The sequence below is a fragment of the Rugamonas apoptosis genome, assembly GCF_014042355.1.
Classification (GTDB): domain Bacteria; phylum Pseudomonadota; class Gammaproteobacteria; order Burkholderiales; family Burkholderiaceae_D; genus Rugamonas; species Rugamonas apoptosis.
Window position 1 is genome coordinate 57,210 of sequence record NZ_JACEZU010000013.1, and the last position, 57,671, is coordinate 114,880.

At 66.1% G+C, this 57,671-nt stretch carries 45 protein-coding genes and 1 pseudogene (2 of these 46 cut by a window edge); 22 read left to right on the plus strand and 24 right to left on the minus strand.

Features of this window, described 5'->3' with window-relative positions; translation table 11 throughout:
• Positions 1 to 794, minus strand: the 5' portion of a protein-coding gene (gene mdcA / locus H3H39_RS22720; protein WP_182156671.1) for a malonate decarboxylase subunit alpha. It extends 868 nt beyond the left edge of the window; 794 of the gene's 1,662 nt are visible here — the first part of the coding sequence; its start codon is at positions 792 to 794; its stop codon lies off the left edge, out of view.
• A 116-nt stretch (positions 795 to 910) separates the two neighbouring features.
• Here mdcA and H3H39_RS22725 point away from each other — a divergent pair, with 116 nt between their 5' ends.
• Positions 911 to 1,819 (plus strand): LysR family transcriptional regulator, encoded by a 909-nt coding sequence (locus H3H39_RS22725; protein ID WP_182156672.1) that lies wholly within the window; start codon positions 911 to 913, stop codon positions 1,817 to 1,819.
• Between the two features lie 321 nt (positions 1,820 to 2,140).
• Positions 2,141 to 3,175: a diguanylate cyclase domain-containing protein gene (locus H3H39_RS22730; protein ID WP_182156673.1), complete on the plus strand. Its 1,035-nt coding sequence runs from the start codon at positions 2,141 to 2,143 to the stop codon at positions 3,173 to 3,175.
• A 35-nt stretch (positions 3,176 to 3,210) separates the two neighbouring features.
• On the opposite strand, the gene H3H39_RS22735 is transcribed toward H3H39_RS22730, so the two are convergent.
• The 5 genes from H3H39_RS22735 to H3H39_RS22755 form a co-directional block, all read right to left on the minus strand.
• Positions 3,211 to 3,798 (minus strand): AraC family transcriptional regulator, encoded by a 588-nt coding sequence (locus tag H3H39_RS22735; RefSeq protein ID WP_182156674.1) that lies wholly within the window; start codon positions 3,796 to 3,798, stop codon positions 3,211 to 3,213.
• Between the two features lie 84 nt (positions 3,799 to 3,882).
• On the minus strand, positions 3,883 to 5,499 hold the full coding sequence (locus H3H39_RS22740; protein WP_182156675.1) for a GMC family oxidoreductase: 1,617 nt from the start codon (positions 5,497 to 5,499) through the stop codon (positions 3,883 to 3,885).
• 43 nt (positions 5,500 to 5,542) lie between these two features.
• Positions 5,543 to 6,733, minus strand: a complete 1,191-nt coding sequence (locus H3H39_RS22745; protein WP_182156676.1) for an NAD(P)/FAD-dependent oxidoreductase — start codon at positions 6,731 to 6,733, stop codon at positions 5,543 to 5,545.
• 17 nt (positions 6,734 to 6,750) lie between these two features.
• On the minus strand, positions 6,751 to 6,915 hold the full coding sequence (locus tag H3H39_RS22750) for a rubredoxin (protein WP_229218194.1): 165 nt from the start codon (positions 6,913 to 6,915) through the stop codon (positions 6,751 to 6,753).
• A gap of 35 nt (positions 6,916 to 6,950) precedes the next feature.
• A complete protein-coding gene (locus H3H39_RS22755) occupies positions 6,951 to 7,829 on the minus strand; it encodes a fatty acid desaturase family protein (protein WP_182156678.1) in 879 nt (292 codons plus the stop codon).
• 139 nt (positions 7,830 to 7,968) lie between these two features.
• Between H3H39_RS22755 and H3H39_RS22760 the strand changes: the two genes are divergently transcribed.
• Together H3H39_RS22760 and H3H39_RS22765 are read left to right on the plus strand one after the other, a co-directional pair.
• Entirely contained in the window at positions 7,969 to 8,991 is a 1,023-nt protein-coding gene (locus tag H3H39_RS22760; protein WP_182156679.1) for an AraC family transcriptional regulator, read from the plus strand.
• Positions 8,992 to 9,157: 166 nt separating this feature from the next.
• Positions 9,158 to 10,675, plus strand: coding sequence for an OmpP1/FadL family transporter (locus H3H39_RS22765; protein WP_182156680.1), 1,518 nt, complete (start codon positions 9,158 to 9,160; stop codon positions 10,673 to 10,675).
• Between the two features lie 139 nt (positions 10,676 to 10,814).
• Here H3H39_RS22765 and H3H39_RS22770 read toward each other — a convergent pair whose 3' ends face one another.
• The 5 genes from H3H39_RS22770 to H3H39_RS22790 all read right to left on the minus strand — a co-directional run bounded on the left by H3H39_RS22770 (position 10,815) and on the right by H3H39_RS22790 (position 17,130).
• Positions 10,815 to 11,360 carry a PaaI family thioesterase gene (locus H3H39_RS22770; RefSeq protein ID WP_182156681.1) on the minus strand — a complete coding sequence of 182 codons (546 nt, stop codon included), beginning with the start codon at positions 11,358 to 11,360 and terminating at the stop codon, positions 10,815 to 10,817.
• Between the two features lie 31 nt (positions 11,361 to 11,391).
• Positions 11,392 to 12,198 (minus strand): oxidoreductase, encoded by an 807-nt coding sequence (locus tag H3H39_RS22775; protein WP_182156682.1) that lies wholly within the window; start codon positions 12,196 to 12,198, stop codon positions 11,392 to 11,394.
• A complete protein-coding gene (locus tag H3H39_RS22780) occupies positions 12,185 to 15,307 on the minus strand; it encodes an efflux RND transporter permease subunit (RefSeq protein WP_182156683.1) in 3,123 nt (1,040 codons plus the stop codon). The genes H3H39_RS22775 and H3H39_RS22780 overlap by 14 nt, the downstream gene beginning before the upstream one ends.
• Positions 15,304 to 16,431, minus strand: a complete 1,128-nt coding sequence (locus H3H39_RS22785) for an efflux RND transporter periplasmic adaptor subunit (RefSeq protein ID WP_182156684.1) — start codon at positions 16,429 to 16,431, stop codon at positions 15,304 to 15,306. Before H3H39_RS22785 ends, H3H39_RS22780 begins: the two co-directional genes overlap by 4 nt.
• A gap of 81 nt (positions 16,432 to 16,512) precedes the next feature.
• Positions 16,513 to 17,130, minus strand: a complete 618-nt coding sequence (locus tag H3H39_RS22790; protein WP_182156685.1) for a TetR/AcrR family transcriptional regulator — start codon at positions 17,128 to 17,130, stop codon at positions 16,513 to 16,515.
• Positions 17,131 to 17,221: 91 nt separating this feature from the next.
• On the opposite strand from H3H39_RS22790, the gene H3H39_RS22795 reads away from it, so the two are divergent.
• Both H3H39_RS22795 and H3H39_RS22800 read left to right on the plus strand, forming a co-directional pair.
• Positions 17,222 to 18,679, plus strand: coding sequence for an efflux transporter outer membrane subunit (locus H3H39_RS22795; RefSeq protein WP_182156686.1), 1,458 nt, complete (start codon positions 17,222 to 17,224; stop codon positions 18,677 to 18,679).
• 214 nt (positions 18,680 to 18,893) lie between these two features.
• Complete coding sequence (locus H3H39_RS22800) at positions 18,894 to 20,594, plus strand: methyl-accepting chemotaxis protein (protein ID WP_182156687.1); 1,701 nt, start codon at positions 18,894 to 18,896, stop codon at positions 20,592 to 20,594.
• A 41-nt stretch (positions 20,595 to 20,635) separates the two neighbouring features.
• Here the strand turns inward: H3H39_RS22800 and H3H39_RS28545 are convergent.
• Both H3H39_RS28545 and H3H39_RS22805 read right to left on the minus strand, forming a co-directional pair.
• A pseudogene (locus tag H3H39_RS28545) lies at positions 20,636 to 20,845 on the minus strand (transposase); the annotation flags it as partial.
• A gap of 27 nt (positions 20,846 to 20,872) precedes the next feature.
• Entirely contained in the window at positions 20,873 to 21,931 is a 1,059-nt protein-coding gene (locus H3H39_RS22805) for an AraC family transcriptional regulator (RefSeq protein ID WP_311196963.1), read from the minus strand.
• 175 nt (positions 21,932 to 22,106) lie between these two features.
• On the opposite strand from H3H39_RS22805, the gene H3H39_RS22810 reads away from it, so the two are divergent.
• The 4 genes from H3H39_RS22810 to H3H39_RS22825 all read left to right on the plus strand — a co-directional run bounded on the left by H3H39_RS22810 (position 22,107) and on the right by H3H39_RS22825 (position 28,404).
• Positions 22,107 to 24,365, plus strand: coding sequence for a fatty acid desaturase (locus H3H39_RS22810; RefSeq protein ID WP_182156688.1), 2,259 nt, complete (start codon positions 22,107 to 22,109; stop codon positions 24,363 to 24,365).
• Positions 24,366 to 24,428: 63 nt separating this feature from the next.
• Entirely contained in the window at positions 24,429 to 26,069 is a 1,641-nt protein-coding gene (locus H3H39_RS22815; RefSeq protein ID WP_182156689.1) for a GMC family oxidoreductase, read from the plus strand.
• A gap of 14 nt (positions 26,070 to 26,083) precedes the next feature.
• A complete protein-coding gene (locus H3H39_RS22820) occupies positions 26,084 to 27,097 on the plus strand; it encodes an AraC family transcriptional regulator (RefSeq protein ID WP_182156690.1) in 1,014 nt (337 codons plus the stop codon).
• Positions 27,098 to 27,279: 182 nt separating this feature from the next.
• Positions 27,280 to 28,404 carry a GGDEF domain-containing protein gene (locus H3H39_RS22825; protein WP_182156691.1) on the plus strand — a complete coding sequence of 375 codons (1,125 nt, stop codon included), beginning with the start codon at positions 27,280 to 27,282 and terminating at the stop codon, positions 28,402 to 28,404.
• Between the two features lie 53 nt (positions 28,405 to 28,457).
• Here H3H39_RS22825 and H3H39_RS22830 read toward each other — a convergent pair whose 3' ends face one another.
• The gene (locus H3H39_RS22830; protein WP_182156692.1) at positions 28,458 to 29,156 is read right to left on the minus strand and encodes a TetR/AcrR family transcriptional regulator; all 699 of its coding nucleotides are present in this window, start codon (positions 29,154 to 29,156) and stop codon (positions 28,458 to 28,460) included.
• Positions 29,157 to 29,639: 483 nt separating this feature from the next.
• Here H3H39_RS22830 and H3H39_RS22835 point away from each other — a divergent pair, with 483 nt between their 5' ends.
• Genes H3H39_RS22835 through H3H39_RS22865 form a run of 7 tightly spaced genes read left to right on the plus strand, consistent with a single transcriptional unit; the run spans position 29,640 to position 36,544 of the window.
• A complete protein-coding gene (locus H3H39_RS22835; RefSeq protein ID WP_229218195.1) occupies positions 29,640 to 30,506 on the plus strand; it encodes an alpha/beta fold hydrolase in 867 nt (288 codons plus the stop codon).
• Positions 30,503 to 31,495 (plus strand): VOC family protein, encoded by a 993-nt coding sequence (locus tag H3H39_RS22840; protein ID WP_182156694.1) that lies wholly within the window; start codon positions 30,503 to 30,505, stop codon positions 31,493 to 31,495. Before H3H39_RS22835 ends, H3H39_RS22840 begins: the two co-directional genes overlap by 4 nt.
• Positions 31,496 to 31,522: 27 nt before the next feature.
• On the plus strand, positions 31,523 to 33,250 hold the full coding sequence (mhpA, locus tag H3H39_RS22845; protein WP_182156695.1) for a bifunctional 3-(3-hydroxy-phenyl)propionate/3-hydroxycinnamic acid hydroxylase MhpA: 1,728 nt from the start codon (positions 31,523 to 31,525) through the stop codon (positions 33,248 to 33,250).
• Positions 33,247 to 34,044: a 2-keto-4-pentenoate hydratase gene (locus H3H39_RS22850; RefSeq protein WP_182156696.1), complete on the plus strand. Its 798-nt coding sequence runs from the start codon at positions 33,247 to 33,249 to the stop codon at positions 34,042 to 34,044. Before mhpA ends, H3H39_RS22850 begins: the two co-directional genes overlap by 4 nt.
• A 7-nt stretch (positions 34,045 to 34,051) precedes the next feature.
• Complete coding sequence (locus H3H39_RS22855; RefSeq protein ID WP_182156697.1) at positions 34,052 to 35,026, plus strand: acetaldehyde dehydrogenase (acetylating); 975 nt, start codon at positions 34,052 to 34,054, stop codon at positions 35,024 to 35,026.
• Positions 35,023 to 36,087 carry a 4-hydroxy-2-oxovalerate aldolase gene (gene dmpG, locus H3H39_RS22860; RefSeq protein WP_182156698.1) on the plus strand — a complete coding sequence of 355 codons (1,065 nt, stop codon included), beginning with the start codon at positions 35,023 to 35,025 and terminating at the stop codon, positions 36,085 to 36,087. The genes H3H39_RS22855 and dmpG overlap by 4 nt, the downstream gene beginning before the upstream one ends.
• A complete protein-coding gene (locus H3H39_RS22865; RefSeq protein ID WP_220461641.1) occupies positions 36,080 to 36,544 on the plus strand; it encodes a DoxX family protein in 465 nt (154 codons plus the stop codon). Before dmpG ends, H3H39_RS22865 begins: the two co-directional genes overlap by 8 nt.
• A 57-nt stretch (positions 36,545 to 36,601) precedes the next feature.
• On the opposite strand, the gene H3H39_RS22870 is transcribed toward H3H39_RS22865, so the two are convergent.
• The 7 genes from H3H39_RS22870 to H3H39_RS22900 form a co-directional block, all read right to left on the minus strand.
• Positions 36,602 to 38,182 (minus strand): methyl-accepting chemotaxis protein, encoded by a 1,581-nt coding sequence (locus H3H39_RS22870; protein ID WP_182156699.1) that lies wholly within the window; start codon positions 38,180 to 38,182, stop codon positions 36,602 to 36,604.
• Between the two features lie 96 nt (positions 38,183 to 38,278).
• Positions 38,279 to 38,494, minus strand: a complete 216-nt coding sequence (locus tag H3H39_RS22875) for a hypothetical protein (RefSeq protein ID WP_182156700.1) — start codon at positions 38,492 to 38,494, stop codon at positions 38,279 to 38,281.
• A gap of 69 nt (positions 38,495 to 38,563) precedes the next feature.
• Positions 38,564 to 39,925, minus strand: coding sequence for a TolC family outer membrane protein (locus tag H3H39_RS22880; protein WP_182156701.1), 1,362 nt, complete (start codon positions 39,923 to 39,925; stop codon positions 38,564 to 38,566).
• Positions 39,926 to 39,929: 4 nt separating this feature from the next.
• On the minus strand, positions 39,930 to 42,992 hold the full coding sequence (locus tag H3H39_RS22885) for an efflux RND transporter permease subunit (protein ID WP_182156702.1): 3,063 nt from the start codon (positions 42,990 to 42,992) through the stop codon (positions 39,930 to 39,932).
• On the minus strand, positions 42,989 to 44,071 hold the full coding sequence (locus tag H3H39_RS22890) for an efflux RND transporter periplasmic adaptor subunit (RefSeq protein WP_311196964.1): 1,083 nt from the start codon (positions 44,069 to 44,071) through the stop codon (positions 42,989 to 42,991). Before H3H39_RS22890 ends, H3H39_RS22885 begins: the two co-directional genes overlap by 4 nt.
• A 354-nt stretch (positions 44,072 to 44,425) precedes the next feature.
• On the minus strand, positions 44,426 to 45,133 hold the full coding sequence (locus tag H3H39_RS22895) for a TetR/AcrR family transcriptional regulator (RefSeq protein ID WP_229218196.1): 708 nt from the start codon (positions 45,131 to 45,133) through the stop codon (positions 44,426 to 44,428).
• Positions 45,134 to 45,190: 57 nt separating this feature from the next.
• Positions 45,191 to 45,871 carry a TetR/AcrR family transcriptional regulator gene (locus H3H39_RS22900; RefSeq protein ID WP_182156704.1) on the minus strand — a complete coding sequence of 227 codons (681 nt, stop codon included), beginning with the start codon at positions 45,869 to 45,871 and terminating at the stop codon, positions 45,191 to 45,193.
• 126 nt (positions 45,872 to 45,997) lie between these two features.
• Here H3H39_RS22900 and H3H39_RS22905 point away from each other — a divergent pair, with 126 nt between their 5' ends.
• From H3H39_RS22905 to H3H39_RS22925, 5 genes are all read left to right on the plus strand, one after another.
• The gene (locus H3H39_RS22905; RefSeq protein WP_182156705.1) at positions 45,998 to 47,140 is read left to right on the plus strand and encodes a VOC family protein; all 1,143 of its coding nucleotides are present in this window, start codon (positions 45,998 to 46,000) and stop codon (positions 47,138 to 47,140) included.
• Positions 47,141 to 47,171: 31 nt separating this feature from the next.
• Positions 47,172 to 48,128 carry a fumarylacetoacetate hydrolase family protein gene (locus H3H39_RS22910; protein ID WP_182156706.1) on the plus strand — a complete coding sequence of 319 codons (957 nt, stop codon included), beginning with the start codon at positions 47,172 to 47,174 and terminating at the stop codon, positions 48,126 to 48,128.
• The gene (locus H3H39_RS22915) at positions 48,125 to 49,153 is read left to right on the plus strand and encodes an alcohol dehydrogenase catalytic domain-containing protein (RefSeq protein WP_182156707.1); all 1,029 of its coding nucleotides are present in this window, start codon (positions 48,125 to 48,127) and stop codon (positions 49,151 to 49,153) included. The genes H3H39_RS22910 and H3H39_RS22915 overlap by 4 nt, the downstream gene beginning before the upstream one ends.
• A gap of 22 nt (positions 49,154 to 49,175) precedes the next feature.
• Positions 49,176 to 51,107 carry an acyl-CoA synthetase gene (locus tag H3H39_RS22920; RefSeq protein ID WP_182156708.1) on the plus strand — a complete coding sequence of 644 codons (1,932 nt, stop codon included), beginning with the start codon at positions 49,176 to 49,178 and terminating at the stop codon, positions 51,105 to 51,107.
• A gap of 196 nt (positions 51,108 to 51,303) precedes the next feature.
• Positions 51,304 to 52,389: a transporter gene (locus H3H39_RS22925; protein ID WP_229218197.1), complete on the plus strand. Its 1,086-nt coding sequence runs from the start codon at positions 51,304 to 51,306 to the stop codon at positions 52,387 to 52,389.
• A 27-nt stretch (positions 52,390 to 52,416) separates the two neighbouring features.
• Here the strand turns inward: H3H39_RS22925 and H3H39_RS22930 are convergent, their stop codons facing one another.
• The 3 genes in view from H3H39_RS22930 to H3H39_RS28420 are tightly spaced (at most 2 nt apart) and all read right to left on the minus strand, a layout consistent with a single transcriptional unit that may run on beyond the window.
• On the minus strand, positions 52,417 to 53,523 hold the full coding sequence (locus H3H39_RS22930; RefSeq protein WP_182156710.1) for a response regulator: 1,107 nt from the start codon (positions 53,521 to 53,523) through the stop codon (positions 52,417 to 52,419).
• A gap of 2 nt (positions 53,524 to 53,525) precedes the next feature.
• Positions 53,526 to 56,708 carry a response regulator gene (locus H3H39_RS22935; protein ID WP_182156711.1) on the minus strand — a complete coding sequence of 1,061 codons (3,183 nt, stop codon included), beginning with the start codon at positions 56,706 to 56,708 and terminating at the stop codon, positions 53,526 to 53,528.
• Positions 56,705 to 57,671: the 3' portion of a methyl-accepting chemotaxis protein gene (locus H3H39_RS28420; protein WP_182156712.1), read on the minus strand. Its footprint extends 608 nt past the window's final position; 967 of the gene's 1,575 nt are visible here — the last part of the coding sequence; its start codon lies beyond the right edge, outside the window; it ends in the stop codon at positions 56,705 to 56,707. The genes H3H39_RS22935 and H3H39_RS28420 overlap by 4 nt, the downstream gene beginning before the upstream one ends.

A 57,671-nucleotide genomic window follows, 5' to 3' on the forward strand; every position in this document is an offset into this window, starting at 1 on the left:
GTATTGAAGCCGATGCCGTGGTTCAGCGACTGCACCTGGTGGCGCTCGTACACGCCGCGAATGGCCATCATCGCCATCAGGATGTGCACCGGCTTGATCAGGCGCGGGTCGCGCGTGAACAGCGGTTCGATGTAGAACGGTTTGTCCGATTGGACCACGAAGTCGATCCAGGAACCGGGGATATCGACGCGCGGCAAATCCTTGGGATCATCCACGATCTCGTTGACCTGGGCGATCACGATACCGTCGCGGAAGGCCGCTGCCTCCACCAGGGCCGGCGTGTCCTCGGTGCTGGGGCCGGTGTACAGGTTGCCGGCGCGGTCGGCCTTGTAGCCGGCCACCAGCACCACGTTGGGCGCCAGGTCCACGTACAGGCGGGCGTACAGCTCGATATAGGTATGCAGCGCGCCCACCTTGAGCGTGCCCTCCTGCAGCAACTGCGAGATGCGCAGGCTTTGGGGGCCGGCGAACGCGAAGTCGAGCTTGCTGGCGATGCCGCGCTCGAACAGGTCGAGGTGCTCGGGCAGGCTGACGCTGGGCATGATCATATGCAGTTGCCGGACGCGGTCCGGGTCCACCTGGGTCAGTGCGCGGGCCAGGAAATCAGCCTGTTTTTGATTGTTACCTTCCAAAACCACCCGGTCGCCGCTGACGAGCAGGCTTTCCAGTGCCTCCGGCAGGCGCTCGGCGCGCAGCACCGGGCCATCGGCCAGGTGGCGCACGGCCGCCAGGCGGCGCTGCTTTTCCTGCCGCCGCGTATCCCACTGGCGCGGCGCGGACGTTGTGCTTTCCATGTTGTCTCCTTGGTTGCAGAGTAATGCCAGCATAGAAAGTTCGGCCCTGCGATACAATCAATCCGAAGCGCGAATGTTTACTCTCAAGTTAATTATTCCGAACCGCCGTGGCCGCCATGATCGATGAAGAAATTACCCTTAAGAAACTAGAAGTGTTCCTGGCCTACATGCGCCTGCATAGCCTGGTGCGCGCCGCCGAGGAGCTGGGGCAAAGCACGGTCAGCGTGCACCGCGCCCTGCACTCGCTGGAGCAAGGCTTGCGGGTGCCATTGTTCCGGCGCGAGGGCCGCAGCCTGGCGCCGCTGCCGGCCGCGTTCGCCTTCGCCAAGCATGCCCAGCGGGCGGTGGCCGAGACCGAAGAAGGTATCCGCAAGGTGCGCGAGCTGTCCGGTTTTGCCGGCGGCCGCATGAAGATCGGTTCGCTGTATTCGCTGACCCTGCGCTGCATCCCGCAACTGCTGATGGGCCTTAAATTGCGGCGGCCGGAATTGCAGATCGACCTGACCCTGGGCTCGAACCAGGAACTGCTGCGCAGTCTCGATGAGGGACGGCTGGACGCCATCGTGATCGGTTTGCAGGCGCCGCTGGACGATCCGCAATTGCTGGCCGTGCCCCTGTTCGAAGACGAGGTGCGGCTGGCCGCCCCACTCGGCTCGCCCTACGCGGGCCAGACGGCGGTGGATCTGCGCGAGCTGCGCGACGAAAAATTCATCACCCTGGGCGGCGGCTTCGTGACCTCGGACAGCTTCGAGCACGCCTTCCAGCAGGCCGGCTACGTGCCCGAGACCATCATGCGCGTGAGCGACATCTTCTCGCTCATCAACCTGGTCGGCGGCGGCATGGGCTACAGCCTGCTGCCCGGCCGCGTGGCCGACTTCAGCACCCGCATCGAACTGATCCCGCTGGCGGCCCGTTATGGTTCGCACCAGGCCATCACGCTGCTGCTGTCACGCTCGCGCGAGCGCGACCCCAACCTGCTGGCCCTGGCGGCCGAGTGCCGCATGTATGGCACGCGCCAGCACTAGCGTCGCCGGCGGGCCAGTAGACAGGCGGCGCGATAGCAACTTGGCACCCTCCCCCCCCATCTGAATCACCGCCCGGACCTGTGTCGGCGATCTGACAAGGCGGCTGCCAGTTCAGCACAACGATGCAACGCTGAGGGGCAGGACGAACCTGGCGACCAAGACGGATTTGCGCTCAGCGCGATTGCCCGGATCGCTTACAATAACGACAGACCTTCAGCATAGAAGGCGACCAATGAGTTTGGCATGCAGGACTTTCACGGGCGGACAAATAGTCGCGCCCGGCGCCGCAAGCGCACGCCAAAACCATAGAGGATAGAGACCATGTCTGACAAGATCAAATGCCTTCCGGAGCCGCTGGCCCTGTTGGAACAACTGCGGGCGCGGACCACCCTTATCGAGGAACTGCAACGGAGAATCGCGACGCTCGAACAAGCGCTACAGGCGTGTCGACGGGCCGAAGACAGCATGGCCCGGGATCGCGCCTTGAATCGCGAGCTCAAATCGGAAGGCGAGTGGTTCTTTGACCACTCCCTCGATATGCTGGGCATCGCGGAAACGGATGGGCGCCTCAAGCGTGTGAACCCCGCCTTCGAGCGCGTACTCGGCTATACGTCCGAAGAACTGGTTGGCCGGCAACTGATGGAGTTTATCCATCCAGATGACCACCAGCGGGCCTACAGCGAACTGGAATCACTGGGTTCCGGCAACGATAGCGTTAATTTTGAAGTCCGCTGCCGTAGCAAGGATGGTCGGTGGCGCTGGATTTCCCTGACTTGCCCGGCCGCGGTGTCAACTGAGCGAGGGCTGTACGCGATTGGTCGCGATGTCACCGAGAGAAAAGCCACCGAGGCCGAATTACTATATCGTTCGCAACATGACGCCTTAACGGCATTGCCTAACCGTGCCACATTCGATCAAACGCTGGCGCAAGCCATCGCGCGCGCCATCCGTCATCCCCAATATCAGGTTGGTTTGCTGCTGATCGACCTGGACGGCTTCAAAGCGATCAACGATAGTCATGGACATGCCGCCGGGGACGCGGTATTGCAGACGGTGGGTGCCCGGCTACTCGCTTGCCAGCGCAAGAACGAATTCGCGTGCCGGCTTGGCGGGGACGAGTTCGCGTTGATCGTCGAAGGCGTCGCGCCCTTGTCGCTGGACCCGCTGGCCCGGCGCATCATCGACTTATTGGGTCAGCCGATCCCGTTTGACGCGGCTTCGCTGACCATAGGCTGCAGCATCGGTATCGCACTCTATTCTTTATCCGACGAGGACGTCGATTCCTTGTACCAGCGCGCCGACGGCGCCATGTACGCAGTCAAAAAGGCTGGCAAGAACGGCTACGGTTACGACTGAAGCACGGCGGGCATTTCGGGGCCGGCCGGCGCGGGTCACTCCCCGTCCGCCGGCCGCGCCTGACAACGGCCCCTGACCAACTCGCACGGGGTGGCCCCGAACCAGCGCCTGCATGCCCGGTGCAACACGCTTGGGTCGGAGAAGCCGAGCCGGCCGGAAAGGCGCTTGATGGGAGGCCCGCCGGCCACCAACGCTTGCCTGGCCAGCTCGCGGCGGGTCGCATCCAGCAGCGTTTTGAAACTGGTCCCTTCTTGCGCCAGATGGCGCTGCAACGTGCGCTCGCTGACCAACAGCCTGGCGGCGACCACTTGCCGCAGCGGCGCTCCGTCGCCCAGCGACTGCGTCAACGCCTGGCGTACCCGCGCCGACATGCTGGCGGGCCGCACTCTCCCCCCACCCTGCGGATCGGCCAGCCTCAAGCCGATCAGCGGATCGCCCGTGCGCTCCACCACCAGATGCCACAGCGCGCTGAGGCGCTCCGACAAGGCGAGTTCATCGCAGGCCCGAAGTTCGCTCTCGTCGAGTCCCGCCTCCAGAAATAAAGCATCCGGGTCAAGATTCAAGCGCGCCATGCTCAGCTTCAGCGCGCGCACCATGTACAAAACCGACGGTGGTGCAGGCATGGCGACACTCAGGCGGCAGGTGCCAGGTGGACCAGCGGCTGCCGCTTCATTTTTCCGCGCATGTTCAGTACCATCGACAGGGTGTTATCGATGGGCGCCACGAATGAGTTCGGCCGCTTTCTCGGCGATCATGATGGTGGGCGCATTGGTGTTGCCGCTGACCAGCGTCGGCATGATGGACGCGTCCACCACGCGCAACCCTTGCAGGCCATGGACCTTGAGCTCGGGATCGACGACCGCCATCGCGTCGACGCCCATCTTGCAGGTGCCGACCGGGTGGTAAATGGTGTCCGCGCGCGCACGGATGTGCTGTGCCCATTGCGCGTCGGTCATGCCGTCGGTCACATCGAACAGTTCGCGGTGGCGATACTTTTTCAGTGGTGGCGCCAGCAGAATGTCGCGCGTTATCTTGGCGCCCCGGATCAATCCCTTCAGATCGCGCTCGTCCGACAGGAAACGCGGATCGATTCCCGGATCGGCCAACGGGTCGGCCGACTGCAGAAACACCTCGCCGCGCGAGTACGGGCGCAGGTTGCAGACATGGCAAGAAAAACCATAGCCCAGATGTAGCTTGCGCGCGTGATCGTCCGCCACCGAGATCACGAAATGCAATTGCAGGTCGGGCCGGTCCAAGCCTGGATGGCTCTTGATGAACGCGCCGCTCTCGGCGAACGGCGTGGCCAGCATGCCGCCGCCATTCTTGCGCCACTGGGCGATGTGGCCCAACATATTCACGGCGCCGGTCAGGCCGATCCCAAAATTGTCCTTGTCCTTGCTCTTGAACACATGGATGAAGTCCAGATGGTCCTGCAGGTTCTGTCCCACGCCAGGCAGCTCGTGCACCATATGAATGCCATGGCGGCTGATGTCTTCCGAACGCCCGACGCCCGACAGCTGCAACAACTGAGGCGAGCCAAAGGCGCCGGCCGCGAGGATCACTTCGCGCCGCGCATGGACGCGGATGATCTCGCCACCTTGCCGATACGCCACGCCGACCGCCCGTTTGCCATCAAACAGGATCCTGGTGGCCCGGGTTTTGGTCTTGACCGTGAGATTGGCCCGCTGGCGTTCGGGCGGATGCAGATAGGCCGCGGCCGTGGAGCAACGCTCGCCGCGGCGGGCGGCGTCGTGGAACTGCGTCACCTGGTACAGGCCGACGCCCTCATTGCCGCCATCATTGAAGTCCGCGCGGGGCGGCACCCCGCAGTGCTTGGCCGCCTCGATGAACGCGTAGGAGATGGGACGGGGATCGCGCTGCTCGGCGACATGCAACGGTCCGCTGGTGCCGTGCAGCGCACTGTGCCCGCGCTCGTTGTTTTCGGATTTCTTGAAATAGGGAAGCACGGCATCCCAGTGCCACCCGCTGCAGCCAAGGTCGGCCCAATGGTCATAGTCCTGGCGCTGGCCGCGCACATACAACATCGCGTTGATGGCCGAGGAACCGCCCAGGGCACGCCCGCGCGGTTGATAGCCTCGCCGGCCATTGAGCCCGGGCTGGGGCACGGTATTGAACGCCCAGTTATTGATCTTCACCTTGCCAGGCAACATCACGACCACGCCGGACGGCATGCGCACCAGCAGGTCATCGCCCTGCCCTCCCGCTTCGAGCAAACAGACGGTGATGCGCGGATCCTCGCTGAGACGGGCGGCCAGGGTCGCGCCGGCGGAACCTCCGCCAACGATAACGTAATCGAAATTCATGTGATCTCCATCCGGGGCCGAGCGCCCCGAATCAAAAAAATGGTTAAACGATGACGGGCAAAGCGGCCGGCACTTGCGCCGCCAATGCCTGGCGCCGCGCGGTCGCCTTGCCGTGCAGCGCGAACCCCAGCAAGGGTTGGTCGGCGGCGCTGCCGATGAAATGCGCTTCCAGACCGTCCTCATCCTCCGTGACCCGCCATTGCCCTTGCGCGCCCATTGCGGGTGGGCACACCACGGTCGGGCAGGCGGGCGTTTTGACAACCACCGGCATGGCCGGGTAGTTGACTGGTGTAGGCTTGCCAGCCAGGGTCGCCGCCAACGCACGCGCCTGCTGCATGATCGGCATCACAAAAGGCAGATTCAAGCCTTCCACTTCGGCCAGGTCGCCAACGGCGTAAACATGGGCGGCGCTGGCCTGCAAGGTCCGATCCACCACCACGCCGCGGTTGACCGCCAAGCCGGCTTGCGCGGCCAGGGCCGTACGTGGCCTGAGGCCTGTCGCCGACAACACCAGATCGGCATCGATGGTGCCGCCGTCGCTCAGCGTCAGCGTCAGGCCATGACCTGACGCATGGTGATCGACCGACGTGGCCGCGACGCCAAAGCGGAACGACGCGCCCGCGGCTTCCAGTTTGCTTTGCAGCCAGGCGCTGGAGCGCGGCGGCAGCAAGCGCCCCAAGGCGCGCTCGGCCAAGTCCAGCACCGTCGGGCTGATGCCCAGCGCCAGCAAGTCGTTGGCAAACTCGCAGCCGAGCAAGCCCGCGCCCAAAATCGCCACGCGCTTGACCGCCAGGCCGCCTGTGGCGCCGTTCAACGCTCGTGCGAACGCGTGGAAATCATCCAGATCATTGACGGCCAGCACCATGTGCGCGGCATTGCCCGCCAATGGCAAGCGTATCGGGTCGGCTCCCAAGGCCAGCACCAGATCGCGGTAGACCACCGCCTCGCCATTGTGCAGCATCAAGGTCCGGGCGGCCGTGTCGATCCGCGCCACACTGGTGTTTGCCAGCACGCGCGCGTTCAAATCGACAGCCATCTGCTCCGCCGGCTTCATCACCAGGTCGGCCGCCGTTTTCCTGCCGGCGAGCGCGTTGGACAGCATGGGCTTGGAATACAAGCCCGCGTGGTCGCGGCTGATGACCAGCAACGGCGCTGGCGCATCCAACTTGCGCAACTCGCGCGCCACGTTGTAGCCGGCCAAGCCTGAGCCTACGATGACGACTGGATAGGACATGATGGACTCCGGCGTAATCAAATCTCGACCATTTCAAAATCGGCCCTGCACACGCCGCAGTCGGGGCACACCCAGGTATCTGGCACGTCTTCCCATCTGGTGCCCGCGGGAATGCCTTCATTGGGCATACCTTTGGTTTCGTGGTAGACAAAACCGCAAACGGCACATTGGTAGGTCTTCATGATCGTGTTCATCGTCATACTCGCATCGGCAGGGTTTATTGATCTTGTCGGCTGAAGATGCCGATCATCGGCGTACCGTGGGCCCGCATGGCCGGCTCGATCCGGCGATGCAGCGCGTGGTAGCGGTAGAACGGCACCCGTGGGAACAAGTGGTGCACCGAGTGCAGGTTCTGGCCGAACCAGAACCACTCCAGCGGTTTCATCCAGCCGGGCATGATCAGGCTGTTCGTGTTGCGGTAACGCGTGGCATCGCCGTACGGGTGGTGAGGGCGAAACGCGAACCAGTATGCGGTGAAGAACGCCCCCCCCAGGTAGCCAAAAACCAGCAACGCCCAGGCATGCTCCCGTGCCACCAGCATGACGAACGCGACCCGCCAGCCGGCCGAAAACACGATTTCCATCATGTAGGCAGCCTTCACACGCCATGGCGCGGTTGCCCAGTAACTGCGGAACAGAAAGGTGTTTTGCATCCAGAGGAAGTGCAAGCCGCAGGTGACGAAGGCGAGAGCACCATTGCCCATGGTGCTGACGACATAGTCCGGGTCCTTGTCCGGTTGGTTGGTGTAGCGATGATGTGTGAAGTGTTCGACCCTGTGCGTGGAGAACGGCACCAGGATCAACGGTGCCACAAGGTATCCACAAAGATCATTGAGCCAGCGCAGGCGATCGTGAGGGCCGTGAATGTTGCCATGCGCGGCCTCATGCAGCGGGGTATAAGACATGTACGTGACGACGGCGTAGATCAGCATTGCGGGCGCCAGCGGCAAGCGGCCGGTCGCGAACAAGCCAAGGTCGGTTATGAAAAGTACCCACACCACCATCACCAGCAGCACTGTCGGCCACGCCACCTCGGTGGTGTATTCGCCCGCTGTGGCAATGGCCCACTTGTTCAGCGCATTCAGATCCTCATGCATTGTCGTCCTCCGAGTTTTTTTATAGTTGTGCAATACTAGCGAGCGATCCCGCACGCTTGACAGAACATTAGTGGCCTTTTGCCATGCATTTCCGGCCAGGCCGTCCCTCACATTGGCACTGGCGCTATAAAATGGCCGTATGAGCATTTCTAAGGACGCGCGCTTTCAGCACCCTGTGGCCATCAGTCAGGTGATGGTGAATTTCGCGGCGCGCCATGGCGTCGATGCGGCGACCTGCCTGCTCGGTACTGGCATGGCCGAAGCACAGCTGCGGGACGCGGACGCCCTCGTCACGCGCGAGCAGGAAATGCGGCTGATTGAAAACCTGATCCAGGCCTTGCCGCACACCCCCGCACTCGGTTTCGAGCTTGGGCTGCGCTACAACGTGGCGACTTTCGGCATCTGGGGGTTTGCACTGCGGACCAGCCGCAATGTGCGTGAAGCGATCCAGCACGCGCTGCGCTATTTGCCGTTGAGCACAGCGTACTGCCGGCTGGCGGTATTCTGCGATCAGCACGAGTACGGCATGAGCGCCGATCCTTCGGACATCCCGCCTCACTTGCGGCAGTTCCTGCTGGAGCGCGATATGGCGACCGCCATCAAGCTGTTTGATGAACTCGCGCTTTCGGGACTGCGCGTGCTGCGGCTCGAATTCCAGGACCGGGCGCCGGCCCATGCGGACCGGATCGAAGCACTCAGCGGCATCGCGCCTCGCTACGGCTGTGCGCGCAACGCCATCGTATTGCGTCGAGAGGACGCGGAGCTGGCGCTGCCCATGTACGACGGACATCTGGTCCGGCTGCTGGAGGCGCAATGCCGCGCGCAGCTGGAACGGCGGCAGATCGGCGGGATCGCCAATCAGGTGCGGCAGCTGCTGCTCGGTTCGGCGGGGCTGGTGGCGCCGCTGGAAGAAGTGGCGAGCCAACTGGGGCTGGCGGCGCGCAGCCTGCGGCGCAGACTGGCCGAGGAAGGCAGCAGCTTCCGCGATCTGGTCGAACAGGAGCGGGAACAACTGGCGCGGCAACTGCTGGAAAATACGGACATGAAGCTGGACGAAATCGCGATTCAGCTTGGCTACGCCGATACCGCCAGTTTCACGCGCGCATTCCGGCGCTGGCTCGGACAATCGCCGAGCGAGTATCGCAAAGCCGCCGAGCGGTAAGGCGAACGCGGCCTTTCTTGCCAAACCCGACGCATCCACGCCCTGCCCCCGCAGGGCCGCCTGCCATCGCACTTGACCAGATCCGACAGCGCGTTTTCCACGTCCCACATCGGCGCTTGCAGCCATTGTGACCATTGACATAATTGGTCACCAGTCTCAAAATAGGATGGTCACAGCGGCCCTGGATGCCTGGCGCACGCGCCGCACGCCGGCCGGACAGACCTTCACCTTCCCCCTGAACTTCACTATTCATCATTCCGGAGACTGCACTTTGAATCAAAAAACCCTCACCCTCGCCGTCACTGCCGCCTTGCTGACCGCATCGCTGTCCGCGCAGGCATCCGGCTACCGCTTCGGCTCCCAAAGCGTGTCGGCCCAAGGCACCGCCGAATCCAACGGCGCCGAGGCGGCAGACGCCTCCACCATCTTCGCCAACCCAGCCGGCCTCACCCGCCTGGACGGCACCCAACTTGTGGGCGGCGTGACCGCCGTCGTCCCACACTCGCGCTTCACGGACACCGGCTCCCAGCGCTTCACCGGCACCAGCTCCGGCGGCCCGACGCACCTGGACAGTTACACACCGGACGTGGTGGCGGCACCGTCCCTGTACGTCAGCAAGAAGCTGGACCACCAATGGACCGCCGGCTTTGGCCTGTTCGTGCCTTACGGTAGCCAACTGGACTATGGCAACGACTGGTCCGGCCGCTACGCGCTGACCAACGTGAAGCTGGAATCGATCGACCTGAACCCGTCCGCCGGCTTCAAACTCAACGAGCAACATTCCTTCGGTTTCGGTATTAACGCCCAGTTCATGAAAGCCAAGCTGGGCCAGGGTGTGGACGTGCCGGGCTCGATAGCGGCCCTGGCCGGCACACCGGGTGCCCTCACCTTGTTACGTGGCGTCATCGCGGCCGGTGGCAACCCGGCCGCACTGACCACTGTCCGCGACGGTCATGGATCAATGGATGGCCAGGATTGGGGCTTCGGATGGAATGTGGGCTATCTGTTCCAACTTGACGAGAATACGCGCTTCGGCCTGTCGTATCGCTCTTCAATTTCACACAAGCTGAAAGGCGGTGCGATGTGGGACTTCAATGTAACCAGCGACCCGGCGGTCAACAAGATCATCGCCGCCAACTCCAACCGGGCCGATTCGGCCGTGCTGCTGAATATCCGCACGCCTGAGAGTGTCTCCATCAACGGTTTCCGACAGCTCGATGCACGCTGGGCCGTGATGAGCGATGCGACCTGGACACGCAGCTCGCGCTTGGCGAACTTGAACATCCAGTTCCCTGGCACCACGCAGGGCGACGAGGTGATACTCCAGAACTGGAAGAATACCTGGCGCTTCTCAGTGGGGACGAACTACCGGTTCAATGAAGAACTCACCCTGCGCGGTGGACTGGCGTACGACCAGTCGCCGGTTGCGTCCACCACCCTGCGCCACTCCGCCCTGCCGGACGGGGACCGCTCGCAATTGTCGTTCGGAGCGAAATGGAAGCTGGACAACAATTCTTCCGTCGACCTGGCGTATTCCTATTTACGTTTTCAGGATGTGGACGCCAGCTACAGGAACACTTGCTCGCCTCTGATACGTGGCTGCACGGGTAACGGCGAGCTCACCCAAGGTAGCTGGCAAACCCATATGCAGCTGATGAGCGTGGCTTACAACTACGCGTTCTAAGTGGAACGGGAGCGATTCTTCCTTCCCGGACAGACATCGCTCCCGCACCATCGTCCACACTGACGGTGATCCACCCAAAAACGAAAAATCGCCGGCTGAGCGGCGATGGCGTGTTGCGTCAGTCCGGCTATCGCTGCCGTCAAGCCGTGACGGCGTTCAAGATAAAGCAGGTGGTGGTCGCATGCGCGTACAGCTTGCCTTGCTCATCCTCGACCCGGGCCTCCGCCGTCACCATCTGGCGCCCCGGGTGGACAACCGTGGCGACGGCACGCAGCGGCCCGGTCTTCTGCCATGCGGGCCGTACGATGTTGATGCTGAGTTCGGCCGTCGTGTAGGAACGCCCGGCTGGCAGCGTGGTTTGCACCGCGCAGCCAAGCGCCGAGTCCAGCAGCGTGGAAAACCAGCCGCCGTGCACCGTGCCCATGGGGTTGTAGTGCCGCAGCAGCGGCATTCCCTGGAACACGGCGCGGCCCTCGCCCACCTCCAGCAAGGTCATGTTCATGGTTTCACTCATGGGCGGATAGGGCAGCGCGCCGGACATCATGGCTTCGAGAATCTCCCGTCCGCTCTTTCCGACGATCTGCTCCATGTGCGCGAGGCCAGGCGCGCCACCGCCTTCACGCAGGCGCTGCATCGCATTCGATTGCTCACTCACCCAAGCAAGTGGTTTTTGATCAAGTTTCATACATCTCCCCAAGCTGATATGTCACAGGTCGTCAGGCCAGCCCGAACGTTTTCCGGACGCCGGCGCCAACCGGACCAGCCGGCATGAAGCGGCGCAGCTTGGCCAACAGCGAAGCCTCGCCCTTGGGCGTATGGCGCATGCGCCAGGTGCCCAGGGCGGCGTCGACGATCGTGCTGACGACCGCATCGGGCGCCGGCGCCTTCTCGACGTTTTGCTGGATGGCCTGGGCAACCACGCTGCGCTCGGCGTCATAGGCGGCGATCATCGCGCGCGCCTGGGGCGCGTTGAGATCCAGGTTGGTCTTGGTGAAGGAAGGCTCGACCAGCGCCACCCGCACGCCGAACTTGCGCACCTCATGGTCCAGGGTTTCGGACAGTCCTTCAACCGCGTGCTTGGACGCTGAATAGAGCCCCATGTAAGGCGCGGGCAAAAAGCCCAGCACCGAACTGACGTTGACGATGCGGCCGGACCGTTGCGCACGCATATGCGGCAGCACTGCCTGGATCGTACGCAGCATGCCGAACAGGTTGGTGTCGAACAGCGCCTGGCCTTCGGCGACCGAGGTTTCCTCCGTCGCGCCGAGCAGGGTCACACCGGCACTGTTGACCAGCACATCGATGCGCTTGCCCCAAGCCATGATGGCCTGGATGCCACGTTGAACCGATTCCTGGTCGCGAATGTCCATCTCAATCAGTTCAATGCCCGGTATGGGCTGCGCGTGCGCGAGGTTGCGCACGGTGCCGAATACCCGGCAGCCCCGTTTGGCGAACGCCAGCGCGGCGGCACGGCCGATTCCTGACGACACGCCCGTCACGACGACAACTTTAGAATTCGACATGGTGTTTCCTTTCTGCATGAATAACTGGGATACGTGGCAATTCAGAGGTGCGATCGGCTGGCCGGATCTTGAACCAGATCGAATACATGGCCGGCAGGAACACCAGCGTCAGGATGGTTCCCGCGAAAGTGCCACCGATGAGGGTGTACGCCAGCGTGCCCCAAAATACGGAATGGGTCAGCGGGATGAAGGCCAGGATGGCCGCCAGCGCGGTCAGGATCACCGGCCGCGCCCGTTGCACGGTAGCCTCGACGACAGCGCTGAACGGGTCGAACCCTGCCCCTTCGTTATGGCGGATTTGCCCGATCAGGATCAGCGTGTTGCGCATCAGGATGCCCGACAACGCGATCAGGCCGACCAGCGCGTTGATGCCGAACGGCTGGCGGAACAGGATCAGCGTGGGCACCACGCCGATCAAGCCCAGCGGACTGGTCAGGAACACCATCACCATCGCGGAAATCGAACGCACCTGGAAGATAATCAGCAGCAAAGTGATCGCCAGCATGATGGGGAACAGCGGCAACATCGCCGTGGTCGCCTTGGCCGATTCCTCGATGGAGCCGGCCTGTTCGATGTGGTAACCCTGCGGCAGCTTGTCCATGATGGGCTGCAACTGCGCGCTGATGGCCGCCGACACGTCCGGCGGCTGCATGCCGTCGGCGATGTCGCCGCGTACGGTGATGGTCGGCATCCGGTCACGCCGCCGCACAATCGGCTCTTCCATGCGCACCTCGACCTGGCCGACCTGGGATAGCGGAACCCGTTGCCCATTGGCGCCAGCCAGGGTGAAGTCGCCCATTTTGGCCGGGTCCAGCCGGGTGCCCCCAGCGGAGCGCGCCACCACCTGCACGGTGCGGATATCCTCCCGCACGGTGGTCACCGGTACGCCATTCAGCAGGAACTGCAATTGCTGGGCCACGCTGCTGGAGCTCAAGCCCAGCGCCTGCAGCCGGTCTTGCTGCAAGCGCAAGTGCAAGGTCGGCGTGCGCGTGCCCCAGTCGGTATTGACCGTGCGCATCATCGGGCTGGCCTCCATCACGCGCTGCACGTCGTCCGCGATGGCGCGCAATTGCGCCGGGTCCGGGCCGGTGACGCGGTAGGCCACCGGGAACGGCGAGTACGGCCCGAACACCAGCTGCGTCACGCGCACCCGCGCTTCGGAAGCGAGGCCGGCGGCGATAGCCTCGCGCAGGCGCTGCTTCAGCACATCCCGTTCGTGCTGGCTGTCGGTACGCACCACGATCTTGGCGAACGAGGGATCGGGCAATTCAGGGCCCATCGCCAGGTAGAAACGCGGCGCGCCCTGGCCTATGTAGGCCGTGACGATTTTCGCTTCCGCCTGCTTGCCCAGCCACGCCTCCAGTTTCGCCGTGGCGGCGCTGGTTTGCGCGATCGACGTGCCATAGGGCATTTGTACTTCGACCAATACCTCTGGCCGGTCGGAGATCGGGAAGAACTGCTTCTTGACCACGGCCATGCCGAGGATGGCCAGCACGAACAGCGCCACCACGGAACCGGCGACCAGCCACTTGCGTGCGATCACACGCTGCAGCACCTGGCGGAACTGGTTGTAACGCGGGGTGTCGTACAGCGCGGCGTGGCCACCGGCCGCCACCTTGAAGTCGGGCAGCAGCTTGACGCCCAGGTAAGGCGTGAAGACCACCGCGACTACCCAGGAGGCGATCAGCGCGATGCCGACGATCCAGAACATATTGCTGGTGTATTCGCCGGCCGATGACCTGGCGAAACCATTGGGCATGAAGCCCACCGCCGTCACCAGCGTACCGGACAGCATGGGCGCCGCCGTGTGGCTCCAGGCGTAGGCGGAGGCGGCGACGCGATCGTAGCCCTCCTCCATCTTCACCACCATCATTTCGATGGCGATGATGGCGTCGTCAACCAGCAATCCCAAGGCCAGGATCAGCGAGCCGAGCGTGATGCGGTCAAAATTCTTGCCGCTCGCGGCCATGACGATGAACACCATGGCCAAGGTCAGCGGCACAGCCGCCGCGACCACCACGCCCACGCGCCAGCCCATGCTGATGAAACTCACCAGCATCACCACCAGCAGCGCCACAAAGAACTTGACCATGAACTCGTCGACGGCCGTGCTGATATTGACCGCCTGATCCGTCACCTTGCTCAATTGCATACCGACTGGCATCGCCTGGTTGATCGCGCCGACTTCGGCATCGAGCGCCTTGCCCAGGTCGAGGCCATTCCAGCCTTCGCGCATGATAATTCCCAGCAACAGCGCCGGCTCGCCACCATTGCGGATCATGAACGTGGACGGATCCTCGTAACCGCGTTTGACTGCGGCGACATCGGACAGCTTGAGCGTGCGCCCCTGGGCCACGACCGGGGTGTCGCGGATTTTTTGCAACTGGTCGAAGGCGCCGTCCAGGCGGATAGACACTTGCGGACCCCGGGTTTCGACCGATCCGGCCGGCGTCAGGGCATTCTGGCCGTTGAGGGCGGCGAACACCTCTTGCGGACTGACGCCCAGCGTAGCCAGCCGTTCATGCGAGAATTCGATATAAATACGTTCGGACTGTTCGCCGACGATATTGACCTTCTTCACGCCCGGCACATGCAGCAAGCGCTGACGCAGCGACTCCGCGTCGCGCACCAGCACGCGCTGCTGCTCGCCCTTCGCCTTCAGCGCGAACAGGGCGAAGGTGACGTCCGCGAATTCGTCGTTGACCATCGGCCCGATCACGCCGGGCGGCAGATTGCCCACCTCATCGCCGACCTTCTTGCGGGCCTGATAGAACTCCTCCTGGACAGCCGCAGGGGGCGTACTGTCCAGCAAAGACAAGGTGGTGAACGCCAGACCGGGCCGGGTAAAGGTTTCGCTCCGATCGTAATAGCGCAGCTCCTGCAAGCGCTTTTCGAGCTTCTCGGCGACCTGGTCCTGCATTTCCTGCGCGGTGGCGCCCGGCCAGGCCGTCACGATGGTCATCACCTTCACCGTGAATGCCGGATCTTCCGCCCGGCCCAACTTGAAGAACGCCAACGCCCCTGCCAGCGAAATCAGGCAAATCAGGAACAGCGTGACGGAACGCTCGCGCACGGCGAGCGCGGACAGATTGAATCGGCCGGTGCTCACGGGCGTGCTCCCACAGTGGCGGCGGTGGCGTTGGACTGGCCTTGCGCGGCGATGCGCACCGGCTCGCCTTCACGCAGCAGATGCGCGCCGAGCGCGACGATCCGTTCGCCCCGCTGGAGTTTGCCGCTGACGCGGGCATAGGTTTCATCGACTTGCTGGACCGTGACCGGCCGCCACGACACCTTGGCCGGACTGTCGTTGATGATCCAGACGCCCGGCCCTTTGCCGGCATCGAACACGGCGGCGACGGGAACCTGCAAGCCGTCCTGCCCGCCAAAGCGGCCATCGGCAAGCTGGATCGTCACGGTGGCGCCCAGCGGCGCGTTGGCCAGCGCGCCGTCGAGCACGTAGCGCGCCTCGAAGGTACGGGTCAAACGATCCGCCGCGTCCGAAAGCTGGCGCAGCTTGGCCGGCGCGCCCGCCGTTTCCTGGCCAAACAATATGGCCTGGGCCGCCGAACCCACGGCGGGGCGCAGTGTTTCCGGCAACTGGATCACGGCTTCCCGTCGCCCGGCATGCGCCAGGCGCACCACGGGCTGGCCGGCGGCGACCACTTGGCCAGGCTCGGCCGACGTTTCCATGACGACGCCATCATCGTCCGCCACCAGGTCGGTATAGCGGCTGGCATTGCGGGCCAGCTCAGCCTGGGCTTCGGCCGCGTTCAGCTGGGCCTGCGCCGCCTCCGCCGCCGCCTTGACTTGATCGTAGGCGGCGGCGGAAATGGCGCCGGTGCCACGCAGGTCGCGATAGCGGGCCTCATCCTCGGCCGTTTGGCGCGCCCGGGCCCGTGCGGCCGCAACCGCCTCCTGCTGGGCGTGCGCGGCAAGCTTCAGGTCTATCGGGTCGATCCGCATCAGCGCCTGGCCGCGGTGGACCGTCTGGCCGGCATCCACCAGCCGCTCCAGCACCTTGCCGGACACGCGAAAACCCAGGTCGCTCTGGACCTTGGCGGCCACCACGCCGGTGAAGGAACGAGAGCCGGGCGCTACCGCCTGGACGATGGCGGCCCGCACCAGCGGCGCATCGGTGCGCGGATCGGTGGGGGCCTTTTCGCCGCAAGCGACCAGGGCAAGCGGCAACAGTGCGGACATGACCGCGGGAGAAAGAGAGCGACGCCGGAGCATAAAAGTCCCATAGACGAAGTGATAGGGACTTTCATTATGGTACTAGTGACCAATTTCGTCAACGGTCACACACAAAAATAATCATGGCGACAGGCTGCGCAGCACCAGGTTGGACAGGTGCGCCGGGGCCTCCTCCGCATAGTCGAAGCTGTATTGCAACAGCAGCGGGTTAAGGAGGGGGCGCATCACCAGGTAGATCGCCATCACCGTCTCATCGAGCGGCGTCTTGCGCTCGAAATCGCCGCTCAGCCGGCCTTCCTGCAACACATCGCGCAGCAATTTCTGGAGATTGGCTTCATAGGCGATCACGGCCTGCCAGCGCTCCGTCGCCGCCGAGGCGGCGATCTCGTACAGCTTGCGATCCTGGAAAAACAGCCGCAGGCTGGCCTCGGTGCAAGCCTTGAACAGCCGCCGCACCTTCTCGGGCGGCGCGTCCGTCTCGGCCACCGCCGCGCTGACTTCGGTTTCGATCTGTCGCAGGCAGTTTGCGCAGATCATCTCGCCGATGGCTTGCTTGGATTCAAAGAATTTATAGATATACGCCTTGGAGAAGCCGATCGCCTTGGCGAGGTCGGACACGGTGGTCTTCTCATAGCCGTAATGACTGAAGTGTTCCGTGGCGGCGGCCACGATCTGGCTGCGGACGTCGTGGTCGGCCGGTCCCCGGGCCGAAACGGGATAGGTGCTGGGATTTTTCATGCCAGACAGCTTACGCCAAAATCTTTAACTGGACAACGTGTGACCATTTGGTATTATAGTCACCACTCCACTCGTTGATGAAAGTTGCCTTATGCCATCCCCATCCCGTCTTATCACATTGGCCATTGCCAGCTTGCTAACCGGCTGCGCGGTCGGCCCCGATTACGTCCGCCCCACCCTGCCGGCGGAGCAAACGTTCCATGGCCAGGCCGCCATTGATAGCCGTTCCGCGTTGAGCGACGCCGACTTCGGCGCATGGTGGACCGGTTTCGCGGACCCACAGCTGACCCGGCTGGTCCAACTTGCGATGGAGCAGAACCTCGACCTGGCGCAAGCGCAAGCGCGCGTGGCCCAGGCGCGCGCCGGGCTGGGTGCGGCCGACGCCGCGTTGCTGCCTGCCGGTAATGTCAGCAGCCAGGCCGCGCGCGCCTATCAATCCGTCGAAACGCCGCTGGGCAAGGTGTTGAATACAGCACCCGGCTACAGCCGCTACGGCAACGCCTTCGAAGCCAATGTGGGCGCGAGCTGGGAGCTGGACGTGTTTGGCGGCTTGCGCCGGGGGCAGGAAGCGGCGCGCGCGGAATACCAGGCTTCCGAGGCGGGCGCCATCGCCGTGCGCCTGGCCGTGGCCGCGCAGACGGCCGACACCTACATCCGTGTGCGTGAATTGCAAGCCCGGTTAAAAGTCGCCCAGCAGCAAGTCAAGACGCAGCAGGAACTGCTCTCGACCATCCATCTGTTGTATGACAAGGGTTTGGCGGCGGAGCTGCAGGTACGGCAGGCTGAAGGCGCGCTGGCCCAGGTGCGCGCCGTGGTGCCCGAGCTGGCGACGGGGCTGGAAGCGGCGTTGAACGCGATGGATGTGATGCTGGGATCGCTCCCGGGTACCCATCGGGCGGAACTGGAGCAAGCGGGCGCGATCCCCGTCGCGCCGAAGATCACGGCCGCCGGCTCGCCCCGTGAATTGCTGCGGCGCCGGCCGGACCTGATCGTGGCCGAGCGGCGCCTGGCGGTCGCCAGCGCGCGCATCGGCGTGGCGATGGCCGAGTATTACCCCAAGTTTTCCTTGAGCGGACTGTTGGGCAGCGCGACTTCGGTGGGGGGCGGCAATCTGTTCACGAGCGGCGCCAGCCAGGCCAGCGGCGCGCTGGGCCTGCGGTGGCGGCTGTTCGATTTCGGCCGCATCGACGCGCAGATCAGCCAGTCGCGCGGGCAAGAGGCTGAAATGCTGGCCGCCTACCGGCTGGCCGCATTGCGGGCGACGGAAGACGTGGAAAACGCGTTCTCCTCGCTGGTCAACCGCGAGGAACAGGCCGCTGTGCTGGCCCAGGGGGTGGACTCACTCGGCCGCGCGCGGGGCGCATCGTTCGCCGCGTACCAGAAAGGCGTCGTCAGCCTGATCGAGGTCTTGCAGGCGGACGAAAACCTGCTGCGCGCGTCCGATGCGCGCGTGCAGGCGCAAGCGGCCTCGGCGCATGCCGCCGTCGCCGCCTTCCGGGCGCTGGGTGGCGGCTGGCAAGCGCCGGGCGCCGCGCTGACCATGCGATAGCGGTGCCAGCGGAGAGATTACTGCGGCGGCTTTCTACGCCCCTTCGTGCAACATGATGCAAAAAATCTCTGGTGATCCATATACACGAGGAGTAGCCTTATAGCACGACGAATAATCACGAATTGTCACAGCCCCAGCGGTCAAGCAAGCATCTTCCCTGAAGGCAGAGGCCGGTCCATCGTCGAATGATGAGAGTAATTGCGTGGAGGCTAAAATGACTATCGCACAACGTTTATACGCACTTATCTTTGCAGTGGTGGTTGGCATGGCAGGCCTTGCCGGCCTGGGGATTTATCAAATGGCGCAGGTCTATGCCGGCGCCAACTATGCCAACATCAATACTGTTCCGAGCCTTCTTGTTATCGATCAGGCGTTTAGTGCTGCGGCTCAAATGCGCGTACAAGTCTGGCAGTACATGGCGCTGAAAGACACCGCCAAGCGGTCCGAGTTGGCAACGGCAATTGGTGTGGCGCATGCGAAAGTCATCGACGCATTTAACAAGTACGAAAAGGAAGACCTATCCAATGACAACGACAAAGCCCTGCTGGCTGCTGACCGCGGCGCTTTGGCCGAGTATGACGCGTTGCGTGAAAAGGTCATGGCACTTGCGAATGAGGACAAAGCGGATGAAGCACGCGATTTGTTGCTTTCAAAGCAGGCTGTGAGTGTCAAGGTTGGCGAAATGATCGATGTGCATCGAAAGTACAACGCCGATCTGGGCATCAAGGCCGCTGAAGAAGCGGCCGCCACTTTAACGCATGCCAACTGGCTTGCCATTATCATTGCGGCAGCGGTTATCGCTGTCGTCGCGGCGATGGGACTGATGCTGACGAGAAAGCTGATTGCGTCCCTGAAGGAAGCAGTGAAGATCGCCCAGACCGTCGCCGCTGGCGATTTAACCTGCAACATCGTCGTGACATCCAAGGATGAAACCGGACAATTATTGCAGGCATTGAAGGAGATGAACGACAGCCTGGTGCGCATTGTCGGTCAAGTCCGCACTGGCACCGATACCATTGCCACCGCCTCAGGACAAATTGCCAGTGGAAATCTGGATTTGTCGTCGCGCACAGAGCAACAGGCCAGCTCATTGGAAGAAACGGCGTCCTCAATGGAGGAACTGACCAGTACTGTGAAACAGAACGCCGCCAATGCCCAACAAGCCAATGATTTGGCGGAGTCTGCGTCTGACGTTGCGCAGAAGGGTGGCGCGGTGGTATCCCAGGTGATTCACACGATGGGTTCGATCGACGAGTCCGCGAAAAAAATCGTCGATATTATTGGTGTCATTGATGGCATCGCTTTCCAGACCAACATCCTGGCCCTGAACGCCGCCGTGGAGGCGGCGCGCGCGGGCGAACAGGGGCGTGGATTCGCTGTGGTGGCAAGTGAGGTACGCAATCTGGCGCAGCGCTCAGCCGCTGCGGCGAAAGAAATCAAGACGCTGATCAGCAATTCAGTCGAGCAAGTTGATGCAGGCAGCAAATTGGTCAATCAGGCTGGTGCGACGATGGATGAGGTGGTGGCCAGCGTTAAACGGGTCACCGGCATCATCAACGAAATTACCATCGCTGGCCGGGAGCAAACTTCCGGGATCGAGCAGATCAATCAAGCCATCACCCAGATGGATACGGTTACTCAACAAAATGCGGCGCTGGTGGAAGAAGCTGCCGCCGCCGCATCGTCCTTGCAAGATCAGGCCGGCTCTCTGGCGAATTTGGTCAGTACATTCAAGATCAATTTGGGCCAGGTCACAAAGGCTGCACCGGCGAAGCCTGCGAACGTTTCAGCGCGTACTTCAACGCCGGCGCCACAATTGAAGGCTGCAGCGCAACCCGTTCTCGTCAAGCCAAAACCGGTCAAAATCGCTGGACCTGCACACGCCGCCGGTAGCGATGATTGGGAGGAATTTTGACCACTATGGTATAGGCTAAAGACGATGTGAAACAATTGCAGAAAGCTGCGGCGGTCGAGCAATTGATATTCCAGCGCGTCGCCGGCCAGGTTGTAGAGTTCTTGGAGTATCAGGATCTTGACCATTAGCGCAGTCGGATACGGCGGCCGGCCCCCTTTGGCACGCGATGGCCTCGGCACGGCGGCATCGATGCTCGCCGCCAGTACCTCGAAGTCCACGTGCTTGGTCAAGCCGACCAGTGGATCGCCGATCTTGCTACGCCGATCTTCGCGTTTTGTTCAGTCTGTCGCCATGGTCCGCTTTGCGTTCAGGCCAGACCAGCCGGACGGCGCCACGCCTTCCCAACGCTTGAATGCCCGCCTGAAGTTCGCCATGTCGGTATAACCCAGCATGTAGGCCACCTCTTTCACCGGCGACTTCCTTCGCAGCAGTTCCAACGCCATGCGGTGCTTGACCGATTCCGCGACTTCACGGTAGGAAACGCCTTCATCGACCAAGCGGCGATGCAGGGTGCGCGGGGTGATGCCCAGTAACCGCGCGCAAACGGTAAGCGGGGGAAATGACGGACTGCGTTCAAGAATGACCTCCTCCAGCTTGGCGGCCATGCTCCAGTTGTTGCGCATCTTGTTGAACTCATCGGTGCAGATGCGCACGGCCTCCGCCAGCACCAGGGCGTCATGTTTCGGCGCGCCTTCGTCGGCGGCCGACAGGGGAAAAGACAAGCCCGACCATTTTTGACCATACTGAACGTTACAACCAAAAATATCGCGCGCCAGCGCTGCGTGACGCGGTTCGGCAAAGGTGAAGCTGACCTTGCTACAGGCACTGCCATGGGGCACCAGGTCGTCAGCAATATTCTTGACCGCCACCATCGCGATCTCGGTCACCGCGTTGCTGGCCGCGCCCATATCCGATGCCGGCTCAAAAAACACCTCAAGCACACCATTCGTCACGCGGGTCCCGATATCGACGGCCCCGGTTCTGAGGCTGACAAAGCGCTCGACGATTTGCATGGCCTCCCTGATGTTGGCACTCGCTCCCGCAGCCATGCCGACAATGCCGTGACTGCCTGGGATCAAGCGGCACCCGGCCAACACCCCGAAACCGGACTCCCCCGATCGGGCGATGGCCGCCGCGACGAGTTCGCCGAACTTCTTGGTCGGGATCAAGGCGTTCGCATCGACCAGATCCGCCTCCCTGATCCCTGAAACGGCCAGCCACGCCGCCAGGTCGACACCAAGCTCAACGGCCTGATCGGCGATTTGCCGCAAGTAAGTGACGCGGACGTGGGCGATGTGCGCCAGCTTCCTCGCATCATGTTCTTTGTACCTGGTCACGAAAGACACCTCTCTTCTGCAATGCTCATGGGGAAAAACAGTTGTGATTGTTTCACACAAATCCCGTGCGGAACACGCCTGTCATTAAATGACCCCTGTTTGTCAATTTCAACTCTCACGACCACAAGCGTGCGCGTGACATCCTGAATACACAACAAATTTAGGAGACACTGCGATGCGGTCCATATTCGGACGGTCCTCACACGAGGCCGAAATCAATGGCACAACCATCACCGTCCAGCCCGATGAGACGCTGCTGTCGGCGGCGTTGCGGCAGGACATATTAATTCCCTCGATCTGTCGCGTCGGCGGCTGCGGGGCATGCAAATGCAAGCTCAAGGACGGCGAGGTCCAGGAGCTGACCGAGACCGCCTACCTGCTGTCGGAAAAAGAGATCGCGGACGGCTACATCCTTGCGTGCCAGAGCCGCCTGCGCAGCGACGTCAAGATCGAGTTGGATCAGCACGACGTCATCGGCGGCGCCCCGATCCCAGGTATTATCGTCGGCAAGCAAATGCTGACACATGACATCGCCCGCATCGACGTCCGGCTGGAGCAAGCGGTGCAGTACCGCGCCGGCCAGTTCGCCGAAGTGACCTTGCCCGCGTTGGCCAACTCCCCGCGCAGCTATTCGTTCTCGACGGCGCCCGGCGACAACAACCACGTCAGCTTCACCGTGCGCCGGGTGCCGGGCGGCCAGGTGTCGGGCCATCTGCTGGACCGCACTGCGGTGGGCGAACCACTTTACGTCCGTGGCCCTGGCGGCGCGTTCTGGATGCGCCCCGGCCAGGAACCGGTGCTCATGGTGGCCGGTGGCAGCGGCTTGGCGCCAATACTGGCGATGCTGGAGGACATGAAAAACCGCGGCGACCTGCGTCCCGTCACCGTCCTGTTCGGGGCGCGCGCCCAGCGCGACTTGTACGCCCTGGAGCAACTGGCCGCCTTTGGCGCCAGTTGGCCCGGCTTCCGGTTCATCCCCATCCTGTCGGAAGCGGACGCGTCGCAAGCCTGGGACGGCCGCACGGGGCGCGTAACGGAACACATCCCAGAACTGCTGGGCGGCGCCACCTCGGCTTATCTGTGCGGCCCGCCCGCCATGATCGATGCGGCCGTCGCGGTCCTGCGCCAGCACGGCATCGCGGATGACCAGCTGCACGCGGATCGCTTCGTCGATCAGGCCCCCAAGCTGCATACGGGTTTCTATGGGGCGGTCGGTTTGCCCAAGGCCGAGCGCGTGCCGGCGAACGTGCTGGACTACCTCAAATTCTTCATGCTGCACCTGGTGGGCGCGGGCGCCGTGGTGTCCCTGCTGGCCGGCGGCGGTTATACCAGCCTCGGACTGCTCGCACTGCTCCTGTTTTACGTGGGCGGCGATGCCTTGCTCGGCAGCGATACCCGCACGCCGGACTATCGCTCACCCTGGATACTGACGGTGCAACTGTGGGTGGCGCTGCCACTGCTGGCGCTCGTCTTGTTCAGCTATATCTGGACCCTGTCGCCCGGAGATCCGCTGGGCTTTGGCGCCTGGCTGGGCCACTTGACCGGTTACGACGTGCTGGCCGCGCGCGCCAACACGGACTTCTGGCATCACCTTGCCGGTGGGGTGCACGTGGGACTGATGATCGGCTTCCTGGGTACCGTCACGGCGCATGAGCTGACGCACCGGACCTGGGACCCCGTCTCGCTGCTCGTGGGCCGCTGGTTGCTGGCGTTCAGCTACGACACCGGATTCGCCATCGAACACGTGTATGGCCATCACCGCTATGTCTCCACCGAGCACGATCCGGCCACCGCACCACGCGGGCGCAACGTCTATTTCCACGTGCTGGCCTCCACCATCAAAGGCAATATCAGCGCCTGGCGCATCGAAGCCGAGCGTTTGATGCGCAAGCGCCATGCCGTCGTCTCGCCGCACAACGCCTACCTGCGCGGCGTGCTCATGAGCGTGGTGCTGGTGGCCGCAGCCGGCGCGATGGCGGGCTGGAAGGGTGCGCTGGCCTTTACCGGATGCGCCCTGTTCGCCAAGGCGTTGCTTGAGATCGTGAACTACATGGAGCACTACGGTATGGTCCGTCTGCCCGAGCAGGCTGTGCAGCCGCGCCACTCGTGGAACACCAACGCCCGCATGAGTTCCTGGGCGATGTTCAACCTGAGCCGGCATTCGCATCACCACGCCCAGGGCGAGGTGCCTTACCAGGATCTGATGCCCCTGTCCGACGCGCCCATGATGATCAATGGCTACCTGGCGACGATCCTGGTCACGCTGGTCCCACCATTGTGGCACCGCTTGATGACGCCCAAGCTGGTCGAGTGGGACCGGCGCTACGCCACCCCCGAGGAGCGCGTGCTCGCCTTGCGCGCCAACCAGCGCAGCCGGCTCAGGAAGCTGCGCGATTATGACCCGCGCCGCTGGAACACATCCACCGCCCGCTGAGACGTTGCGCACGGCGCAAAGTGAAAAACAAGGGGATCACAGATCCCCGCACCAGGAGACTTCATGAAATTCGATTATGTCATCGTCGGCGGTGGTTCGGCCGGCGCGACGCTGGCGTCGCGCCTGAGCGAGGATGCGCACACGAGCGTCTGCCTGCTGGAAGCGGGCGGCAAAGGCGACGACTTCCTCATCCGCATGCCCGCCGGTGTGGTGGCCATGCTGCCCGGCAAAGGTAAAATCAACAATTGGGCGTTCAACACCGTGCCCCAGCCGGGACTCAACGGACGCAGGGGATATCAGCCGCGCGGGCGCGCCCTGGGCGGCTCCTCGGCCATCAACGCCATGCTGTACATCCGGGGCCAGCGGCAGGATTATGACGACTGGGCCAATCTCGGTTGCGACGGCTGGGATTGGGAATCAGTCCTCCCCTACTTCAAGAAATCGGAAAACAACGAACGCGGGCATAGCGACTGGCATGGCGGCAGTGGCCCTTTGCACGTCTCGGAGCAGCGCAGCCCCCGCCCGGTCACCCACGCTTTTATCGAGGCGGCCAGGTATCGCGGCATCCCGGCCCGCGCCGATTTCAACCAAGGTGACAACGAGGGCGTTGGCCTGTATCAGGTGACGCAGTTCCACGACCGTGCCCGCCGGGGCGAACGCTGCTCGGCCGCCGCCGCCTACCTGCATCCGGTGTTGCGACAGCGCCCCAACCTCACGGTCAAGACCAACACGAAGGCCACCCGCCTGATCTTTGAAGGCAAGCGCGCCGTCGGCGTGGCCTACCGTGCCGGCGGCAGCGTTCAGGAGGTGCGGGCCACGCGCGAGGTCATTGTAGCGGCCGGCGCCTTCGGCACGCCACAGTTGCTGCAACTGTCCGGCGTGGGCCGTCCGGAGGACATCACCCGCCACGGCATTCAGATGGTGCACGAATTGCCGGGGGTCGGCCAGAACCTGCAGGATCACCTCGATTTCATCCACGTATTCAAAAGCAAGGACACCGACAACTTTGGCATAGGGTTGGCAGGCACGGTGAATATGCTGGGTCATATCGCCAACTGGTACAAAGACGGCAGCGGCATGCTGACCACGCCCTTCGCCGAGGGGGGCGCGTTCATCAAGAGCGCTCCCACCCTGGAGCGGCCCGATCTCCAGCTTCATTTCGTGATCTCCATTGTCGAGGATCACGCGCGCAAGCTGCACCCCGGCTATGGCTTCTCCTGTCACGTTTGCCAGCTGCGCCCGCACTCGCGCGGCGAAGTCTTTCTGCAGTCCGCCGACCCCATGGCCGACCCCGGTATCGACCCAAGATTCCTGTCGGACCAGCGCGACCTCGCCGCACTGCTCCAGGGCGCCAAACTGACCCGCGACATCCTGCTGGCGCCACCGCTGCGGCAATACCGCCACCGCGAACTGTTTGGCATGCGCGACGGCATGAATGACAGGGAGTGGGAACAACACATCCGCGCGCGCGCCGACACCATCTACCACCCCATCGGGACCTGCAAGATGGGCACAGACGAGCTGGCGGTGGTCGATCCGTCGCTGAAGGTGCGCGGCCTGCAGGGGTTGCGGATCGTCGACGCCTCCGTCATGCCGACGCTCATCAGCGGCAACACCAATGCCCCCACGATCATGCTCGCCGAACGGGCGGCCGACCTGATCCGGGGCGGCGTTGCGCGTCCATCGCCGTCAACAGGGAAATAACGCGGGGAGCGCCCATGAAATATTGGTCGCTCAGCGACGTCGTGCGGCACATCAAGGATAGCCTCGCGGTGGACGGCTTCGATGTCGATCACCTGTTCAGGCAGGCCGGGTTGGACCAGCTGGCAGATGGCGCCTGCCCGGGTGACGATATCCTGACCGTGTCCGACCAGTTCAGCCACTTATGGCAGGCGCTGGCGGAGATCTCCGGCGATCCCATGCTGGGGTTCCACGTCTCGGCGCCGCATCCGCTATCGTGGTCGGGATTGCTGGGACATACCATGCTGGCCTCATCGGACCTGAAAACGGCGACCGAGAAATTGTTGCGCTACCTACCGCTGGTCTCGCCCACCGTCCGGGCCAGCCTCGAACGGACGGGTGGGCGCATCTTGCTCTCGCTGGACCTGCTCGGCGCCACCCGCGCGGTACCGCTGCAACGCTACGACTTCACTTGGAACGTGCTGGTGCAAACCATCCGCTTTGTATCGGGGCGCGCCGCGCTCGCGCCAGTGTCGGTCTGGTACACATTCTCTCGCCCGGCGTGCGCACCAGCCTATGTCGAGCATCTCGGATGCCCGGTGTACTTTAGCGCCGCGCGCAACATGATCGCGTTTGCCGAGTCCGATTTCACCGCGCCCATTCCAAGCGCCGATCCCCTGGCGGCCGAATGCCTGTTCCGCCTGCTCGAAGAACGACTGGCCCGCGTGCCGCGTCCCTCCACCAGCGCCAAGGTCAAAGCGCTGTTGCTGTCGATGATAGACCAGGGACAGCCGGCGCGCGAGTCCGTGTCGCGGCGCCTGTTGATCAGTGAGCGGACCTTGCAGCGCCGTCTCGCCAGCGAAGGAACCGACTTTTCCACCTTGATTGATGAGGTGCGACGCGAATTGACAAAGAAGTATATGGACGGCGAGTCCACCATCAAGATGCTGCAGTATAAGCTGGGCTTTTCCGACCCCAGCACATTCAGCAGGGCTTGCCTGCGCTGGTTCGGCAAGACGCCGAGTGAGATCAAGCGGGAACGATCACGCTAGCCTCCACGCAAGCCGCAAGCTGGCCGTAACGCTGCGAGCAATGCGATCGACGCCGGTTACGATCCGGCGACGCGCAATCGCTCTGCCGGGAGTGCCTCCCAGGCTCACATTTCTCGTTGGGGATGTACAATTGGCTTCCTATTTGTTTAGTTCGGCAGGCCGGCCGCTCGCTAGACCAGACCATGAAAATACCCCGCATTCTGTCGAACACGATCGCCTTCCCGACAATTTCCGCAATTGGCCGAAGAAAAGCCGAACTGGTGACGAGTGTTGCATTGCTAGCATGCGGAAATCTTGCCGTGTACGCCGGCGCGCAGGTCGCGTCAGGTGACCCCAAGTTATTCGTAGCGGCGTTATCGTTGATCCCTTTCCTCATCGCCATGCTTGGGGTGCTGTGGTTGAATCGCCTGGGGCGACGAATGGTTGCACGCTGGTTATTGATGACGGCGATCTCGTCGGGTGTGGCCACTCAAGTGTTTATATTCCATGGGACAGATGTTCGGACCTATTTCTTCTTCGGCTGCGCAGGGATCGTCGCGCCCGTCATATTGCCTTGGCGACACCGCATGGCCACGTTGCTTTTCGTCGCATTTCATCTTTTCCTGTTTGTTTGGCTTGATTCGGTTGAACTCCATGTCAGCCCAGAGTTGGTTGCTGCGCACGAGAGTTGGACGATCCGCACCCTGGATGCATGGGCACGGGCCACCTTCATTGTGTCGATTGCAATCCTTATCTGGAAAATGGAATTTCTGACAAGACGCACCGAGCGGGAGTTGGCGGCGCTTGCCACGACCGATGCATTGACGGGTCTGCTCAATCGGCGGGGCGTCGATGCGTTGTTGAAGCATGAACTGGCGACGGCAGCGCGCCGACACACCACGCTCTGGCTGGCGGTGATCGATATCGATCACTTCAAACTGGTCAATGACCGCTTCAGCCATGCGATTGGCGACAGCGCTTTGCGTCAAGTGGCACAGACACTGAGCGCCCAAGCTCGCGACGGAGACTTTGTCGCGCGTTGGGGCGGCGAAGAGTTTCTAGTTATCATGCCAAGCTGCGGTGATTCCAATGGTGCGGCCACTGCCGCAGAGCGGATGCGGCAGTCAGTCGCAGCCGGGAAACTAGCCATGGCGCACGCTGCCCCATTGACCTTGACGATCAGCATCGGAGTCGCTGGCGTGCCGCCTGACGGCGACATTGCCTCAGCCATTTCGCAAGCAGATCAGGCGCTGTATCGGGCCAAGTCATCCGGACGCAACCGCGTTGTGGTCGCCGACGAACCGCACGGCATTTTGGCTCAACGCTGAAATGAAAAATCGCCGGCTAAGCGGCGATTTCTCTACTGCCCCCCCGGAAACGGTCAGGCGGCGGATCGGTCTGACTCAGCGGACGGCATGGCATGGGTCCTGACCAGCAGCGAGTCGGACGGCAAGGTGAAGGTGACCAATGGCAACTGTACCAGCTTGCCGGCGGCGGCGGGTGTCATACCCAGCCCCATCAGGATATGGCTGGTGGCTTGCTCTGGAAAGTCGGCCGGCACCGGCCGCCCCACAATGCTGCACACGGCGGCCAGCGCGATGCCGGCGACGATGTCGAGCCCCATGGGCACGTCGGCGACCTTGAAACGGCCGGCCAGCATGCCTCTTTCCAGGTGACGGGGAATGTATTCAAACACGAGATTGGTCGGCCGCGCCGCATGCAGACCGGCGCGGGCCAGGAATCCGGCGAAAGTCGGATAATCCTGCACCGTATGCAGGTACAGCCGCAGACCTTGCGCCAGGAGTTCGGCCGGGTCCTTGATGGTGCCGACCACGGACTCGATCATCTGCATCAACTCGTTGCCAAGCTCTTCGACGACGGCAGCGAGCAGTTCGGCGTTGGTCTTGAAATAGTAATAGAAGGTGCCGCGGGAAACGCTGGCGGCGACGATCACATCGTCGATCACCACTTCTTCCAGACCGCGCTCGGCGAACAGCTTGAGTGCGCTCTCGATCAAATGCCGGCGCATCTTCTGCCTGCGTTCGGCGCCAACACGGACGCGATGGTCATCTTGCTTCATAAAAATCGGTAACGCTGCGTTGTAGTTATTCGGGTAGCCACGTCACACGCCGGCCGGGGCCAGTCGCGTGACAGTCCGATATTGTCCCACAGAACCCTGCAATTTCTCACGCGAAGCGATCGACGCGCCCGCATGCGCTCGGCCCCCCCTGCCGATAGTGCGGTTTCCATGAACGCCAGCGTATCGGCCGGCATCCAGTCCGGCAAGCGCGCTCCGCCCACGGTGCCGTGGCCGGAGCGCTGTATTTCCTGCACAAGCGCCGGTGGAACGATGTGGCGATGAACGTCCAACCTTCCCTGCCTGATGGCCATGACAAATCCTTGATAGTTGAACCGGCGATCCTGTCCGCCGAGCATCCAGCATATTCTCTATTCGACAAAAACATCAAGTTGACATAAATGTCGAACTTCATGTAATGTTCAGTCAAGGCGAGCACTAGCGACCGCCAACTAAGGAGACGATGCAATGAAAGACGAGCTTGGATTGCCAAACTTATCAACGAGAAAGGTCAAGGTGGGCGGCCGTTGTATCCAGCTGAGCGAGGCCGGCGAAGGGCCGCCGGTGCTGATGCTGCATGGCGGCGGGCCGGGCGCCTCCGGCGTGTCCAACTACACCCGCAACATCGCCGCGCTGGCCCGGCACTTCCGCGTGCTGGTGCCGGACATGCCCGGCTATGGCCAGTCGACCAAGGGTATCGACCGCAGCGACCCGTTCGGCGACCTGGCCGGCAGCATGGCCGGCCTGCTGGATGCCCTGCGGATCGAGCGCACCCATCTGATCGGCAACTCGCTCGGGGGCGCCTGCGCCCTGCGGCTCACGCTAGACCATCCGGACCGGGCCGCGCGGCTGGTGCTGATGGGACCGGGCGGCGTCGACACCACGCGCTCCCTGCCCACGCCAGGCTTGAAACGCCTGCTCGACTACTACAACGGCGATGGTCCCAGCATGGACAAGCTGACCCGCTTCATCCGCGGCGACCTGGTCTACGACGGCACGCAGGTTGACGCCGCCGTCATCGCCGAGCGCTACCGCTCCAGCGTCGACCCGCAAGTGGTGGCGGCGCCGCCGCTGCGCCGTCCCGCCGGCTGGCCCAAATTCCGCAAGCTCGATTTCACGCGCGACCCGCGCCTGCAACAGTGCGATACGCCGACCCTGGTGCTGTGGGGCACCGAAGACAAGGTCAACCGCCCGTCCGGTGCCCAGTCGCTGCAAAAGCGCATGCGCCGCTGCGACGTCCACCTGTTCAGCGAAACGGGCCACTGGGTGCAGTGGGAGCGGGCCGCGCAATTCAATGCCGTCACCAGCGCCTTCCTGCTGGAACATGGCGCCGCACCGGCGAGGCAGCCATGAACGAGGCACGTACTCCCGGCTCCGTGTTCAACGCCGTGCAACTGGGCTATCTGGTGATCGAGTCGGCCCGGCTTGATGCATGGCGCCAGTTCGGCGAAGAGGCGCTAGGCATGGAGCTGGCCCAGCGCGACGAGCGGTTGCTGGCATTTCGCATGGACGACCACCAGCGCCGCATCATGGTGCAAACCGGCGGCGCTGAGGACGTGGTCGCCATCGGCTGGCAGCTGCGCGACCAGGCCGCCCTCGACACCGTGCTGGCACGCTTGCGCTGGCGCCAGATCGCCGTCACCCCGTCCACGCCCGAGCAGGCGCGCGCGCGCGGCGTGGCCCAGTTCTGGCAATGCACCGGCCCCAAGGGCTTGCAGATCGAGTTGTTCACCAACCCACTGTTGAACGACGCGCCGCTGCGCATGCGCACCAGCGCCTTCGTCACCGGCGCCGCCGGCATGGGCCACGTCGCCATCACCTCGCGCCGGCCGGCGGCCATGCTGGCGTTCTGGAACGACATCTTCGACGCCCGCCACAGCGACGACATCGAGGCCCATATCAGCGGCCTGACGCTCGACATCCGCTTTCTGCGCGTCAACGAACGCCACCACTCGATCGCCGTCGCCTGCACCCGCGGACGGCGCATGGACCCGATCCGCACCCGCATCCAGCATTTCAATGTGCAGGCAGCCACGCTGGACGACCTGAGCGCGGCCTACGTGCGCTGCCGCAAGCTGGGCTTTCCCATCGCGCTGGGCATGGGCCAGCACACCAACGACAAGGAACTGTCGTTCTACGTGCGCTCGCCATCGGGCTTCGAGATCGAGTTCGGCTGGCAGCCGATCGCCGTCGACGAGCACGGCTGGCAACCGGCTGTCCACCAGGGCATCAGCATCTGGGGCCACAAGCCCCAACAACAAACCCTGGGCGACAAGCTGGGCGAACTGGGGCGCGCGCTGCGCTCGCTGCTGGGCACGGAATTCATGCCCAACGGTTTCTGACACCACACATAATATGGAGACAACAACATGAATCCCGACACCGACACCACGGGCGAGTACGACGTGGTCATTTCCGGCCTGGGGCCGACCGGCCTGACCCTGGCCCACCTGCTGGGCCAGCGGGGGCGCAGGGTACTGATACTGGAGCGCGAACCTGAGTTCTACGGCAACGCCCGCGCCGTCTACACGGACGACGAATGCATGCGCATCTTCCAGGCCGCCAGCCTGGGCCAGGAACTGGCCGAAGACATGCTGCTCGACATGCCATTCCAATGGGTGCTGCCCGACGGCACCGTGTTGAATCAGTACCGCGACCTGGCCCGGCCCTACGGCTGGCCGATCTGCAACCTGTTCTATCAACCGTTCCTGGAGGAGAAAATGGCGGCCCTGCTGGCACGCTACCCGTCCGTGCACCTGCGGCGCGGACGCGAAGTGAGCCGCAGCCTGCAGGATGATCAAGGCGTGCAGGTGTTCCATCTTGCCAGCCTGAGCCAGCACTACAGCAAGCCGGCGCCCACGCCCGGCGTCACGGCCTTGCCGCAGCCGGGCGAACAGCAAGTGCGCGGCAAATATTTCGTCGCCTGCGAGGGCGGGCGCAGCGTGACCCGTACCCAGCTCGGCATCCAGATGACGGGCCAGAGCTTCCCCAATCCGTGGCTGGTGGTCGACATCAAGGAAAATCCGGGCGAGGATGGGCTGCGCCACCTGCCCTACTTCAATTTCTATTGCGACCCGGCCTGTCCCACCGTCAGCTGTCGCCAGCCCAACGGCCACCACCGCTTCGAGTTCATGCTGATGCCGGGCCAGAGCAAGGAATACATGGAGGATCCGGCCACGGTGCGCCACTACCTGTCGCGCTACATCGACGTCGACAAGGTCACCATTCTGCGCCGCCTGGTCTACACCTTCAACGCCCTGACCGCCCAGGAATGGCGCCGCGACCGCGTGTTCCTGGCCGGCGACGCGGCCCACATGACGCCGCAATTCATCGGCCAGGGCATGAACGCCGGCGTGCGCGACGCCTACAACCTGGCCTGGAAACTCGATGCCGTGCTGGCCGGTAAAGCTGGCGACCAGTTGCTCGACACTTACCAGCGCGAACGCCAGCCGCACGCGCAATCGATGATCGACATGTCGGTCCTGATGAAGGACTTCGTCTCGGTGGCGAACCCGTTCAAGGCCATGTTGCGCAACGGCGCGGTGCGACTGATCCAGCGCACGCCCGGCCTGCGCAAGCTGCTGCGGGAGGCGCGCTTCAAGCCGCAGCCGGTCTATCGCCAGGGTTGCTATTTCGGCCTGGCACGGCGCAAGCGCGGCGGCCCGGAGGGGCGCCTGACGCCACAGCCGACGGTATTGACCCGCAACGGCAAGCCGCTGCTGCTGGACGCCGTGACGGGCCACGGCTACGCCCTGATCGGCGCCAGTGTCGACCCGCGCAGCCACCTCAAGCCGGCCGACCTGCAACTGCTCGACGCGCTCGGCACCAGCTATGTGGCGCTCTATCCGCACGGCGGCCGCCCGCAGGGCAATGTGGCGCGCAGCAGCCCCGCCGGTCTGGTGGAGCTGGAAGACCTGAGCGGCCAGGGCATCGCCTGGTTCGAGCGCAGCGGCATCGGCATGGGGGCCGTGGCCCTGGTACGGCCGGACAAATTCACCTTCGGCATGGTGCATGCGATGGCGGCCGGCCAGCTGATTGCCGGGCTGCGCGCGCAACTGGGCCAGCCCGACCGGGCCGACGTCAGGGAGGCCGCATGAACGCCCCCGTCCCCGACGATGTGAAGCTGGCCGCGGCGGCCAGCGCATTGGCCCAGGCCCGCAGCAGCGGCAGGCCCATTGCGCCCATCACCGCCAGCCATGGGATCGCTGGCCTGGAACAGGCTTACGCGGTGGCCGCCATCAACACGGCCGCCCGGCTGGCGCAGGGCGCGCGCGTGGTCGGCAGCAAGATCGGCCTGACCTCGCACGCGGTGCAGCAGCAGCTGGGTGTGGACCAGCCAGACTTCGGCGTGCTGTTCGACGACATGGAGTATCTCGACGGCGACGCCATTCCCGCCGCCCGGCTGATGCAGCCCAAGGCCGAAGTGGAGATCGCCTTCATCGTCGGCCACGCGCTGGGCGATGCGCCCCCCAGCTGGAGCGAGTTCGTGCGCGCTATCGCCTACGCCCTGCCGGCGATCGAGATCGTCGATAGCGCCATCAGCAACTGGAACATCAAGCTGGAAGACACGGTGGCAGACAACGCCTCATGCGGCGTCTATGTACTGGGCAATCAGCCCATGGCGCTGGGCCAGGCCAGCCTGGCCGGGGCCGGCATGCAGTTCCACCGCAATGGCCAGTTGGTGTCGACCGGCTCCGGCGCGGCCTGCCTGGGCCACCCCTTACGCGCCGCCTACTGGCTGGCGCGCACCATGGCACGCCTGGGCCAGCCCCTGCAGGCAGGTCAACTGGTGCTGTCGGGTGCGCTGGGTCCGATGGTCGCCATCCAGGCGGGCGACCAACTGCACGCCACCGTCGGCGGTCTTGGCAGCGTCGCTTGCCACTTAACCTGAGGAATGTATGAGCACTGAAAAAATCAAGGCTGCCATCATCGGCAGCGGCAACATCGGCACCGACCTGATGATCAAGATCCTGCGCCACGGTGCCCACGTCGAGCTGGCCGTCATGGTCGGCATCGACGCCGGCTCGGACGGCCTGGCGCGCGCGGCCCGGCTCGGCGTGGCCACCTGCCACGAGGGCGTCGAAGGACTGCTGCGCATGCCGCAGTTCGCCGACATCGGCATCGTGTTCGACGCCACCTCGGCCAGCGCCCACCGCCACAACGACGCGCTGCTGCGGGCGGTACGTCCGGACATCATCTGCATCGACCTGACACCGGCCGCCATCGGCCCTTATTGCGTGCCGGTGGTCAATGGCTACGTCAGCAACGAGGCGCTCAACGTCAACATGGTCACCTGCGGAGGCCAGGCCACCATCCCCATGGTGGCGGCGGTGGCACGGGTGGCGACTGTCCACTATGCCGAGATCATCGCCTCCATCGCCAGCCGCTCAGCCGGTCCGGGCACCCGCGCCAACATCGACGAATTCACGGAAACCACGTCGCGCGCCATCGAAACGGTTGGCGGTGCGCGCAAGGGCAAGGCCATCATCATCCTCAATCCGGCCGAACCACCCTTGATCATGCGCGACACCGTCTATACCCTGAGTGAACAGGTCGACGAAGCGGCCATCGCCGACTCGGTGGCCACCATGGCCGCCGCCGTACAAGGCTACGTGCCCGGCTACCGCCTCAAGCAGCAGGTCCAGTTCGACCGTATCGGCCCCGGCCAGGCCATCAACATCCCTGGCGTCGGTCCGCGCATGCACGGCCTGAAAACCTCGATCTTCCTCGAAGTGGAAGGCGCCGCCCATTACCTGCCGGCCTATGCCGGCAACCTCGACATCATGACCAGCGCCGCCCTGCGCACCGCTGAACACATGGCGCAACGCCGGCGCAACGCCGCCGCCACCGTCACCCCCTGGAGCCTGCCATGAACAAGAAACTGTATATTTCCGATGTCACCCTGCGCGATGGCAGTCACGCCATACGCCACCAGTACAGCCTGGCGCAAATGCGCCAGATCGCCCGCGCGCTGGACGCCGCCGGCGTCGATTCGATGGAAGTGGCCCATGGCGATGGCCTGCAGGGCGGCAGCTTCAACTACGGCTTCGGCGCCCATACGGACGTCGAATGGATCGCCGCCGTGGCCGAAGTCGTCGAGCGCGCCAGGATCGCCACCCTGATGCTGCCCGGCATCGCCACCCTGCACGACCTGCGCGCCGCCTACGACGCGGGGGCCCGCGTCGTGCGGGTGGCCACCCACTGCACCGAGGCCGACATCGCGCGCCAGCACATCGAATACGCACGCAACCTGGGCATGGAGGCCGTGGGTTTCCTGATGATGAGCCACATGCAAAGCCCGCAAGGCCTGGCCGACCAGGCCAGGCTGATGGAAAGCTATGGCGCCACCTGCTGCTACGTGGTGGACTCCGGCGGCGCACTGGGCATGGCGGACGTACGCGCGCGCTTCCGCGCCTTCAAGGACACCTTGCGTCCCGAGACGCAGACCGGCATCCACGCCCACCACAACCTCAGCCTGGGCGTGGCCAACAGCATCGTCGCCGTCGAGGAAGGCTGCGACCGCATCGACGCCAGCCTGGCCGGCATGGGCGCCGGCGCCGGCAACGCCCCGCTGGAAGTGTTCATCGCCGCCGCCGACCGGCTGGGCTGGCACCACGGCTGCGACCTGTTCGCGCTGATGAACGCGGCCGACGACATCGTGCGCCCGCTGCAGGACCGCCCGGTACGGGTCGACCGCGAAACGCTGGCGCTGGGCTATGCGGGCGTCTACAGCAGCTTCCTGCGCCACTCGGAGGCGGCAGCGAAGAAGTATGGCCTGGCGACGATGGACATCCTGGTCGAACTGGGCCGCCGCCGCATGGTGGGCGGACAGGAGGACATGATCGTGGACGTGGCGCTCGATCTCGTCAAGACGCGGGACGCCGGTGCGGCCACGCTCAACCCCCGTTGGATAGGAGCAGCAGCGAATGACTAAGCACACGATGAATCGCAACCAACACGCCGGTGCGGCGCAAGCAATGGACAAGAAACACAACCTCATGCTCTTGCTGGCGCGCGTCCTGCTGGCGCTGATCTTCATCGCCGCCGGCATCGACAAGCTGGGCCACTATGGCGCCACCGTGACGATGATGGAGTCGATGGCCGTGCCCGGATCGCTGCTGCCGGCCGTGGTAGCACTCGAGCTCGGCGGCGGCGTCGCGATCTGCTTTGGTGCCTTTACGCGGCCGGTGGCGCTCTGCCTGGCCATCTTCTGCGTGGTCGCCGCCGTCTTGTTCCACAAGAATTTTGCGGACGCAACGCAGGCGGCCATGTTCATGAAAAATCTGGCGATCGCCGGCGGCTTCCTCTCGCTGGCCGTGGCCGGGGCCGGAACAATGAGCATCGATGCGCGCCATGGTGACAGCCGCAAACCGGCGCGCGCCAGGCCATAAGATCCGCGGCACCGATTGATCCCGGCAACAGCGCCCGGAGCGCGCGGCGGGCGCCAGTCAAGTGACCGCCGGGCGCGCCAGCGTGAACAGGCTGATGGCCTGTGTCAGGCGGCCGGCCTGGTCGTGCAGGCTGGCCGCCGCCATGGCCGCTTGCTCCACCAGCGTCGCGTTCTGCCGGGTGTTCTCGTCCATTTCCTCCATGGCGCGGCTCACCTGCCCAATATCGGCGCTCTGTTCGCTGCTGGCCACGGCAATTTCCCGCATCAGCCCGGCGGCATGTTCGACCGCGCCGATGATGTCGCGCGCCGTCTGCCCAGCGTCCGTTACCAGCAGGTTGCCCTGAGCAACCTTGTCGACCGTATCGCCCAGCTGCGCCTTGATTTCCTTGGCGGCCGCCGTCGACCGCTGGGCCAGGTGGCGCACTTCCGCCGCGACCACGGCAAAGCCGCGGCCCTGCTCGCCGGCCCGGGCCGCCTCGACCGCCGCGTTCAGCGCCAGGAGATTGGTCTGGAATGCGATCCCTTCGATCAGCGCGATCATGTCCTCGATACGCTTGCCGGCCAGGCTGATGTCGCCCATGGTCGCCCCCATGCGGCCGATGGCCTCGCCGCCCTGGCGCGCCACCCCGGTCGCGTGCGCCATCAGTTCGCTGGCGTGCTGGGCATGCCGCGCCGTCTGCTGCACCGTGCCGGCCAGCCGTTCCACACTGGCGGCGGACTCCTCCAGGCTGGCCGCCTGGGCCGCGGTGCGCGCCGCCAGGTCGGCGTTGCCGGCCGCCACATCGCGCGCTGCGGCGCGGATGTTGTCGACATTGTCGTGCACGTCGCCGATGATGGCACCCAGGTTCAGATTCATCTGCTGGGTGGCGCGCAGCAACTGGCCAACATCATCGTCGCGCCGGATATCGAGCCTGCCACCCAACTCGCCACTGGCGATGGCGCGCACGGCCCGGATCGCGTCACGCAGCGGCGCCACGAACGATACCTGCAAGCCATGCCACAGCAAGCCGATCAAAGTGGCACCGAACAGCCCCCCGGCCGCGAACCAGGCACCGGCCCGGCCGCCCAGCAACAGGGCGCCGGCGCCACCGCCGCCCAGCAGCAGCATGGCAACCGTCGCCAGCGCGCCGATCGCGCGCCACTCGGTCGACAGGTTCTTCATGCGCAGCCACAATCCGCCCCAGCCGCTGCGGCGCAGTTGTCCCTGGTGTAGCGCCAGGCGCGCCGGGTTGCCCGCGGCCAGACTGCGATAGACGGCGGCTGCAGCTTCCACGCGCGCCCGTGCCGGCGTGGTGCGCACCGAAATATAGCCCACCACCCTGCCGTTTTCGCGCATAGGCGAGACGTTGGCCTCGACCCAGTAGAAATCGCCGTTCTTGCAGCGGTTCTTGACCAGGCCGCTCCACGGCAGGCCTGCCTTCAACGTCATCCACAGGTCGGCAAACGCGGCCGGCGGCATGTCCGGATGGCGCACCAGGTTGTGGGGTGCGCCCAGCAACTCCTGTTCGCTGAAGCCGCTCACCTCGACAAAGCACGGGTTGACGTAGACGATCTTGCCCCGCAGGTCGGTCTTGGAGACAATGCACTTGCCCTCGTCGAGCAAGAACTCGACGTTGGTCACGGGCAGGTTTTGACGCATGATGATTCCCTTATAGTCGGTGTAAAAACGCTGGCCAGGCTGGCACTGGCGCCCCCCGGCCAGCCAACGGGCGCCATGCAGGCCTGCGCGCGCCGGCTACTGGCCAGGGACGGGCGGCGCCTCCTCCGTGCCGCCCTGCGGCTCGGCCCCCCTTGACGTCTGTTCCGGCACATCAAGCCGGAAGAAGTCGACAGCGGCGCGAAACGCCGCCGTCTGCTGCTCGATACGCTTCCTGAGCGCCCGCCGTTGCCGGTCCAGTAGCGCCGCCTTTTCCGCCAGCATGCGCACGTCATGTAAATTGAAGCGCTCCATTTTGTCCTCCTCCAATACACTGCAACTGGCCGGCACGTGGGGCGCGCTGCGCCGCCGCGCCGTGCCGCCCTACCCGTGGCCGCCTTCCAGCCACAGATCCAGCGTGCGCAGGCTGTCCTCATTGAGCTCGCCGGCCGCCGCCGCCAGGCGCAAGCGGCCCAGCAGATAGTCGACCCGGCCCTGCATCAGCTCCAGCTGGGCCGCATACAGGCGCTGCTGCGCATCCAATACGTCGAGCGCGGTGCGGGTACCCACATCGCGCCCCTGGCTGGTCGCGTCCAGCGCGCTGCGCGCCGACACCAGCGCCTGCTCCTGCGCGGCCACGCGCGACACGCCCGTGGTGACGGCCAGATAGCCCTCCTGCACGGCCAGACGCACGTCGCGCCTGGCCGCCGCCAGTTCCTGTTCGGCCTGGCCGACCCGGGCCGCCGCCTCGCGCTGGCGCGAATCGAGTCCGCCGCCGGCATACAGCGGCACGTTCAGCACCAGGCCGATGGCGGCGTTGCGGTCGCCGCTGGGGGCCACCAGCGGCGACAGGTTGCCGCTCTGGTTACGGGCGCCATAGCTGGCCACCAGATCGACCGTCGGGCGGGCCGCCAGGCCCTTCTTGGACAGCTCGGCCTGGGCGATCTCCAGCGCCGACTGCCGGGCCAGCACCGCCGTGCTGCGGCCCTCGCCCGTGGCCTGCCAGGCCGCCAGCGCGGCTGGCTCGGGCGCACGCGGCACGAACGACTGGGCCAGCGGGGCCAGCCCGTCCGGCGCCAGGCCCGTCGTTTCGCGGAACTGCGCCTGGCGCAGTTCCAGCATCGAACGGGCCGCCACCTCGCGGGTGGTCACCGCGTCCAGCCGCGCCTGCGCCTCGCGCAGGTCGGTGATGCGGTCCTGGCCCACGTCGAAGCGGGCCTGGGCGCGGTCGCGCTGCTGGCGCACGGCCGCCAGTTCATTGCCCACCACGCGCAGCGTCTCCTCGGCCAGCAATACGCCGAAATAGGCTTGCGCCACCCGCAGCGCCTGCTCCTGGCGCGCCGCCGCAAAACTGGTCTGGGCCAGCTCGGTCTGCTGGTGCAACTGGCGGCGGCTGGCCAGCGCGCCCCGGTCGTACAGCGGCTGTACCAGCTGCAGCGTGGCCTGGCGCGCCGTGCCGGTGCTGTCGGTCGACAGCAGCGACGAGACGGGCGGCGCCAGCTCGCCGGTCTGGTGGTCGTGGATGCGGCTGACGCCGGCCTGCAGGCTCACGCGCGGCCGCAGCAGCGCGTCGCCCTGCAAGGCCTGTTCGCGCCCGGCCAGCAAGGCCTGGTCGGCCGCCAGGCTGGCCGGATCATTGGCCAGCGACTGGCGGTAGGCGTCTGCCACGTCCATCGCGCCGGCCAGGCCGCCGTACAGGGCCAGCAACAGGCCGAGGACGGCGGGCTTGGTATGCAACTTCATCATCGCTTTATTCTCCTTGTGCGGCAACGGGGCGCTGCGCGCGGTAGCAGGCCGCGTACAGGGCCGGCAAAAAGATCAGGGTCAGCAGCGTGGCCACGGCCAGGCCGCCCATGATGGCCCAGGCCATCGGGCCCCAGAACACCGATTCGGTCAGCGGTACCATGGCCAGGATGGCGGCCAGCGCGGTCAGCACGATGGGACGCAGGCGGCGCACGGCCGATTCCACGATCGCAGTCCACAGCGGCACGCCCTGCTCCAGGTCCTGGTCGATCTGCACCACCAGGATCACCGAGTTGCGGATGATCATCCCAGCCAGCGCGATCACGCCCAGCATGGCCACGAAGCCGAACGGAATCCGGAACGCCGCCATGATCAGCGCCACGCCGATCAGGCCCAGCGGCGCGGTCATCAGCACCAGCACCATCTTCTTCATATCCTGCAGCTGGACCATCAACAGCACCAGCACCACGATCAAGGTCACCGGCATCACGGCGAACACGGAACGCTGGGCCTTGGCGCTCGATTCGGCCGCGCCGCCCACCTCGATGCCGTAGCCGAGCGGCAGGTCCTTGTTCATCGCCTGCAGCGTCGGCCACAGCGCGCCCGTCACGTCCGGCGCCTGCGCGCCCTCGATGTCGGCCCGCACGGTCAGGGTCGGGATGCGGTTCCGGCGCCAGATCTCGCTCTCCTCGCTGTCGAGCGCCAGGCGCGCCACCTGCGACACCGGCACGAACTTGCCGTCACGCAGATAGATCTTGGCGTCCTTCAGGTTATTCAGGTCGGTGCGCTCGGCGGCCACCAGGCGCGCCATCACGGCAATCGCCTGGTCGTCCTCGCGGTACTGGGTGATCGGGGTGCCCGACAGCGACGCTTCCAGCGCGGCCTTGATCTGGACCGAGCTCACACCCAGCGCGCGCGCCTTGTCCTGGTCGACATCGACCCGCACCCGCTTGACGCGCTCGCCCCAGTCCTCGTTCACTTCACGCACGTGCGGATTGGCGCGCACGATGGCGCCCACCTTGGCGCCGATCTGGCGCACCTTGGCCGGATCGTTGCCGTACACGCGGAACTGCACCGGATAGCCCACCGGCGGGCCGTTTTCCAGCCGGTTGACGCGGCCGCGCACGTTGGGGAAGTGTCCGTCGAACAGCTTGCGCAGCTTGGCGATGGCACGCTCGCGCGCTTCGCCGCCCTTGGTCATGACCATCATCTCGCCCAGGTTCTGGTTGGGCGTCTGCACGTCCAGCGGCAGGTAGAAGCGCGGCGCGCCGTCGCCCACGAAGCTGGTCACCGCCTCGATGTCCGGATCGCCCTTTAGCAGGCGTTCCAGCTCGGCCACTTCGCGTTCGCTGGCCTCGAAGGTGGACGCCTTGGGCATCCACAGGTCGACCATCAGTTCAGCGCGGTCGGAAGCGGGGAAGAACTGCTGCGGCACCACCTTGAACAGCGTCAGCGAGCCGGCGAAGATCACCAGCGTAATGGCGATCACCCAGCCCCGGTGGCGCAGGCAGAAGTCGACCAGGTGGCGGAACTTGACGTAGAAACCGCGCTGGTATACCGCGTCCTCGTCGTGATGGGCGTGCGGCTCTTCCTTGAGCAGCTTGAAGCCGATATAGGGCGTAAACAGCACCGCCACCACCCACGACAGGATCAACGCAATGCCCACCACCTGGAACAGCGAGTACACATATTCGCCGGTGCCCGACTGGGCAAAGCCTACCGGCAGGAAGCCGGCCGCCGTGATCAGGGTGCCGGTCAGCATGGGGAACGCGGTGGCCGTGTAGGCGTAGGTGGCGGCGCGCGCCTTGTCCCAGCCCTGCTCCAGCTTGAGCGCCATCATTTCCACCGCGATGATGGCGTCATCCACCAGCAGGCCCAGCGCGATGATCAGCGCGCCCAGCGAAATGCGCTGCAGGTCGATGCCCATGATGTACATGGCCAGGAAGGTCATGGCCAGCACCAGCGGGATGCACAGCGCCACCACCAGGCCGGTGCGCAGGCCCAGCGAGAAGAAGCTCACCGCCAGCACGATCAGCACCGCTTCGGCCAGGCTCTTCTTGAATTCATGCACCGAGTGCTCCACCACGCGCGGCTGGTCGCTGACCGGGTGCAGCTGCACGCCCACCGGCAGGCTGGCCTGGATGCGCTTGACCGTCTCGTCGAGCTGCTGGCCGAGGTGGATCACGTCGCCGCCCTTGCGCATGCTGACGGCCAGGCCCAGCGCCTGCTGGCCATTGAAGCGCATGCGCGCCACGGCCGGCTCGACGAAGCCGCGCCGCACCTCGGCGATGTCGCCCAGGCGGAAGGTGCGCTGGCCGGCGTGGATGCCGATGGCGCGGATGTTCTCCACCGAGTCGAACTCGCCGCTGACGGTCAGCCGCACCTGCTCGGTGCTGGTCTGCACCGTGCCGGCGGCGGCCACCGCGTTGGTCTGGGCCAGCGTGGCGGCGATCAGGGCCGGGTCCAGCCCCAGCGAGGCCAGCTTGGCGTTCGACATTTCGACGTAAATCTTTTCCTCCTGCTTGCCCAGCAGGTCGACCTTGTTGACGTCGGCCACGCGCAGGAATTCGTTGCGCGCCGCGTCGGCCATCTTGCGCAGGTCGGCGTAGTCGAAGCCGTCGCCCGTGATCGCGTACATATTGCCGAAGGTGTCGCCGAATTCATCGTTGAAGAACGGTCCCTGCACGCCTTGCGGCAGGCTCTGGTGCATGTCGCTCAGCTTCTTGCGCACCTGGTACCACACGTCCGGCACCCGCGCCGGCGGCACCGCCTCGCGCAGGTTGATCTTGATCTGGGTTTCGCCCGGCTTGACGTAGGTCGACATGTAGTCGATCTCGGCCACGCCCTGCAGCTTGCGCTCCATCAGGTCCGTCACCTGGTCGGCCATCTGCTGGGCCGAACTACCCGGCCAGTAGGTCTGCACCACCATGGTCTTGATGGTGAACTCGGGGTCTTCCTTCTGGCCCAGGCTGCCGTAGGCCAGGATGCCGGCCACCGTCAGCAGCATCAGCAGGAAAGCGATCATCTGCTGATGCTTGAGCGCCCATTCGGACAAATTGACACCCTTCATTTGGCGCCTCCGGTCACGCGCACCAACTGGTGCGGCTGCAGCAGGTGCACGCCCGCCGTCACCACCGTCTCGCCGCCAGCCAGGCCCGCCGTCACGAGTACGCTGTCATTTTGGGCGCTGCCCAGCTGCACTTCGCGCGCGGCCACGCGCTGGTTCTTGGGATCGACCACCCACACCAGGCGCTTGCCGTCGCCGTCGACGATGGCCGTCAGCGGCAGCCGGATGGCGCTCTTGCCGTCGACATCGGGCGCATGTACCGACGCCGTCATGCCCAGCCGCAGCAGGGCCGGATCGGGCTGCTCGATGGTGATGCGGGCCGAATAGGTGCGCGTGACGCTGTCCGTGTCCGGCGCCAGCTGGCGCAAGCTGCCATGCCAGGTCCGGCCGGGGTGGGCCCAGACCGACACCTCCAGCGCGCGTGCCAGGCGCAATTCGTCCACGCGTGACTCGGGAATGCTAATCGCCACCTCGCGCTCGCCATCGGCCGCCAGCGTCACCACCGGCTGGCCGGCCGCCACCACTTGACCCGCCTCGGCCTGCAGGGCGCTGACCACGCCGTCGCGGTCGGCCACCAGGCTGGTGTAGCCACGCTGGTTGACGTTCAACTGCTGGCGCGCCAGGGCCGAGCGCAGCTGCGCTTCGGCCTGTTGCAGCGCCAGGCGCTGGTGGTCCAGCTCCGCCTGCGAGGCGAACTGGCGCGCCAGCAGCTGCTCGGTACGGGCCAGGTCCACCTTGGCCTGCGCCACGCGGCTCTGGGCCGCGTCGGTATCGGCGCCGGCGGCCGTCAGCAGCAGGCTTTCCTGCGCCGCATCCAGTTGCAGCAGCGGTTGGCCGCGCTTGACATGGCTGCCCACCTCCACCAGGCGGGCAACGATCTTGCCGCTGGTGCGAAAGCCCAGCTGGCTCTCGTAACGGGCGCGGATCTCGCCCGAGTAGTTGGCGCCCACCGTGCCATTGCCCTGGCCGGCGACCACGGTGCGCACCACGCGCACCTCCTCATGCTCGGCGGTTGGCGCGGGGGAGCAGCCGGCCAGGAGGCTGGCCGCGCTGATGGCAAGGGCTGCTGTTCGATAGTTCACGTTCACTTCAAAGTCCTCCTTAGGTCAGGTATGCTCACTATAACCCATAACGAGTCATTTGTCATTATGACGTTTTATTCAGAGTGACGATACATACAAGTTACTTGCAGGCAAAAGGAGGACGGCGCCGGACAGCGCTGGCGCAGCGGACAAAAACAGCAGGAAATGAGGGGAAACCGGCGGAAGAATTGCGGCGAGGAACCGGGCCGGCAAGCCCGGTCGGGCATTACCGGCGATGGCCGGTCGCGCCCGGCAAAGGGCGGCTTAGACGTGTGGGAACGGGGGATCAGGCGGCGCCGTGGCCGCGCGCCGGAACGCTATCCGGACCGCAGGCCAGGCGCATGGCGGGCAAACTCAGTCGGCGCCAGCTTCCTGCGACTTGGCGCGGGCCTGGGCGCGCGCCAGCAGGGATTCGGCCGGCGGCACCAGCTTGGGCAAGGCTGGAGCCATGACGCGCTCGGTGTCCATGACCGACATGCCCAGCGTGCGCAACACGGCGGCGACAATTTTTTCCGGATAGTCCTTGGCAACGCGGCCCTGCGCCATACGGTTGATGGCCACCAGCGCGGCGCCGGCGGCGACGTCGAGCACGATGTCAAGCGGCACCGGGGCAAAGCAGCCCGACTTCTGCCCTTCCTCCAGGTCCGCCGGCAAATAGCGGAACACGGCGCTCTGGTCGCCCAGCAGGCGCAGGCCGGCGCCCGCCAGGAACCGCGCCAGCAGGCGCTGGGAGCGGGCCAGGTGCAGGTAGCAGCGCATGCCGGTCGCCACCCGCAGCGCCGGATCGGCGATATCGGCGACCGCCGGTTCGATCAGCTGGATCATTTCGGCGCTCAGTTCGCTGCTGACGGCGGCCAGCAGATCGTCATTGGTGCGGAAGTAATTGTAGAACGAGCCCTGCGACACTTCGGCCGCCGCCACCACATCGGGAATGATGCTGGCGCCGACGCCCTTCTCGGCAAACACGATCATGGCGCTTTCGATCAGGCGCTTGCGCATGCGTTCGCGCCGTTCGGCGGCAACGCGGGGACGGTGGTCGGTGGACTTGGCGGCGTCGGGCATGGTCAGTCAGTGCGGGGCTGGGTGAATGAGGACGGGGCGATCATAGCAGATCGTCGCCTAACCGGGAAAAACCTGGGTGCGGCGCAGGATGGAGCTGGGCGGCAGGTCGAACATCGGCAACGGCAACGCCGCCAGCCGGGTGGCCTCGGCGCGCGCCAGGCCCAGCGCCCGCAACAGGGCGCGCACGCTGACGTCGGGATAGTCGTCATCCTGCGGCTCGCGCGCCACGGCATAGGCGGCGCTCAGCACCACCCCCACCACCAGGTCGGCCGCCACCCGCTGGCTGATATCGTGGAAGCGCCTGGTGGCGATGCCCAGCGCCACGTCGCGCGCCATGAAGCGCAGGCCGAGCAGGCTGCTGTTGGCGGTCGGGAACGGCAGGCGCGCCATGAAGGTGCCAAACAGCGGGAAGCGCATCACGGCATGCAGCAGCAGCCGGGCGCCGCAAGCGATGCGCTCGGCCGGGTCTTCGCTGTGCTGCACTACCGGGTCGATGGCGCGCAGCAGCTCGTCGTTGATCTCGCTGGCCACCTCGGCCATCAATTCATCGTTGGTGCGGAAGTAGTTATAGAACGAGCCGCGCGCCATGCCTGCCTGGGCGATCACATCCTCGATCACGGCATGCGGGCCCTTCTGCGCAAACACCAGCAAGGCGCTCTCAAGCAGTCTGGCGCGGGTCTTGGCGCGGCGCCGGGCGGCGACGCGGGTACGGTGGTTTTGTGGGTCTTCAATGTTCATTTTCGTCTCTTTGCGGCCATTGTACGCAAATTCCTATTGACACGCCAGTCATTCTGACGGTACTGTCACTATCAAATACAAACGGGCCTGTCCACGCGGACACCCAGAGACCGGAGACTTCTCTCGATGAAACAACCTTCCAACGGTGTGCTGCGTACGCCGCATGCCTACCCCCAAAGCGCGCTGCCGCCCGGCGTCCAACCGCTGGCCCGACCGGTGCCGCTGGTCAAGGCCCAGTCGCTGGCCTTCCTGATGTTCGAAAAACCCGACCTGGCCGCGTGCGAAAACTTCCTCACCGATTTCGGCCTGCAAACGGTTGAACGCACCGCCGAGCGCCTGCTGATGCGCGGCAGCGGACCGCAGGCCTGCATCTACATGGCACGCCGCGGCCGTCGTGCGCGCTACCTCGGCGCCGCCTTCAGCGTGGCCGGCGAGGCCGAGCTGGCCCTGCTGGAGACGCGCATCGGCGCGCGCCGCCTGCCGGCCGGCGCCATCCCCGGCGGCGGCAGCGGCGTCGAGCTGACCGACCCGGCCGGCAATGTACTGTGGCTGATCTGCGGCCAGCGGGCGCCGGCGCCCCTGCCGCTGCGCGCCCCGCTGCTGGCCGACACCAATTGCTACGGCCAGCTGCGGCGCGTCAACCGCACCGTGCGCCCGCCGATGGAGCCGGCCGCCGTCGCCAAGCTGGGCCACGTGGTGCTGCAGACGGTGGACTTCGCCGGCATGGCCGACTGGTATATGCGCCACCTGGGCCTGATCCCCACCGACGTCCAGTACCTGGCCGACGGCTCGCCCAACCTGGCCTTCTTCCGGCTCGACCTGGGCGACACGCCGGCCGACCACCACAGCTTCGTGCTGGCCGGCGGGATCGAGGAAAAGTATGAGCACAGCGCCTACGAGGTGGTCGACCTGGACGCGCTGGGCCAAGGCCAGAACGTGCTGCGCGCCAACGGCCACCGCCATATGTGGGGCATCGGCCGCCACGTGCTGGGCAGCCAGTTGTTCGACTACTGGTGCGACCCGGACGGCATGGAATTCGAACACTACACGGACGGCGACGTTTTCACGGCCAGCCACGAAACCCACTACGTGCCGCTCGAGCTGTCAGGGATCTGGGCCTGGGGCCACGACGTGCCGGCCTCGATGGGCGTCAAGCGCGACCTCGGCACGCTGGTCAAGATCGTGCGCCTGCTGCGCCAGGGCCGTTTGTCGCTGGCGCGGCTGCAACTGCTCGGACGCGCCATGTCCGCGCCGCGCCCCTGGCTCTAACCGCAACCCACTTATTCCCTAGGAGATCTTTATGGCAGTCCAAGTCGTCCGTTACCTGCAAGACGATGCCCCCGCATGGGGCGTCGTCCATGACCGGCGCGTCGCGCCCCTGTCCGGCCACTGGCCCAGCACCGCCGATTTCGTCCGCGGCGGTCTCGATGCCGCCTGGGCCAGCACCGCGGCCGAAGCCACCCTCAACCTGGACCGGCTGCAGCTGCTCTCGCCCGTCACCAGCGACCGCCAGTTCGTGTGCCAGGGCACCAACTACGCCACCCATGTGCGCGAATCGGGCATGGATCCCGACGCCATTCCCTTCAATACCCTGTTTACCAAGGCGCCGTCGTGCCTGACCTCGGCCCACGCCGACGTGGTGCGGCCGGCCCATGTGCGCCTGCTCGATTACGAAGTCGAGCTGGGGCTGGTGATGCGGCGCGCGCTGACGGCGCCCGTCACGGTGGAACCGGACCAGCTGCACGAATACCTGGCCGGCGTCACCGTCGTCAACGACCTGTCGGCGCGCGACGTGCAGCTGCCGCAGGCCCAGTTCTACAAGGGCAAGAGCTACCGCGGCTTCGGCCCCACCGGCCCGTTCCTGCTGCTGCTCAGCCCCGCCGAGTGGCGCCGCTGGCCCGAGCTGCGCCTGCGCCTGCACGTGAACGGCCAGCCGCGCCAGGATTCCTACGCCGGCGACATGATCTTCCAGCCGCACCGCACGCTGTCCGAATTGTCGGCCCTGCACGACATGCAGCCGGGCGACCTGATCGCGACCGGCACCCCGGCCGGCTGCGCGGCGCGCGCGCCGGGCAAGCTGGTGATGTGGGTCATGCGCCACCTGCTGTCGGACGGCGCCAAGTGGCGCCTGTTCATTCAGAAAGGCCAGCGCAACCCGGCCTACCTGCAGCCGAACGACGTGGTCACGGCGTCGATCCGCACCGACGACGGCAGCCTGGATCTGGGCGAGCAGCGCAACCGGATCGTGGCGCCATGACCGGCACCACCCTGGCCGCCACCATCGACGACTTCGGCGACGCCGGCCGGCTACAGTTGCGCGTGCTGCCCCTGGCCCGCCCCGGCCGGGGCCAGATCATGGTCCGGGTCGAGGCGGCCTCGGTCAATCCGATCGACGTGCGGCGCCGCAGCGGCTACGGCCGCCGCCTGATGTCGCTGCTGGGCGCGGCCCGCCTGCCGCTGGTGCTGGGCAACGACTTCGCGGGCACGGTGTGCGCCGTGGGGCCCGGGGTGACGCAGTGGCGCGAAGGCGATGCCGTATACGGCGTCAAGCCGCCCTCCAGCCAGGGCACGCACGCCACCCACGTGGTGGTGGCCGCCCAGCACGCCTTGCGCCGCCCGCCTGGCATGGCGGCCATCCAGGTGGCCACACTGCCCTACAACTTCCTTACCGTCTGGCGCGCGCTGGCCGGCGCCGGCATCACGCACGACGCGGCCGCCGGCCGCCGGGTGCTGGTGCATGGCGCCTCGGGCGGACTGGGGCTGATCGCGTTGCGCCTGCTGCAGTCCATGGACGCGCACGTCACGGCCATCGCCGGCGGTGCGCAGCTGGCCGCATGCCAACGGGCCGGCGCCCAGGAAACGCTGGACCGCCATGCCGCCCCGCTGGCGGCGCTGCCGGCCGACTTCGCCGCCACGCTGAACTTCGCCAGTTGGGACGACGAGGCCGCGCTGCTGCGCCTGCTCACGGCGCGGGCCCTGGGCCATGCCAGCACCGTCCATCCCATGCTCGGTCTGGTCGACCGCCACGGCCTGGCCGGCGGCCTGGCCAGGGCCTGGTATCAGCGGCGCCGTATGGCCGCACACTTGCCGCACGGCGCGCGCTATGACTGGACCGTGTTCCGTCCCGCTGCCGACGCCTTGCGCGCCCTGGCCGACTTTGCCCCGCTGCTGCCCCTGCACGGCGCCATTGTCACCTATCCGCTTACCCAGGCGGCCCAGGCGCACCGCCACGTCGAGCTGCGCGAACCGGGCCGCGTCGTGCTGCTGCCCCAACTTACCTGAACCGCCAATTCCAGGAGTCTTCATGTCCGAACTCAATCACCGCGCACCGCAGGCGCCCCTCCGCACCCTTGCCGACATCCATGCCTTCGAACACGAGCCCGGGTCGCAGCAACTGGCGGCAGACACCACCTACGACGTGCTGCGCCAGGCCGCCGCCCGCCATCCGCAGCGCACAGCCTTGCGCTTTGTGCTGAGCGGCGCGGCCGATGCGCCCGAATTCTGCTTCAGCTACCAGCACCTGCTGGATGGCGTGACGCAGGCCGCCAACGCCTTCCACCACGCCGGCATCGCGCCCGGCAAAGCGGTGGCGCTGCTGCTGCCCAACCTGCCCGAGACCCATTTCGCCCTGTGGGGCGCGCAGGCAGCCGGCATCGCCAGCCCGCTCAACCCGCTGCTGGAAGCGGAACACCTGGCCAGCCTGGTCGAGGCCACCCGGGCCGAAGTACTGGTGACGCTGGCGGCGCAGCCGGAGGGCGACCTGTGGCACAAGGCACTGGCCGTCATCGAGCGCTGCCCGTCGATCCGCACCGTGCTCGTGGTCGACCTGGACGCCTACGTGGCGCCGGCCGCCCGCGCCGGCCTGCAGGCGTTGCGCGCCAAGGCGCCGCTGCCGCAACGTCCTGGCGTCGAGGTGCTGTCGTTCAGCGCCGCGCTGGCCACGCAACCGGCCGACCGCCTCGTTTCGGGGCGCGTGATCCGGCCCGACGACCTGTGCGCCTATTTCCACACCGGCGGCACCACCGGCCTGCCCAAGATCGCGGTCCACACCCATTTGAACGAAGCCTTTGTCGCCGCCATGCTGCAAGCGCTGGAACCGGACCCGCACGTGGTGCTGTGCGGCCTGCCGCTGTTCCACGTCAACGGCGCGCTGGTCACCGGCCTGGGCGCCTTCCATGGCGGCTGGGAAGTGGTGCTGCTCACGCCGCAGGGCTACCGCGGGCCGGGCGTGATGGCGCGCTTCTGGCACCTGGTCGAACGCTTCGGGGCCACCAGCTTCAGCGCCGTGCCCACCATCTTCGCCGGCCTGGCCGCGCTGCCGCACGATGGCGCCGACATCACTTCGCTGCGCCACGCCTTCTGCGGCGCCGCGCCGCTGCCGGCCGAAGTGGCGCGCCAGTTCGAGGCCCATGCCGGCATCCCCCTGTGCGAAGGCTATGGCCTGACGGAGGCGGCCTGCATCTCGGCCGTCAATCCGCCCGGCTTCGGCCGCCGCCCCGGCAGCGTGGGGCTGCGCCTGCCGCACCAGCGCCTGCAAGCGTGGAAGCTGGACGCCGACGGCCAGGCCAGCGAACCGTGCGCCGCCGGCGAAGTGGGCGTGATCGGCGTCAGCGGTCCCAACGTCTTCCCCGGCTACCTGCGCGAGAGCGACAACCGCGGTATCTGGCTCAGCCCCGGCTGGCTCAACACGGGTGACCTGGGCTACCTGGACCAGGATGGCTTCGTGCACCTGACCGGGCGCGCCAAGGACCTGATCATCCGGGGCGGCCACAACATCGACCCGGCCATGGTCGAGGATGCCCTGCTGCGCCACCCGGCCGTGGCGCTGGCGGCCGCCGTGGGCCAGCCGGACGAGCACGCGGGCGAATTGCCGGTCGCCTACGTCACCCTGAAACCGGGCGCCAGCATCGACAGCGCCGCCCTGCTGGCCGCGGCGCGCGAACTGGTGCCGGAACGGGCGGCGGTGCCGGCCCGCATCGAAATCCTGCCGCAAATGGCGCTCACCGCCGTCGGCAAGGTGGCCAAGGCCGAGCTGCGCCTGCGCGCGGCCGAACACGTGCTGGGCCAGCTGCTGACCCAGCACGGCCTGGCCGCCACGGTGCGCATGGTGGCCGACGCCGCGCGCGGCAGCGTGGCGCGGCTGCGCTGCCCGGGCCATGAAGCCGGCCGCGCACAAGCCCTGCTGGAGCGCTTCCCGTATCCGGTGGAGCTGGTCATCGGCACCGAGACCCCGTAATGCGGCTACCGCTACCGGCCAGGGGCACATGCGGTTGACGCGGCCGGCGCCGGCCCGCGCCGCCATCCCGGTTTAAACAGTTCAGGAAGGGAGTTTGACTGCCGCCGTCGCGGCGGCAGTCTTTTTTTACCAGACGGACCCGCACCAATACGACGGACCCGCAACACAACAATCACTACCACCAATGGAGACGAGCATGACCAAACTGATGAAGAAGACTGCCCTGTACGCCTTGCTGGGCGCCGCCGCCGGCGCCCATGCCGCCGAAGGGTTCGAGCCGCGCTACAACGTGGCCGGCAGCCTGGGCGGCGAGATTTTCGCCCCGCCCGACCAGACCGGCTGGGCCGCCGGCCTGGCCACCACCTATGTCCCGGTGCGCAAGGTAACGGGCGACGATGGCAAGGCGCTGACCCTGCCGGTGCCCGGCGGCGCGCTGGCCGTGCCCGGCCTCCCGGCCGCCGCTTCCCCCACCTATGGCCCTGGCCGCACCACCCTGGACGGCAACGGCAACATGACGCGCCAGGACCTGGCACTGGCCTACCTGACGCCCGAGCAGTATGCGGGCGGGCGCCTGCTGTTCGTGGTGGACGTGCCGTTCGCCCGCAAGCACCAGTCCATCGCCCTGCATGGCGACACCCCGGCCCTGAACTGGCCGGCCCCCGTGCCGCAGCCCGTGCAGTCGGCCGTGGCGGGCCAGTTCGCGGCCCAGTACCAGGGCGCCCAGGCGGCCCAGGGCGAGGCCGCCACCGGCGCCATCAACGGTATCGGCGACACCGAACTGATCGCCGGCTGGCAGTACGTGGGCGAGCAGTGGCGCGTGCTGGGCAGCGCCGCGCTGGTTATGCCGACCGGGAAATACGGTACCGACCCCCAGCCCGACGTCGGCCAGGGCAACTTCCGCACGCTGCGCCCGGCGCTGCAAGTGGCCTACCTGCCCACGCCGCAGTTGGCGCTGGCGGCCAAGGTATCGCTCGGCCTGAACGGGCGCAACCACGACAACCAGCTGCGCAGCGGCAACTGGTGGGGCACGGAACTGGCGGCCGGCTACAAGACCGGCATCGGCGTGTTCGGCCTGCACGCACTGCGGGTGCAGCAGTACCAGGACGACGACAACAATCCGTTCGGCGCCAGCCGCTACCGCACCACCAATGCCGGCGCCTTCTACACCGCCCGCCTGCCGGGCCTGGGCACCATCGTCACCCTGCAGTACATCGACACCATGGCGTCGCGCAATGCCAAGCATAGCAGCTTCTTGCAGCTGCGCCTGATCCAGCTGTTCTGATGCCGACCCGGGCTGCCGCGCGACCCGTCAGGCCGTGTCGGCCAGCCGGACCGCCACCTGTTCGAAGGCCGGCAACTGGCGTTGGAAGGCATCCACCACGGCCGGGTCGAAATGCGCGCCCCGGCCGGCGGCGATGAAGGCGGCGGCCTGCTCCGGCGCCATCGGCTCCTTGTACGGCCGGCGCGCCAGCAAGGCGTCGAACACGTCGGCCACCGCCATCAGGCGCGCCGCCAGCGGGATGGCGTCGCCGGCCAGGCCCTGCGGATAGCCGGAGCCATCCCATTTTTCGTGGTGGCCGCCGGCGATCTGCATCGCCACTTCCAGGAACCGGCCGCGCACCCCCATCTGCCGGCCGGCCCGGCGCAGGATGTCCTGGCCGCGCTGGGCGTGGGTCTGCATGACGGCCCATTCGTGCGGCTCGAACTTGCCCGGCTTGAGCAGGATGTGGTCGGGGATGGCGATCTTGCCAATGTCGTGCAGCGGGGCCGACTTGGCCATCAGTTCGATCAGCTGCGGCGTCAGTTGCTCCGCGTAGCCGGGCTGGCTGGCCAGGTCGGTGGCCAGCAGGCGCACGTACTGGGAGGTGCGGCGCACGTGGTTGCCCGTGTTCTCGTCGCGGAACTCGGCCAGGGACACCATCACGTCGATGGCCGCATCCTGCAACTGGTAGATCTCGGCCAGCCGTTCGCTGGCCTGCTCCTGCAACTGGCCGTTCTGCCGGTGCAGGAAGTCATGCCATGCCTTGACGGCCAGCTGGGCCTTGACGCGGGCCGCCACGATGGGCGGGCTGATCGGCTTGTGGATGAAGTCGACGGCGCCCAGCGCCAGGCCGTGCTGCTCGTCTTCCAGCGCATCGCGCGCGGTCAGGAACAGCACCGGCACCCGGGCCAAGTGCGCGTCGGCCTTCAGGCGGCGGCACACTTCGTAGCCGTCCATGTCGGGCATCATCACGTCGAGCAGCACCAGGTCGGGCGCTTCGGCCTGCGCCAGCGCCAGCGCCTTGGGGCCATTGTTGGCCAGTTGCACCCGGTACTGGTCGCGCAACAGGCCGTCGAGCAGGCTGAGGTTGGCGGGGGTGTCGTCCACCACCAGCACGGTGGGTCGGGATGCCGAAACGGCGCTTGGGGTCATCATCACTACGGGTCCTGGGTTACGGTGGCGGCGGCCAGGCTGGCCAGCGCACGGTCAAAATCATATTGTTCCAGCGCGCTGCCGATGCGGCGCGCGGCGGCCTGGCCCAGCATGCGCGTGAGCTCCGGCCGGCAGTCCCGCCACAGCGACAGCGCTTCGCTGTCACAGGCGGCCAGCATGCGGCGCAGGCGCGGCAGCCAGTCCGGCGCCAGCACGGCGGCGGCCGGCGATGCGGCCATTTCCTCCCCCGGCGCCGGTTGCGCAAGCTGCGCCGCCAGGGCGTCCAGCAGCGCCTGCAACGGCGGCGCCAGGCGTGCCAGGCTGTCGCTGGCCGCTTCGGCCGCGCGCTGGCGACAATCGTGCTCCAGCTGGCCGGCCAGGTGCGCCACCTGGTCGGCACCCAGCGTGCCGGCCATGCCCCGCAAGGTATGGACCAGCAGCTCGGCAGCCGGCCAGCCGCCGGCGGACAGTTGGTCGGCCAGGGTGGTGCCGGCGGCGCCGAAATCGGCCACGAATGCCGCCAGCAGGCGGTGATACAGCGGCGCCTGGCCGCCGGCGCGGCGCAGCCCCGTGTCCTGGTCCAGGCCGGCGATCGGTGCCAGCGCCGGCGCGCCCTGGGGCGCCAGCGCCGCTGGCGGGCGCGTGCCGTCGTAATGGCGGGCCAAGGTGCGATACAGCTGTTCCGGCTCGACCGGCTTGCCGACGTGGCCATCCATGCCGGCGGCGGCGCAGCGCGCGCGCTCCTCCGGCATGGCATGGGCCGTCATGGCGATCACCGGCAAGTCGGCATGGCGGTGGTCCTGGCGCAGGCGGCGCGTGGCCTCGTAGCCATCCATCACGGGCATCTGCAAGTCCATCAGCACCGCGTCGAAATGGCCGGCCGGGCGCGCGTCCAGGCGCGCAAGCGCCGCCTCGCCATGCTCGACGCTCTCCACCTGTACCCCGCGCATGGCCAGCAGTTCATAGGCCAGCTGGCGGTTGGTGGCGTGGTCCTCGACCAGCAGCACGCGCATGCCATGCAGGCTCGACGGCGGCGCCGCCGGCACGGCCGGCGATGCCTCCGGTGCGCCCAGCAGCCGGCGCAGGAGCGCGCGCAGCGTGTCCGGCTGGGCCGGCTTGGCCACGCAGCCCAACAGGCCCAACCGGGCCGCCGCCGCAGTGGCGTAGTCCGGGTCGGCCGCCGTCAGCGCCGCCGTCGGCGGCAGCGCCAGGCCGGCTTCGTCCAGGCTGTCCAGCCAGTCTTCCACGTCCTGCCCCGGCCAGTCCCAGTCCAGCAGCAACAGCTGGTAGGGCCGGCGCCAGCGCAACGCCGCTTCGAGCCGGGTGCGCGCCGCGCCCAGGCCCGGCACCACGTCGATGGCGCCGTCCACGCCCAGCGCGCGCAGCAGGTTTTGCAGCGCCAGCCGGGTTGGCGCCAGATCGTCCACCACCAGCACGCGCAAGGTGGCCAGCGCCGGCGGCAAGGCCGGCAGCGGCACGGCCGGACAGCGCGCCAGGCGCAGCGCCACCGTGAAGCGGGCGCCCTGGCCGGGAACGCTCTCGGCCCAGATGCGCCCGTCCATCAGGCTCACCAGCTTATGCGAAATGGCCAGCCCCAGGCCGGTGCCGCCGTATTTGCGGGTGGTCGAGCCGTCGGCCTGGCTGAATTCCTGGAACAATCGGCCCAGCTGCTCCTGGCTCATGCCGATGCCGGTGTCGCGCACGGTGAAGCACAGCGCCAGGCTGTCGGTCTCGCGCCGCTCGGCCTGCACCGCCAGCCGCACGCTGCCGGACTCGGTGAACTTGACCGCATTGCTCAGCAGGTTGGTGAGCACCTGGCCCAACCGCAAGGCGTCGCCCAGCAGCATGCCGCCCTCGCCCACCAGCTCGCGTTCGGCCAGGTCCAGCACCAGTTCCAGCTGCTTTTCCTGGGCCTGCTGGCGCACCAGCGCCAGCGCGTTGGCCAGCACGTCTTCCAGCCGGAACGGCGCCAGTTCCAGCACCATCTTGCCCGCCTCCACCTTGGAAAAATCCAGGATGTCGTTGATGATGCCCAGCAGCGCCGTCGCCGCCTGGTGCACCTGGCTGATGTAGCTGTGCTGGCGCGGACTGAGGTCCGTCTGCAGCGCCAGGCAGGCCATGCCGATGATGGCGTTCATGGGGGTGCGGATTTCGTGGCTCATATTGGCCAGGAACATGGACTTGGCGCGGCTGGCCTCTTCCGAGTGCTGGCGCGCCTGCTCCAGTTCGCGCTGCACGGCCGCGCGCCGGTGCAGGTCTTGCTCGATGGCGCTGGCCATGCTGTTGAAGGCGCCGCCCAGGGCCGCCAGTTCCTGCACGCCGAAGCCGGTGTCCGGGCCGGGGCCGGCCAGCACACCCTCGACCCGCGTGCCGTAATCGCCGCGGGCCAGGCTGGCCGCCGCGCGCGACAGGCGCCGGATCGGCCGCAGCACCTGGCGTTGCAGCACCCAGCCGGCCGTCAGCACCAGCCCCAGGCTGGCCAGCAGGCAGGCCAGGGTGGCGCGGATTAAACGGTCCAGCCGGTCCTGGGCCGTCAGCATCTCGGCGCGGGTGCGCCGCTCGGTGGCGCCGGCCAGCGCCGCCAGCGCGTCGGACAGCTCGGCCTGCAGCCGGTTGTACTGGTCGCTGTGAACCAGGGTGGTGGCCTCGTTCAGGCGCGGCAAGCCCTCGCCGAAGCGGCCACGGCCGGCGTCGTACACCAGCCCCTGGGCGGCGCCGAACGCCACCTTCTCGACCTGCTGCACGGCCTCGGTGGCGCGCGTGACGCGCGCCAGCGCGGCGAATTCGTCGGCGCCAAAGCCCAGCGCCTGCATGCGCGCGCCCAGCGAGCGGCGCACGCCGTCGGGCGGCAGGCGGTGCTGGCGGCGCCCGGCGATCACGTCCTTCCAGTAGGTGGACGGATCGAAGCCGGCCGGCGGCGCCTTGGCGCCGGCGCGGATGGCCAGGATGTCGTAGTAATAGGTCAGGTAGCGTTGGTTGCCCGTCACGGCATAGGCGCGCACCAGGCTCACCAGCTGCTCGGCCTCCTGCAGCAGGCCGTAGCTCAGGGTCAGCGCCAGCTGGCGCCGCTCCTGGGCACGCACGGCCTGGCAGTAGTCCTGCTGGATCAGCACGATCAGCACGGTGTTCAGCGCCAGTGCCAACAGCGCCGAACCGCACAGGCCCAGCGTGACGCGGCGCAGCTTCATGCCGCTTGCGCCAGCAATGCGGGTGGCCGGGCCAGGCACACCTTGTCGGTCGCCTGCCGCCCCAGCCGAAAAATCGCCAGGCTGGCACTGAGGCGGCCCGCCTGGTCTTCCAGCGATACCGCCGCGGCGGCCGCCTGTTCCACCAGCGCCGCGTTCTGCTGGGTCATCGCGTCCATCTGGTGGATCGCATGGTCGACCTGCTCGATGCCACGGCTTTGCTGGGCGCTGGCGGCGGCGATCTCGCCCATGATGCCGGCCACATGCTGCACGGCGCCCACGATTTCGGCCATGGTGCTGCCGGCCTGGTCGGCCAGGCGCGCGCCGGCGTCGATCCGCTCCACCGAGGAGCCGATCAGGTCGCGGATCTGGCGCGCCGACGCGGCGCTGCGCTGGGCCAGGTTGCGCACCTCGCCCGCCACCACGGCAAAGCCGCGTCCCTGCTCGCCGGCGCGCGCCGCCTCCACGGCCGCGTTCAGGGCCAGCAGGTTGGTCTGGAAGGCGATGCTGTCGATCACGCCGATGATGTCGGCGATCTGCACGGCCGAGGCGTGGATGGCGTTCATGGTGGTGACCACGTCGGCCACCACGGCGCCACCGCGCTGGGCCACGCTGGCCGCGCCCAGCACCAGCTCATTGGCCTGGCGCGCATGGTCGGCGTTGCGCAGCACGGTGCCGGTCAGGGCCGCCATCGAATGGGCGGTCTGCTCCTGCCGGCTGGCCTGCAATTCGGTGCGCGAGGACAGGTCGGCGTTGCCGGCCGCGATGTCGGCGCTGGCGTGGCGGATGGTGGACGAGGCGGCCTTGACGTCGGCCACGATGGCGCCGAGCCGGCCCTGCATGGCCTTCAGCACGGCCAGCACGCTGCCCTCGTCACCCGCTTCGGTGGCGATGTCCATCGACAGGTCGCCCGCCGCCACCGCCTGCGCGATGGCGCAGGCATATTCCGGTTCACCGCCCAGCTGC

What these genes read in the sequence shown, in the direction of transcription:
- H3H39_RS22725 (WP_182156672.1), top strand. Translation starts at nt 911, where the DNA reads ATGATCGATGAAGAAATTACCCTTAAGAAACTAGAAGTGTTCCTGGCC.
- H3H39_RS22730 (WP_182156673.1), top strand. Translation starts at nt 2,141, where the DNA reads ATGTCTGACAAGATCAAATGCCTTCCGGAGCCGCTGGCCCTGTTGGAA.
- H3H39_RS22735 (WP_182156674.1), bottom strand. Translation starts at nt 3,798, where the DNA reads ATGCCTGCACCACCGTCGGTTTTGTACATGGTGCGCGCGCTGAAGCTG.
- H3H39_RS22740 (WP_182156675.1), bottom strand. Translation starts at nt 5,499, where the DNA reads ATGAATTTCGATTACGTTATCGTTGGCGGAGGTTCCGCCGGCGCGACC.
- H3H39_RS22745 (WP_182156676.1), bottom strand. Translation starts at nt 6,733, where the DNA reads ATGTCCTATCCAGTCGTCATCGTAGGCTCAGGCTTGGCCGGCTACAAC.
- H3H39_RS22750 (WP_229218194.1), bottom strand. Translation starts at nt 6,915, where the DNA reads ATGAAGACCTACCAATGTGCCGTTTGCGGTTTTGTCTACCACGAAACC.
- H3H39_RS22755 (WP_182156678.1), bottom strand. Translation starts at nt 7,829, where the DNA reads ATGCATGAGGATCTGAATGCGCTGAACAAGTGGGCCATTGCCACAGCG.
- H3H39_RS22760 (WP_182156679.1), top strand. Translation starts at nt 7,969, where the DNA reads ATGAGCATTTCTAAGGACGCGCGCTTTCAGCACCCTGTGGCCATCAGT.
- H3H39_RS22765 (WP_182156680.1), top strand. Translation starts at nt 9,158, where the DNA reads ATGGTCACAGCGGCCCTGGATGCCTGGCGCACGCGCCGCACGCCGGCC.
- H3H39_RS22770 (WP_182156681.1), bottom strand. Translation starts at nt 11,360, where the DNA reads ATGAAACTTGATCAAAAACCACTTGCTTGGGTGAGTGAGCAATCGAAT.
- H3H39_RS22775 (WP_182156682.1), bottom strand. Translation starts at nt 12,198, where the DNA reads ATGTCGAATTCTAAAGTTGTCGTCGTGACGGGCGTGTCGTCAGGAATC.
- H3H39_RS22785 (WP_182156684.1), bottom strand. Translation starts at nt 16,431, where the DNA reads ATGCTCCGGCGTCGCTCTCTTTCTCCCGCGGTCATGTCCGCACTGTTG.
- H3H39_RS22790 (WP_182156685.1), bottom strand. Translation starts at nt 17,130, where the DNA reads ATGAAAAATCCCAGCACCTATCCCGTTTCGGCCCGGGGACCGGCCGAC.
- H3H39_RS22795 (WP_182156686.1), top strand. Translation starts at nt 17,222, where the DNA reads ATGCCATCCCCATCCCGTCTTATCACATTGGCCATTGCCAGCTTGCTA.
- H3H39_RS22800 (WP_182156687.1), top strand. Translation starts at nt 18,894, where the DNA reads ATGACTATCGCACAACGTTTATACGCACTTATCTTTGCAGTGGTGGTT.
- H3H39_RS22810 (WP_182156688.1), top strand. Translation starts at nt 22,107, where the DNA reads ATGCGGTCCATATTCGGACGGTCCTCACACGAGGCCGAAATCAATGGC.
- H3H39_RS22815 (WP_182156689.1), top strand. Translation starts at nt 24,429, where the DNA reads ATGAAATTCGATTATGTCATCGTCGGCGGTGGTTCGGCCGGCGCGACG.
- H3H39_RS22820 (WP_182156690.1), top strand. Translation starts at nt 26,084, where the DNA reads ATGAAATATTGGTCGCTCAGCGACGTCGTGCGGCACATCAAGGATAGC.
- H3H39_RS22825 (WP_182156691.1), top strand. Translation starts at nt 27,280, where the DNA reads ATGAAAATACCCCGCATTCTGTCGAACACGATCGCCTTCCCGACAATT.
- H3H39_RS22830 (WP_182156692.1), bottom strand. Translation starts at nt 29,156, where the DNA reads ATGAAGCAAGATGACCATCGCGTCCGTGTTGGCGCCGAACGCAGGCAG.
- H3H39_RS22840 (WP_182156694.1), top strand. Translation starts at nt 30,503, where the DNA reads ATGAACGAGGCACGTACTCCCGGCTCCGTGTTCAACGCCGTGCAACTG.
- mhpA (WP_182156695.1), top strand. Translation starts at nt 31,523, where the DNA reads ATGAATCCCGACACCGACACCACGGGCGAGTACGACGTGGTCATTTCC.
- H3H39_RS22850 (WP_182156696.1), top strand. Translation starts at nt 33,247, where the DNA reads ATGAACGCCCCCGTCCCCGACGATGTGAAGCTGGCCGCGGCGGCCAGC.
- H3H39_RS22855 (WP_182156697.1), top strand. Translation starts at nt 34,052, where the DNA reads ATGAGCACTGAAAAAATCAAGGCTGCCATCATCGGCAGCGGCAACATC.
- dmpG (WP_182156698.1), top strand. Translation starts at nt 35,023, where the DNA reads ATGAACAAGAAACTGTATATTTCCGATGTCACCCTGCGCGATGGCAGT.
- H3H39_RS22865 (WP_220461641.1), top strand. Translation starts at nt 36,080, where the DNA reads ATGACTAAGCACACGATGAATCGCAACCAACACGCCGGTGCGGCGCAA.
- H3H39_RS22870 (WP_182156699.1), bottom strand. Translation starts at nt 38,182, where the DNA reads ATGCGTCAAAACCTGCCCGTGACCAACGTCGAGTTCTTGCTCGACGAG.
- H3H39_RS22875 (WP_182156700.1), bottom strand. Translation starts at nt 38,494, where the DNA reads ATGGAGCGCTTCAATTTACATGACGTGCGCATGCTGGCGGAAAAGGCG.
- H3H39_RS22880 (WP_182156701.1), bottom strand. Translation starts at nt 39,925, where the DNA reads ATGATGAAGTTGCATACCAAGCCCGCCGTCCTCGGCCTGTTGCTGGCC.
- H3H39_RS22885 (WP_182156702.1), bottom strand. Translation starts at nt 42,992, where the DNA reads ATGAAGGGTGTCAATTTGTCCGAATGGGCGCTCAAGCATCAGCAGATG.
- H3H39_RS22895 (WP_229218196.1), bottom strand. Translation starts at nt 45,133, where the DNA reads ATGCCCGACGCCGCCAAGTCCACCGACCACCGTCCCCGCGTTGCCGCC.
- H3H39_RS22900 (WP_182156704.1), bottom strand. Translation starts at nt 45,871, where the DNA reads ATGAACATTGAAGACCCACAAAACCACCGTACCCGCGTCGCCGCCCGG.
- H3H39_RS22905 (WP_182156705.1), top strand. Translation starts at nt 45,998, where the DNA reads ATGAAACAACCTTCCAACGGTGTGCTGCGTACGCCGCATGCCTACCCC.
- H3H39_RS22910 (WP_182156706.1), top strand. Translation starts at nt 47,172, where the DNA reads ATGGCAGTCCAAGTCGTCCGTTACCTGCAAGACGATGCCCCCGCATGG.
- H3H39_RS22915 (WP_182156707.1), top strand. Translation starts at nt 48,125, where the DNA reads ATGACCGGCACCACCCTGGCCGCCACCATCGACGACTTCGGCGACGCC.
- H3H39_RS22920 (WP_182156708.1), top strand. Translation starts at nt 49,176, where the DNA reads ATGTCCGAACTCAATCACCGCGCACCGCAGGCGCCCCTCCGCACCCTT.
- H3H39_RS22925 (WP_229218197.1), top strand. Translation starts at nt 51,304, where the DNA reads ATGACCAAACTGATGAAGAAGACTGCCCTGTACGCCTTGCTGGGCGCC.
- H3H39_RS22930 (WP_182156710.1), bottom strand. Translation starts at nt 53,523, where the DNA reads ATGATGACCCCAAGCGCCGTTTCGGCATCCCGACCCACCGTGCTGGTG.
- H3H39_RS22935 (WP_182156711.1), bottom strand. Translation starts at nt 56,708, where the DNA reads ATGAAGCTGCGCCGCGTCACGCTGGGCCTGTGCGGTTCGGCGCTGTTG.